Origin of the sequence: Pseudomonas sp. dw_358 (assembly GCF_018449655.1) — a bacterium.
Taxonomy (GTDB): domain Bacteria; phylum Pseudomonadota; class Gammaproteobacteria; order Pseudomonadales; family Pseudomonadaceae; genus Aquipseudomonas.
This window is the reverse complement of the sequence record NZ_JAAVUX010000001.1, coordinates 397362-453880: the sequence shown is the minus strand read 5'-3', so window position 1 is coordinate 453880 and position 56519 is coordinate 397362. Positions and strand designations below refer to the sequence as shown.

Here is a 56519-nt window from a genome sequence, read left to right as displayed (position 1 = left end):
GCTGTCGGTGATGGCATACACGCCACGTAATTTCATTGCCTGTACCTCATGCCCGGCTGGGCCAGTGCTTAATGACAAAAGTCCAGCGGCAGGCGCCGTGGAACGTACTGGCCCTGGCCCAGTTGCTCGGCGTCGCGCAGGGTGCGCCAGGTGTAGTCCAAGGCCGACTTGACCGCGCTTTGCAGGTTTTCACCGAGTGCCAGGCGGCCGGCCAGCGCGCTGGCCAGGGTGCAGCCCGAACCATGATAGCTGCCGGGCAGACGCTGGCAGGTCCAGGTCTGCGGCGCGGCGTCGCGGCTATACAGGCGGTTGTGCACTTGCTGTTCGTCGCCGTGACCGCCGGTGATCAGCAGGTTGCGGCAATAGCGCAGCAGCACTTCGGCGCACTCGTCGGCGCTGCCTTGCGGCAACTCGGCAAGGATGCGGGCTTCCGGCAGGTTCGGGGTGGCGATCAGGGCTAGCGGCAGCAGCCGCTCGCGCATGGCGTAGCCGACCTCATCCTTGCCCAGGCTGCCACCACCACCGGCACGCAGCACGGGGTCGCAGACAATGGGCAGGTGGGCATAGGGGGTGAGCAACTCCACCACGGTGCCGACCATCTCGGTGGAACCGAGCATGCCCAGCTTGACCGCCGCTACGGGCGAGTCGTCGAGCACGGCGTTGGCCTGGGCCAGGATCCACTCGCGGTCGAGCACGCGGAAGTCGCTCACATTGACGGTGTTCTGCACGGTCAATGCGGTCACCGTAGGGGCGGCATGACAACCCTGGGCCAGCAGCGCTTCGATATCGGCTTGCAGGCCGGCGCCGCCACTGGGATCGTGGCCGGAAAGACAAAGGACAACGGGGCGGGAGGTATAGGTATTCATGGTGCGCGAGCTTATCACTGTGCAGGCGGGCTGGCACCCACTAGCAGTGTCCCTTGGCACCGATGCGAGCCATTGGAAAACCCCTTTCATCGGCTGAAAAACGCCTTGAAACCATGGTCTTAGAGCCGTGTGGCGGATTTTTCCAAAGCCTCGCGCAGCACTGGGATGGCTATGCTAGAGTGCCTCTATATTGATATCAGTCTCCGCCGATCAGCGCCATGCCACTGGGAATTGGGGTTCCCGAGGCTGATCAGGTGGGCTTTTGCCGGGGCCGTAATGCGCTATTTGCTGATCCTTCTGGTGGCGTTGCTGCCGACGCTGTGCTGGGCGGTCGATTTTGACGACAGCACGCGCAGTCTGCCGTTGGGCCGAGACATGCAGGTGCTCGAAGATACCGACGGCACGGCCACCATCGACGAGGTAAGCGGTGATGGCCCCTTGGCCGAGCGCTTCCATCGGCACAACGCTGACGTCCTCAATGCTGGCTATTCCACCTCGGCGTTCTGGCTCAAGGTGGACCTGCGTTACGTGCCCGCCGATGCTACCTCCCAGCGCCGCAGTTGGTTGCTGGAGCTGGCGTATCCACCGATGGACCACCTCGAGCTGTACGAAGCCGACGCCAACGGCGTGTTCCATCTCACCCAGAAAACCGGCGACGCGTTGCCGTATTCGGTACGCCTGATCAAGCAGAACAACTACGTGTTCGAGCTGCCCTTCTACGCGGGCGAGCAGAAAACGGTCTACCTGCGCCTGCAAAGCGAGGGTTCGATCCAGGCGCCTTTGACCCTCTGGTCCAATACCGCCTATCTGGAAGAGCAGCCCTCGCGTATCTATGTGCTGGGGGCGATCTATGGCGTGTTGCTCGGGATGGTGGTCTACAACCTGTTCATCTTTGTCAGCGTGCGTGATCGCAGCTACCTGTTTTACATCCTCTACATCGCTTCGTTCGGCCTGTACCAGCTGTCGGTCAACGGTTTCGCCGTACAGTTCCTTTGGCCGGAAAGCCCTTGGTGGGCCAACGCCGCGACACCGTTCATGATCGGCTCGGCGGCGTTGTTTGGTTGTTGGTTCTCCCGAAGTTTCCTGCAGACCGCCGATCACAGTCGCGGAATGGATCGCCTGCTTCAGCTCCTGATGCTCGCGGGCATGGTGGTGATGGTGATGTCGCTGGCCAGCAGTTATGCCCTGGCCCTGCGCCTGGCAACGCTGCTGGCCCTGCTCTTTACTGTGGCGATCTTCACGGCGGGCATTCTCGCCTGGCGTCGCGGGATGCGTCAGGCGCGCTATTTCATCATCGCCTGGACCGCCTTTCTACTGGGGGGCATCGTCAATACCCTGATGGTTCTGGGCCATCTGCCCAACATCTTCCTGACCATGTACGCCAGCCAGCTGGGCTCGGCCATGGAAGTGATGCTGCTGTCCCTGGCCTTGGCCGACCGCATCAACACCATGCGCGATCAACAGTCGCGGATCCTCCAGGAGGCTGGGCACAAACTTGAAGTGCTTAACCAGCAATTGGCCAACAGCAATCGTCTCAAGGATGAATTTCTGGCCACCGTCACCCATGAGTTGCGCACCCCCATGAACGGGGTGATCGGCTCGCTGGAGCTGATGCAGACCGTGCCCATGGCCCAGGAGCTGGAGCAGTACCAGCAGACGGCTGCGGGGTCGGCGCGGGACATGATGCGCATGGTCGATGACATCCTCATCCTCACCGAGCTTCAGGCCGGCAAGCTGTACCCTCAGCATGAGCCGTTCAGTTTGCGGGTGCTGGTGGACAGCCTGCACATGCAGTTTGCCCGCCAGGCTCAGGCCAAGGGCTTGTCCTTCAGCGTGCAGATGGACCCGCAGCTGCCCGAGCGCTTGCAGGGTGATTCGAAGAAGCTGGCCTTGTGCCTGAGCTGTCTGCTGGACAATGCGATCAAGTTCACCCGCGAAGGTACGGTACGTCTGTACGTCGAGAACCAGGGTGTGCAGGGCGATGCGCAGCAGGTCAGTTTCAAGGTCAGCGACAGTGGCATCGGTTTCAGCCACTTTGACGAAGACACCCTGTACCAGCGTTTTTACCAGCTCGACAGTTCCATGACTCGCGAGCACGGTGGCCTGGGCATCGGCCTGGCGATCTGCCGGCAATTGTCCGAGCTGCTCGGTGGACAGTTGCAACACCATTCCGAGCCGGGCGCCGGCAGCACCTTTGAGCTGTTGATCCAGTTGGGCCAGGTAGACGCGCAGACGTCCACGGCGCAATACTTGAGTGGACTGTCGCGCCCGGCCGGTTACGCAGCCCGCCGATCAGCCCAGGAGTGCACGTTGTTGCTGGTGGACGATAACAGTGTCAACCAGTTGGTGCTGCGGGGCATGTTGCTCAAGCTGGGCTACCGGGTGCGCACGGCCGAAGACGGCCTGACCGCGTTGGAATGGCTGCAAAAGGATCGCTTCGACGCGGTGCTGCTGGACTGCCATATGCTGCTGACCGATGCCTTTGCCACCTGTCGCCGGTTGCGCGAACTGCCCGGCCACAGCCATATTCCGGTGCTGGCGATCACCAGCGCGCAACAGCGCGGCGACCGCGAGCGCTGCATGGAGGCCGGCATGACCGAATGCCTCTCGCGACCGGTGCGGTTCGAGGAGTTGCAGACTTTGCTGCACGGTTGGTTGTTGTCTCGGGCGGAGCGCGCGGGGGGCTGAATCGTGCTTCACTGACAGGTGACCTGCTGCGCCATCGGCGTAACGTTCCCGCATCAAGAGTGGAGGCGCCCCGAATGAACCCCAGCCAATACGCCGAAACCCATGAAGTCAGCAACCAGCCGCCCTCCCTGGACGGCCTCAACCTGTGGCGCGCCGACTTGGCGCTACAGCAGTGGGTCGACCGCTACGGGGGTGGCTGGGCCCATGAGCGTATCGACCAGTATGGCGCGTTGGCCGGTGGTTCGCTGATGGCCGCCGGCTTTCTGGCCAACCGCAACAAACCGCAGTTCCACAGCCACGATCGCTACGGTCACCGTATCGATCTGGTGGAGTTTCATCCGGCCTGGCATGAGTTGATGAGCACCGCCATCGCTCATGGCCTGCCCTCGCTGCCCTGGACCGATCCTCGCGCAGGTGCCCATGTCGCTCGCGCGGCTTTGGCTTATCTGCACTTTCAAGCCGAGGCAGGCAGCGGCTGCCCCTTGACCATGACCTTTGCCAGTGCACCGGCACTGCGCCTGCAGCCTGATCTGGCCGAGCGCTGGCTGCCAAAAGTGCTGTCGACCGTCTATGACCCGCGCAATGTCGGCATGGCGCACAAGGCCGGGGTGACCCTGGGCATGGCCATGACCGAGAAGCAGGGCGGCACCGATGTGCGCGCCAACACCACGCGAGCTTATGCGGTGGGTGCCCATGGGCCAGGCCAGGCATATGAACTGGTAGGGCACAAGTGGTTCTGCTCGGCCCCGATGTGCGATGCCTTCCTGACTCTGGCCCAGACCGACAAAGGTCTGAGCTGCTTTCTGCTGCCCCGGCACCGTCCGGACGATACCCGCAACGAGTTCTATATCCAGCGTCTCAAGGACAAACTGGGCAACAGCTCCAATGCCTCCTGCGAGGTAGAATTTCGCGGCGCCCTGGCCTGGATGATCGGCGAAGAGGGGCGTGGCGTACCGACCATCATCGAGATGGTCGCCCTGACCCGTTTCGACTGCATGATCGGCTCCAGTGCCTTGATGCGTCAGGCCCTCACCCAGGCGGCCCATCATTGTGGTCATCGCAGCGTCGGTGGCCGGTTACTGAGCGAGCAGCCGCTGATGCAGAACGTACTGGCCGACCTGGCGCTGGAGAGTGAAGCCGCCCTGGCCTTGACCTTGCGCACGGCGCGCGCGCTGGACCACCCCGACAGCCCGCACGAAGCGCGTTTCGCCCGGCTGATGACTGCCGTGGGCAAATACTGGATCTGCAAGCGCGCCCCCGCGATGATCAACGAGGCCGCCGAATGCATGGGTGGCGCCGGGTATGTGGAGGACAGCATCCTCCCGCGTCTTTATCGCGAGGCGCCGGTCAACTCGACCTGGGAAGGCTCCGGTAACGTGCAATGCCTGGATGTGCTGCGGGCGCTGTCCAAAGAGCCGGAAGTGCTCGACAGTCTGTTTGCCGAGCTGGGCGATGGGCACGGCCATCCACTGCTGGCGGCGCACATCGAACGGCTGAAGCAGTCGTTCGCCGATGCGGGAGATATTCAATATCGTGCACGTCAACTGACCGAAGACATCGCCTTGGGCGTGCAGGCCAGGTTGCTGCTGGAGGCGGGCGATACCCAGGTCAGCGATGGGTTTATCGCCAGCCGCCTGGGGCAGGGCGGGCGGGTGTACGGGACCTTGCCGCGCGGCGTAGACGCGGACTATCTGGTGCGCCGGGCCATGCCGTTGTGGGGATGATCGCGGGCAAATTTCCCATTCCGCCCCCAATACAGGCAAGATGCAACCTTGCAAGCAAGACAGGATGTGCACCGTGACCCGAACTGCCGAAGCCTTTGTTGTCGTTGAAACCGCCGAGCAAGCCGTCGATCGACTTGCCCAACTGCATGACCGGGCAACCACTGCCCTGAGCACTGCCCTCAAACGCTACCTGAAGGACCGCAGCGAGCCTGATGCGGACCAGCGCGCCCTGTTCTACTACCCCGAACTGCGCCTGATCTATCGGCAGAGCGGCGAAGTGCCGTCGACCACCCGCGCCTATGCCAAGGTGAACGTGCCCGGCACCTATTCGGTAACGGTCACCCAGCCATCGGCCTTTCGCAAATACCTGCTGGACCAGTTGCGCCCATTGATGCGCGACTTCAGCGTGGTCATCGAAGTCGGCGTCAGCCAGCAGGCTATCCCTTATCCCTACGTGGTCGAGCAAGGCGACGAGCTGGCCGGCAGCGGCATCACCGCCGCGGCCCTGGCTCGGGTGTTCCCCAGCACCGACCTGTCGGCCGCCACTGACGGCATCGCTGACGGCCTGTACGACTGGGCCACGGCCGACCCGTTGCCATTGGCGCTGTTCGATGCCGCCCGAGTCGATTTCTCCCTGCGCCGCCTGATTCACTACACCGGCAGTGACTGGCGTCATGTACAACCCTGGATTCTGCTGACCAACTACCACCGTTATGTCGACCAGTTCGTCACCCATGGCCTGGAGCAGCTGCAGAGCGACCCGCGCTTCGTGCGCATGGTGATGCCTGGCAACGTGGTCATCGAAAAAGGCATGGATCACGACGCCGCCCAGGCCCTGGTGGCCGGGGTTGTATGGCATCGCTACCAGATGCCGGCGTACCACCTGATCGCCGCCGACGGTGATGGCGTGACCCTGGTCAACATCGGCGTCGGCCCGTCCAACGCCAAGAACATCACCGACCACCTGGCGGTGTTGCGTCCGCACTGCTGGCTGATGATCGGCCACTGTGGCGGGTTGCGACAGTCCCAGACCATCGGCGACTACGTGCTGGCCCACGCTTACATGCGTCGCGATGGCATCCTCGACCGCGTGCTGCCGCCGAACATTCCGATTCCGGCGCTGGCGGAGGTGCAGCTGGCCCTGCATGAGGCTGCCGCCAACATCACCGGCGAACGGGGCGACGATCTCAAGAAGCGTCTGCGCACCGGTACCGTGCTGACTTATGACGACCGTAACTGGGAGCTCCGCTGGGCTGAAGAGCGTCCGCTGATCAACCTCTCGCGTGCCGTAGCCGTGGACATGGAAAGCGGCACCATCGCCGCTCAGGGTTACCGCTTGCGTGTGCCCTACGGCACCTTGCTGTGCGTTTCGGACAAGCCGCTGCACAGTGAAATCAAGCTGCCGGGCTCGGCCAACGCCTTCTATAACCGCGCGGTGAGCCAGCACTTGAACATCGGGATCGCGGCGCTGGACCTGTTGCGCAACCAGCTCAACTCGCTGCATTCGCGCAAGCTGCGCAGCTTCGACGAGCCGCCGTTCCGCTAAACGCGCGTTGCTCAAACCGACGGGCCGCTCTAGCATGAGCGGCCCTCCCGGTTCGAAGCCTGCTGCCATGACACTCCCTCCTCGCCCTCGGCGCTCCGCCGACAAATCGGCGCCGCCGCGCCGTGTCGCCAAGCCACTGCCGGTCGAGCCCCGGCTGATCCTGTTCAACAAACCGTTCGATGTGCTGACCCAGTTCAGCGATGGCGAAGGGCGGGCCACGCTCAAGGATTACATCGATGTGCCCGGTGTCTATCCGGCCGGACGCCTGGATCGCGACAGCGAAGGATTGTTGCTGCTGACCAATGACGGGCAATTACAGGCGCGCATTGCCGATCCCAGGCACAAACTGGCCAAGACTTATTGGGTGCAGGTGGAGGGTGAACCCAGCGAAGAACATCTGCGCCAGCTGCGCGAGGGCGTTCAGCTGAACGATGGGCCGACCCTGCCTGCACAGGCCCGTCGGCTGGACGAGCCCGAGCTGTGGCCGCGCAATCCGCCGGTGCGTTTTCGCAAGAACATCCCGACCTATTGGCTGGAACTGATCATCAAGGAAGGCCGCAACCGCCAGGTACGGCGCATGACAGCCGCCGTCGGCTTGCCGACCTTGCGGCTGGTGCGAGTGCGCATCGGCGACTGGACCCTGGAGGGGTTGGACCAGGGGCAGTGGCGCGAGGTCCCCGCGCCTGGCCGCTGAATATCAGCTGCGCAGGTGCGTCAGCGGCAACTCGGTGCTGGCCAGCACCTGATTCAGCACGAAGCTGGAGCGCACGCTGGTGACGCCTTCGATGCGGGTCAGGTGGCCCAGCAGCAGCTTCTGATAATGGTCCATGTCCGGCACCACCACCTTGAGCTGATAGTCGGCTTCCATACCGGTCACCAGGCTGCACTCCAGCACCTGGGGCAGGGTACGGATGGCTGCTTCGAAGCTTTCAAAGCGTTCCGGGGTGTGACGGTCCATGCCGATCAGCACGTAAGCGGTCAGGCTCAAGCCCAGCATCTTGCGGTCCAGCAGGGCCACCTGCCGAACGATATAGCCGTCATCCTCGAGCTGTTTGACCCGACGCGAGCACGGTGACGGTGACAGGCCGATGCGTTCGGCCAGTTCCTGATTGGAGATGCGCGCATCGCGTTGCAATTCGGCAAGAATACTCAGGTCGTATCGGTCAAGCTTGCTCATCGGTTCGGCCTTTATTCTTTATATTGCGGTGAATTATCGGTCCGAAGAGAAAAATTGCGCAAGTGATAGTTTTGTACGCAATCTTCGCAATCCGCTGCCGGGGCGGCGGCGCTATGCTTTTAACCAGAATCACTGCCCGGACACGAGTCCACTGCGGTAGGCCCAAGCAGGCCGACCGCGGCCACCGCCCCCACAGGGACGAGCTGGCCCCCGGGCTGCACCCTGCCCAAAAGGCGGCGTGAAGTGAGCCGACGCCACACGTGTCGCGCCAGGACGATGTTCAGAAAGGGAGGCCGACGGGCCTCCTTTTTTTATGGACGATTTTCAGGGGCGGTGCAGCTCCACATGAAATTTGCATCAAGGCCGATACCCTTTTCAGACGGGCTGATAAAGTGGCGCCCGAACCGGATCCGGTTTTTTCAGTCTTACAGCTGTAGGTCTAATAAACAGTTCTCCCCATCCGATGAGGATAAGCATGAAGTCGCGCATCTGGCGTCTGGCCGGTGTTGGTTTGCTCTGCCTGGGTATCGGCGCCCCCGCCATGGCCGAAGGCCCCCAAGACCCCAACGGTGGCCAGGGCCACCCCGCTCAAGGGCAGCCTCAAGGACAGCCTCAAGGGCATCCGGCGGGTCAGCCACAACAGCAGCATCCGCAAAATGGCAACCCTGGCCAATGGCAAAATCATGGCAATGAAGGCCGCCCACAAGGGCAGCAGGGCGGTCCACAGTTGCAGCAGCAACGTGAACAACAGCGTGCTCAGCAGAACCTGCCGATCCAAGGCAGGCCCGATGCTGTGCGCCAGACCCAGGAGCCGATACGCGGCAACTGGGACGATCGACGCAACGATGGCAATCGCCAATGGCAGGCGGGCCGTGGCCCCGAAAATGGTCGCATCGACAACAACCGCCCTCATGGCAACGGCTGGGGCCCAGGCCCGCAGTATCGTCCGGGGCAGATGATTGATCGCTTCCCGGACCGCTACGACCGCGTAGCGTGGCGCGGTCAGGACTATTTCTTCTCCGGTGGCTACTGGTATCGCCCACAAGGCCCGCGCTATGTCGTGGTGTCTGCGCCGTATGGTGCGCGCACCCGCTATCTTCCGGACTACGCCCAGCAAGTCTGGATCGGTGGCGGGATGTTCTTCCTGGCAGCCGGCACGTACTACCAGTACATGGACAACAGCCAGGACTACGTAGTGGTCAACCCACCGGGCCAGGCAATCGCGCCGCCTCCGCAGCCGGTTTACCAGCAGCCGGTCAGCAATGGATATGACGTGAATTTCTATCCGGCTAACGGCCAGCCGCCGGCGCAGGTTGCTCAGGATCGGTATGACTGCCAGCGCTGGGCCGCCCAGCAGAGCGGCTTCGATCCCGCTGGCGCCAGCTACGCGCCCGCGCCAGAAGTGGTCAATATCTACCGGCAGAACATGGCCAACTGCCTGGTCAGTCGCGGCTACAGTGTGAACTGACCCGCTGTTGAAGCACTGCCGACCACTTCCTTGGGGTCGGCGTGCACCAGCACCTCCGCCTTCGGGAACACCTCGTTGATGGCCGCTTCCGCCTTGTCGCACAAGGCATGGGCGGCTGACAGGGTGAGGTTGCCGGGCAACTCCAGGTGCAGCTGCACAAACCAGTGGTTGCCCGACATGCGTGTGCGCAGGTCATGGGCGCCCAGCACGCCAGGCACTGCACAGGCCAGCTTCAGCATCTGCTCGCTGACATCGCTGGGCAGTTCCTGATCCATCAGGATCGCCGAGCTTTCCTTGGCGATATGCAGCGCGCTCCAAAGGATGTAAGCAGCAATCCCCAAGCCGAACCAGGCATCCAATTCAGTAAAGCCGAAGCGTGCCAGCAGCAGCGCCACGAGGATGCTGCCATTGAGCATCATGTCCGAGCGGTAATGCAGCGAGTCGGCCCGCACGGCTGTGGAGCCGGTCTCGCGGATCACCTTGTACTGCAACGCCAGCAGCGCCGCCGTCAGCAGCAACGACAACACCATCACGGCGATGCCGATGCCGGCCTGGCCCATGGGCTGCGGATTGTGCAGGCGTTCGATGGCCTGGTACCCGATCAACACCGCACTCACCGCGATGAACAACCCTTGGGCCATGCCGGCCATGGCCTCGGCCTTGCCGTGGCCGTAACGGTGGTCGTCATCGGCCGGGCGCAGCGCGTAATGAACGGCCAGCAGGTTGAGGGTCGAGGTGGCGCCGTCGAGCACCGAGTCGGTCAGCCCGGCCAGCATGCTGACCGAGCTGCTCATCCACCAGGCAACGCTCTTGGCCACGATCAAGACAAACGCCACCGCGACAGACGCGCGGGTGGCCAGGCGCAACAGCCGTTCATGCTCGGGGGAAGTGACCATGGTGTCCTCAGGCAGCGGGTACGAGGCCGTAGGCGGCCAGTTGCTGGACGCTGCCGCGATGCTGGATCAGGCGCGGGTCGTTGAGCGGGAGGCTCTGGCCCAGTTCGGTTTGCATTATCGCTTGCAGCTTGGCGTTATCAACCTTGCCGTCCACACCCACGGCCTGGTGCAGAATCACCGGGTCGATCTGTGCGGTCTTGCCGTGGGGCAGGTAGATGGCGCCGGTGGTGAAGTCGACGCCGTAGGCGATCAGGCCGGGGATGATATAGAAGAGCAGGCCGACGGCATCCAGCACGGCAATGCCAGGATCGATCCGGCCGTCGATCTGGCCGCGACGCTCAGGGTAGAAAATGGCGCCACAGCCGGTCATTTGGGCGAGCAGGGCGGCAAGTACGACGCCTCCGATAATACGGGAAGGTGTGCGCATGGGGAGTCTCCTGGGGGAAAGATGCAACGATACAAGCAAATGAAGTTGAACGACACTTGAGACCGTGGGGCAGGCGTCTGGTTCGCCGTTATACTGCGTGGCCGACAGCGGAGTCCCCATGAAGTCGTTACCCATCGATGCCGTCCTGCCCGCCTTGCGTCAGGCCCTGAGCCAGCGCCACGAAGCGGTGCTCGAAGCGCCGCCCGGCGCCGGCAAGACCACCCGCGTGCCCTTGGCCCTGCTCGACGAGCCGTGGCTGGCCGGGCAGACCATCCTCATGCTCGAACCACGACGTCTGGCTGCGCGGGCGGCGGCCGAGCGGCTGGCCAGCGAGCTGGGCGAAAAGGTGGGCGCAACCGTCGGCTACCGCATTCGCCTGGAAAACAAGGTCGGCCCATGCACCCGGATCGAGGTGGTGACCGAGGGCATCCTGGTACGGCGGCTGCAGGATGATCCAGCGCTGGAAGGCGTGGGGCTCGTCATTTTCGACGAATTTCACGAACGCTCCCTGGACGCTGATCTTGCGCTGGCCTTGAGTCTCAACGGTCGTGAGCTGCTGCGCGAAGATCCGCCGCTGAAAATTCTGCTGATGTCCGCGACGCTTGAGGGCGAGCGGCTGTCGGCCTTGTTGGATGATGCACCGGTAGTCAGCAGTGAAGGCCGGATGTTCCCGGTGGCCATGCGTTGGGGGCGCAACCTGCAGCCGGGCGAGTTCATCGAGCCCAGTGTGGTGAAGACCGTGCTCGAAGCCCTGCGCGATGAAGCCGGCAGCCTGCTGGTGTTTTTGCCCGGCCAGGCGGAGATTCGCCGAGTGCATCAGTCGTTGCTCGATGCGCTGGGGGAGGGCGGTGATACGTTACTTTGCCCACTGCACGGCGAGCTGGACCTGGCCGCTCAGCGGGCAGCCATCGACCCCGCGCCGACGGGCAAGCGCAAGGTGGTGCTGGCGACCAACATTGCCGAGACCAGCCTGACCATCGACGGCGTGCGGGTGGTGATCGACGCCGGGCTGGCGCGGGTGCCACGCTTTGACCCAGGCAGCGGCATGACCCGGCTCGATACCCAGCGTATCTCCCGTGCCAGCGCCACTCAACGCGCCGGTCGCGCAGGGCGGCTGGAGCCTGGCGTGTGCTATCGGTTGTGGTCCGAGGCACAGCACCCGCAATTGGCGGCTTATGGTGCGGCAGAAATTCTTCAGGCGGATCTGGCCGGATTGGCCTTGCAACTGGCGCGCTGGGGGGTGGAGCCCCAGCAACTGCGCTGGCTGGATGCACCGCCCACCGCAGCGGTGGCGCAAGCGCGCGACCTGTTGCAGCGACTCGGGGCTTTGCTCGCCGACGGCCGCTTGAGCGCCCATGGTCAGGCCATGGCTCAGGTGCCGGCTCATCCTCGTATCGCCCATTTGCTGCTGCGAGGGCATGAGTTGGGCCTCGGGCCAATGGCCTGTGATGTGGCGGCCCTGCTGGGGGAGCGCGATATCCTGCGCGGTGCCGGGGCCGACCTGCACAGCCGACTGGCGTTGCTGTCAGGTGAGCAACAAGCCCAGCGGGGCGCGCAGGGCGGCGTGCAGCGTATTCGTCAATTGGCGCGGCAGTATCGCGGTTACACCCATGGCAAACCGACCTCGCCTGTGAGCGATCCCGATCACGGCCGCTGGCTGGGCTGCCTGTTGGCCCTGGCCTATCCTGATCGGGTGGCGCAACAGCGTCGTTCAGGTGGCGCTGAGTACCGCTTGGCCAACGGCCGCGCCGCATTGTTCAACGAGGCGGATGCCCTGATGAAACATCCCTGGCTGGTGGTAGCTGACCTGGGCAGTCGCCAGGGCCAGCGGGAAGAGCGCATCTATCTAGCCGCCGATTTCGATCCGCTGTTGTTCGACAGCGTGCTGGCCGAGCAGGTCAGGGTGCTGGACGAACTGGAATGGGACGAACGCGAAGGCGTATTGCGTGCCGAGCGTCAGCGCAAGGTGGGTGAGTTGATACTGGCCCGGGAGCCACTGACCGGCCTGGATGCCAACGCCCGCAGCCAGGCGCTGGTCAATCTGGTGCGCCGCAAAGGCCTGGAGCTACTCCCCTGGACTCCGGCCCTGCGCCAATGGCAGGCCCGTATAGCGTTGCTGCGCGGGCTGGACCTGCAGCGGCAAGCGCACAGCGTGTGGCCGGACCTCGCTGATACCGCGTTGCTGGCGTCTCTGGAAGACTGGTTGCAGCCTTATCTGAACAACGTCAGCCGGCTGAGCCATTTCGCTGGATTGGACCTGTCGTCCATCCTGCATAACGCACTGCCATGGCCTTTGCCGCAGCAACTGGAAGAGCAAGCGCCGGGCCATATCTCGGTGCCGTCGGGCTCTTCCATCAAGCTGGACTACAGCGAAACGCCGCCGGTGCTGGCGGTGCGCTTGCAGGAACTGTTCGGCCTGGCCGACACCCCGCGCATTGCCGGTGGGCGCCAGGTGTTGAAGCTGCATTTGCTGTCCCCGGCGCGGCGGCCGGTGCAGGTCACCCAGGACCTGGCCAACTTCTGGCGCAGTACGTATCTGGAGGTGAAGAAGGATTTGAAGGGGCGGTATCCGAAGCATTATTGGCCGGATGATCCGTTGGTGGCGGAGGCGACGGCGCGGGTGAAGCCCAGAGGGACGTAAGGGGCCGATCGCCTGGTTGACGGATGCAACCCCCCAACGTTCTGAAGTTGTCAGTCCCGAGCCCGATCCGCCTGCGCATCCCCCAACAACATGAACAACCGATACAGCACAATACTGGTAAACAACTGCAGAAAGCTGTTCACGCTGTCGATCATCAACCCCAGCACCGGGTTGCGCGGGTCGGGGTATAGCTGATCGCTGATCCCGCTCAGCAGCCACAGGGGCGCGAGTACCGCCAGTATGCAGGTCAGAATCCGCCAGAACTGCCCGTGGGTCATGATGAAGCTCTGCTTGATGGCCTCGATCGGGGTGAGGTTGCGCAGCACCAGCAGGTATTCGGAAAACGCCAGCTTGACCATGATCCAGACGCCCGGCAGGACGAACATCGACAGGCCGAGGATGATCAGTACGGTACTGCTACCCGTCAGCAGGGCGAACATCGGCCACAAACGCATGGCGCCGGCCAGCAGGTTGCGCACGCGGGGCTGGCCGCCGTTGCTGCGCACGTCGAGAAACAGGATCAGTGCGGCGGTGTACAGCGGGTAGAACAGCAGGCCGAAAGCGATGTCGTAGACGGGCGACCCGTCCGGGCCGATGGCGCGGTCGAGCAATTCCTTGCCCAGCGCCTCGATCACCACCAGGGGCAGGCACAGGCGCACGATGGCCAGGAAGTTGCGGCGAAAGAAGTACAGCGAGTCACGCAGGATACTGAGCGGGTTCATCAATGAGGGTCGCAAACGGTCTGAAAGGCGGAAATGGCCCCGAGCATAACCGAGAGCGGCGGCTGGGTACTAGGCGATGGTCTTTTGCCTGTGGATGTCAGTCAGTAAGCACGACAGCCGATAGGCCACTACGGCGGCCCCCAACTGCACGAAAAGAATAAAGATGTCGAGCAGCACGTCTACCATTGGGTGGGAGGGCAGGAAGAAGCGCCCCATTTGGAACGCAAACAAGGGCAGCACGGCCCCTGTGAGGCTCGCAGCTACCAGCCAGAAGTGACCGCGCGTCAACGCAAAGCTTTCCCGAATGGCCGCTGTCGGGTTCAGGCTCCGGACTATCAGCAGCGGCTGTGTCAGGCTTAGCCTGATGGAGAGCCACAAGGCGAGCACGGTACCGAGTGCGATGAGCGCTATGGGCACGCTCGGGCTGACGACCATACCGGTGAGCATCACGATACCGGGAAAGACCAACACCGCTGCGCTGGCGGTAATGATCAACAGGTTAAGCATGGCCAATGAAATCAACGCTGGAATCCGTGTGCTCGCGACCGCAAAAACCTTCTGAGTGGTGGGGTCGCCGCCGTTGATCCTAGCATCGAGGTATACCAGCAGCGCGCCGGTATAGAACGATGAAAACACCAGCATAAGAATGACATCGCCGTAAACGGGCCGATCGCTGTCCATAAAGTCCAACAGTTGTACAGCTAGCGCCTGGGGGATGATCACCGGCAGACACAACCGTGCTATCGCAATGAGATTGCAACGGAAAAAATACAGCGAGTCACGAAGCACGGCAAAAGCTTGCATGGTCCAACCATCAGGCATCGAATCCGGCGGCCACTCTAACCAAGCCCTCCCGTCGGCCCAATGGCAAATATGTGAGCAAATAAAACAAGTTTCATGGGGCGCGCCATTGAAAGCGTCGTGGCGGCCCCCATCACATGACTGAGCCAGGCAGAAATGCTGCCCGGCATTCGATTTCTACCGGCAATCTAACGAGGTCGCCATGAACAGCGATGAGCAAACCCTGATCGATGGACTGTTTTCCCGGCTGCAACAGGCCGAAAGGGACGCAGGCCCGCGCGACGCGCTAGCGGAACAGCGGATCAAGGATCACGTGGCCCGCCAGCCGAATGTGGCCTATTTCATGGCCCAGGCGATTCTGGTTCAGGAGGCCGCGCTCAAGCGGATGGACCAGCAGAACAAACAGCTGCAACAGGATCTGGAGCAGGCTCGCGCCCAGGCTCAGCCGGCTGCGCAGCCTCAGCAGAGCGGCGGTTTTCTCTCCAGCCTGTTCGGCGGCGGCTCCCGCGAGTCCGAGCCGGCTCCGGCGCCGCAGTCTTCCGGCGGCTGGCGCGAGCCGGGGCGTGGTCCGGCCTATGGCGGCCAGCCCCAACAGCCGCAGCAGCCCTACTACCCGCCTCAGCAGCAAGCCCCGGCGGCACCGTCGGCGGCCAGCAGCTTCATGGGCGGCGCGCTGAAGACCGCTGCAGGCGTGGCCGGCGGGGTGATGCTGGCCGAAGGCATCAGCAGTCTGTTCCATCACAACGCGCAGCCTGAAGAGATCGTCGAAGTCATCAAGGAAGAGCCTAACCAGTACGCCGGCAACAACAACGACGGCGGCTGGGGCAACAACGATCAGGCCAACGTCGGCAACGACTCGTGGGCCAATCAGGATCCGGGTGGCTTTGGCGGCAGCGATGATGGCGGTGGCTTCTTCTCGGACGATGACGACTACGTCTGAGCACCCTCTGTCGCCGCGCTGACGCAAAACTCGGCGCGGCGCGGCCGCCACTGGCATACTGGGCCTTTGCCAAGGCCCGGTTGCCTGGGCGCCAAGGGGAAGTGCGGTGAAGAAAATCGCAGTGTTTGCCGATGTGCAGAACCTCTATTACACCGTGCGCCAGGTCCATGGTTGCCACTTCAACTACGCCGCCCTATGGGCTGACATCCGCCAGCGTGGCGAGATCGTCGAGGCCTACGCCTATGCGATCGATCGTGGCGACAGCAAACAGCAGCAGTTTCAGCAGATCCTGCGCAACCTCGGTTTTACCGTCAAACTCAAACCTTATATCCAGCGCAGCGATGGCTCGGCCAAAGGCGACTGGGATGTGGGCATCACCATCGATATCATGGACGCCGCCGACCATGTCGATGAAATCGTGCTGGCCTCGGGCGATGGCGATTTCGACCTGCTGCTGGAACGGGTTATCCACAAACATGGTGTCGAAGCGGTGGCCTATGGCGTCCCCGGTCTCACCGCGCATTCGCTGATTCGGGCCGCCAGCCGCTACGTGCCGATCGAAGGCGCCTTGTTGCTCAAACATTGAAACACTGTAGAAATTGCTCAGGAATCTGCTGTCTTGGAACGCATCGCCGTCATCGACTTTGAAACCACGGGCATCACGCCCAACGCCCGCTGCCGCGCCACCGAGATCGCTGTGGTGATGCTGGAGGGCGGGCGCATCGTCGACCGCTTCCAGAGCCTGATGAACGCCGGCTTGCCGGTGCCGGGTTTCATCACCGGCCTCACCGGGATTTCCACGGCCATGGTGCGCAACGCGCCACCGGCCGCCGAGGTCATGGAGCAGGTGGGCGAGTTCGTGGGCCATACCCCGCTGCTGGCGCACAACGCGTCCTTCGACCAGCGTTTCTGGGATTACGAAATGAGTCTGATCCGTCGCGAGCGCGTGCAGAAGTTTGCCTGCTCGCTGCTGTTGGCTCGTCGACTGCTGCCCTCGGCGCCCAATCACAAGCTGGGTACCTTGAACACCTGGGCCAACCTGCCTCACACCGGCCAGGCCCACCGGGCCATGGCCGATGCGGAGATGGCCGCCAACCTGACGCACTATCTGGCGACCGAGCTGCGCCAGCGCCACGGCCTGGCGCAGGTGTCCCATGGCTTGTTCTGCACCTTGCAGAAAGTGGCGGCGGCGAAGATTCCCGAGGCGTTGAAGAAGTATCGGCTTTGACCGCAATGGCAGTGCCTCATCCTTCGCTGGGTTGACTTTCACTGGCAAGCAGGGCCGTCTGATCGGCCCGCCTCAACACCACGCGCCGTAACCCACCCCAACAAGGTAAACTGCGCGCCATCGCAAAACCTACTCTGACGGAATTCCCATGACATTCGCCTCCCTTGGCCTGATCGACCCGCTGCTGCGCGCGCTGGAAACCCTGGGCTACCAGACGCCGACGCCGGTTCAGGCCCAGGCCATTCCGGCCGTGCTTGCCGGCCGTGATCTGATGGCGGCTGCCCAGACAGGCACCGGCAAGACCGCAGGTTTCGCCCTGCCGCTGCTGCAGCGCCTGACCATGGCCGGCCCCAAGGTGGGTAGCAACTGCGCACGCGCGCTGATTCTGGTGCCGACCCGCGAGCTGGCCGAACAGGTGCACGCCAACATTGTGGAGTATGCCGAACACCTGCCCCTGAGCACCTACGCGGTGTACGGCGGCGTCAGCATCAACCCGCAGATGATGAAGCTGCGCAAGGGTGTCGACTTGTTGGTGGCCACGCCGGGGCGTCTGCTTGATCTGTTTCGCCAGAACGCGGTGAAGTTCAGCCAGCTGGAAACCCTGGTGCTGGACGAAGCCGACCGCATGCTGGACCTGGGCTTTTCCGAAGAGCTGCGCGACATCTACGCAGCCTTGCCCAAGCAGCGTCAGACCCTGCTGTTCTCGGCGACTTTCTCCGACGCAATTCGCGCATTGGCCGGCCAGACCCTCAACGACCCGTTGAGCATCGAAGTCAGCCCGCGCAACGTCGCGGCCAGTTCGGTCAAGCAGTGGATCGTCACGGTCGACAAGAAGCGCAAGCCGGAATTGTTCTGCCACCTGCTCCGTCAACAGCGCTGGACCCAGGTGCTGGTGTTCGCCAAGACCCGTAACGGAGTCGATGCGCTGGTCGAGCGCTTGCAGGGCTTGGGTGTGAACGCCGACGGCATCCATGGCGACAAGCCCCAGGCCACGCGCCAACGGGCGCTGGATCGCTTCAAAGCCAGCGAATTGCAGATTCTGGTGGCCACCGATGTGGCGGCCCGGGGCCTGGACATCGAAGACTTGCCGCTGGTGGTGAATTTCGACCTGCCCATCGTCGCGGAGGATTACATCCACCGCATCGGCCGTACCGGACGCGCCGGGGCGACGGGCGAAGCGATTTCGCTGGTGTGTGCCGACGAGGTGCAGCTATTGTCTGCCATCGAAACCCTGACCCGCCAGACCCTCAAACGCATCGAGGAGCCTGATTTCGAGCCTGAGCATCGTGTGCCTTCCACCGACGCCAGCGGCCAGGTGCTTAAAAAGCCGAAAAAACCGAAAAAACCCAAGGTCAGCGGCGGCAAGCGCACCCTGGGCAAGTGGCTGGACAGCGGCGATACCCCGAGTGATCCGGTGCCGGCGCCCAAGCCTGTGCGCAAGGTGCCGGTCTTCAACACCGGGCCGCGCAAGCGCAAGCCGTAAGCCCCGTCTCCTACGGCGTGGGTGTGGATGGGGAGAAAGTCGTCAACCAACTCAACACCCCATCCGCTGCCACGCACCCGCTGGCGAAGCATGCCGTCAGCAGGTAACCGCCGGTCGGCGCTTCCCAGTCGAGCATTTCGCCTGCGCAAAATACCCCCGGCATATTTTTCAGCATCAGGCGCTCATCCAGCGCCTCGGGCGCGACCCCGCCGGCCGTGCTGATGGCTTCGTCCAGCGGCCGCGGTCTCACCAGGGTCACGGGCAATTGCTTGATCAACCTCGCCAGAGCGGCGGTGTCGGCGAAGTCCTCTTTGTGCGCAAGCTCACGCAGCAGGCCCGCCTTGACCCCGTCCAGGCCTAATTGGCTGTGCAAATGTTTGGCCATGGAGCGGGAGCCGCGAGGCTTGCTCAGGGCTTTTACGACGCTATCCACAGATGTGCTCGGCAGCAGATCCAGATGCACCACAGCCTTTCCCTGGGCGTTGATGCGCTCGCGAATTTGCGCGGACAGCGCATAGACCAGACTGCCTTCCACCCCGGTCGCCGTGACCACGCATTCCCCCAGCCGCAAAGGCCCGTCGCTCAGGCCCATGGCGATATTCTTCAGCGGCGCCCCGGCGAATCGCTCGCGCAGAAGATCGCTCCAGGCGCCGACTTCAAAACCGCAATTGGCGGCCTGTAACGGGTTGACTTCGACCTCATGGGCCTCAAGGCCAGGCACCCACGCCCCGTCGGAACCCAGCCGCGTCCAACTGGCGCCGCCGAGGGCAAGCACCGTGGCGTCTGGCCTCACCTGCATCTCGCCCTGTGGATAACAGATCTTCAGTACGCCATCGGCCTGCCAGCCCAGCCAGCGATGTCGGGTGTGGATAACCACGCCGGCATCGCGCAGGCGCTTGAGCCACGCGCGCAGCAAGGGCGCAGCCTTCATGTCGGTGGGGAACACCCGGCCCGAGCTGCCGACGAAGGTGTCGATACCCAGGCCCTGAATCCAGGTGCGCAAGTGATCGGCATCGAACGCCCGTAGCCAGCCGGCGACCCAGTCGCTGCGCTCGGCATAGCGTGAAATGAAGGCGGGCAGGGCTTCGGAGTGGGTAATGTTCATGCCGCCCACGCCTGCCAGGAGAAACTTGCGCCCCACCGAAGCCATGCCGTCATACAGATCGACACGCATGCCGGCCTGGCTCAGGCGCTCGGCGGCCATCAATCCGGCAGGGCCGCCGCCAATGATTGCAACGTGGTAGGGGCGAGGAGGGCGCTGATCGGTCATGGCGGTGTGTGGCATCGTTGTAAACAGGTCGCGCAGTGTACCTCAAGCGAGTTGAGCAAAAAACGTACAGGCGCCGCCAAGTACCGGAATTGCTGGGGGAAATCTGCTTGCGCTCAGCTTATCCACAGGCGGCTGCACAGCCACTGTGGGTAACTTCCACGGTTTTAATCCAGATTGAATTCTGTCCACAGGCGCTGAGCACTGTGGTGCAGGATGCCGTGACGCGCGGCCAGGGCCTCCCGGTCCTTGCTGTAGCCGCCGCCGATCACCCCCATGACCGGTATGGCGCGCTTGAGACAGTGACGAATCACGGCCTCGTCCCGTGCAGCGATCCCTGCATCGGTCAGCTTCAGATAGCCCAGCGCGTCGTGCTGGTGAACATCCACCCCGGCGTCGTACAGCACCAGGTCCGGTTGGTACAGCGGCAGCAGATAGTCCAGCGCCTCGTCCACCACCTGCAAGTACTGGCTATCATTCAAGCCCATGGCCAAGGGAATGTCCCAGTCACTCTGGGCCTTGCGGGCTGGAAAGTTCTTTTCGCAGTGCAGTGATACGGTAATGGCATCGGCCGTGTGCTCGAGGATGCGCGCCGTGCCGTCGCCCTGGTGCACATCGCAGTCAAAAATGAGCACACGGCTGACCTGGCCGGCTTCCAGCAGGTAATGGCTGATCACTGCCAGGTCATTGAAAATGCAGAAACCGGCTGGGTAGTCGTAGTGAGCATGGTGGGTGCCACCCGCCAGGTGGCAGGCCAGACCGTGGCGCAGGGCCATTTGCGCAGTCAGCAACGAGCCGCCTACGGCGCGCACGGTACGCCGGGCCAAGGCTTCGCTCCAGGGCAGGCCGAGGCGCCGTTGGTCTTCGCGAGACAACTCGGCGTTCATGTAGCGCTCGATATAGGAGCGGTCATGGGCCAGTGCGAGGATATCCACAGGGCACAGCTGTGGCCTCAGCAAGTCGTGGTCGCGGGTCAGCCCGGTGGCAACGAGGTGGTCGCGCAGCAAACGGAATTTGTCCATGGGAAAACGATGCTCGGCGGGGAACGTCGGGCTGTAGTCCTCGTGGTAGATCAATGGCATTGGCATCAGGAGCGTCTGGGCAGCGGGCCGTTGGCCGAAGGGCCAATCTTGCCAGTTCAATGACGATGCCGCACGCTTGAAGGAGTGCAAGCAATGACCCGGATCCTGCAACTGGAAAGCGCGCGCTTGCTGCTGCGGCAGTGGCGCGACGACGATCTGCCGCAATTTGCCGAGATGTGTGCCGACCCTCAGGTCATGCGCTATTACCCCCAGGCCCTCAGCCGTCTGGAGAGCGCGGCGGTCATTGGCAATATTCGCGGGCACTTCGCTGAAAACGGCTTTGGGCTCTGGGCGTTGCAGCGCAAGGACAGCGGTGAATTCATCGGTTTTACCGGGCTCAACCACGTCGATTTCGAAGCGATTTTCACCCCGGCGGTGGAGATCGCCTGGCGCCTGGGCCGCCAGCACTGGGGGCTGGGCTACGCCAGCGAAGCGGCCTGGACTGCCCTGCGCTGTGGCTTCGGCCAGCTGGACCTGGACGAGATGGTGGCCTTTGCTGCCACCGCCAATGTAGCCTCGGAAAAAGTCATGCAGGCCATCGGCATGCGCCGCGATCGCAGCGAGTTCGATCATCCGGCCCTGGCCGACGGTCATCCCTTGCGCCGTCACTTGCTGTACCGCATTACCCGTTCCCAATGGCTGGACACGTTGCGCGGGTAAGCCGGCCACACATTTTGTATCATGGCGCTTTTGCCGTTGTACCAAATCGGCGTCGGAGGGTTCGAATGAGCGAAGTGCTGAATGATCTGGTCGATTTGCTGAGCCTTGAGCCGATTGAAGAAAATCTGTTTCGCGGACGCAGCCAGGACCTGGGTTTTCGCCAGTTGTTCGGCGGGCAGGTACTGGGGCAGTCCTTGTCGGCGGCCACCCAGACCCTCGAAACGGACCGCCACGTGCATTCCCTGCATGGTTATTTCCTGCGTCCCGGCGATGCCCAGTTGCCCGTGGTGTACATGGTCGAGCGGGTGCGGGACGGCGGCAGTTTCAGCACCCGGCGCGTCACGGCGGTGCAGAAGGGCAAGCAGATCTTCACCTGCAGCGTGTCGTTTCAAGTGGACGAGGTCGGTTTCGAGCATCAGGCGAGCATGCCCGAGGTGGTCGGCCCGGAAGACCTGCCCACCGAGATCGAATTGATGCAGGCGGCCGCTCATTTGATGCCGGAACACCTGCGCGAAAAGCTGCTATGCCCAAAGCCCATCGAAGTGCGGCCGGTCACAGTGCGCGACCCCTTGAACCCCGAGCCCGCCGAGCCGATCAAGTACATCTGGTTTCGCGCTGATGGCACCTTGCCCGCTCAGCCGGCCTTGCACAAATATCTGCTGGCCTACGCGTCCGATTTCAATCTGCTGACCACCGCGTTGTTGCCCCACGGCAAGTCGGTGTGGAATCGCGATATGCAGTTGGCCAGTCTCGATCATTCGCTGTGGTTTCACGGCAACGTCCAGGCCGACGAGTGGCTGCTGTATGCCATCGACAGCCCTTGGGCGGGCAACGCCCGTGGGTTTGCCCGCGCCAGTATCTTCAACCGGGAAGGGCGACTGGTGGCGTCGTCGGCTCAGGAAGGCTTGATCCGCCACCGCAAGGACTGGGCATGAGCGTCGGTAATTTGCGTCACTGGGTGTTCGACATGGACGGTACCCTGACCGTGGCGGTGCACGACTTCGTCGCTATCCGCCGGGCGCTGGATATTCCGCCCGAGGACGACATCCTCACGCACCTTGCGGCCCTGCCGGCCGAACAAGGGCAGGCCAAGCACGCCTGGTTGCTGGAGCACGAGCGCGAGCTGGCGGTGGCCTCGCAGGCGGCGCCCGGCGCAGTGGAGTTGGTGCGTGAGCTGGCGGCGCGTGGCTACCGCCTGGGCATCCTGACCCGCAATGCGCGAGAGCTGGCCCATATCACCTTGCAGGCAATCGGCATCGCCGACTGTTTCGATGAGGCCGACGTGCTGGGTCGCGACGATGCCTTGCCCAAGCCTGACCCACAGGGGTTGCTGAGCCTGTCCAAGGCTTGGGGCGTGGCCCCTGCGCAGATGGTGATGGTCGGTGATTACCGCTTCGACCTGGAGTGCGCGCGAGCGGCCGGGGCGCATTCGGTGCTGGTCAACCTGCCGGAGAACCCGTGGCCGGAACTGGCGGATTGGCATGCGGCCGACTGCAACGTCCTGGCCCAGATGATTGCCCACCGGTAGGCCCGAGCTTGCTCGGGAAGAACGGTCGCGCAATTATCGGATAAGGGCCGCACTGCCTTCCCGAGCAAGCTCGGTCCTGCAATTGGGCGCGGAGGGCGCCTTAGAGATTCTGCGCCGCAAAGGTATCGCACTGATTGATGTCCCCCTTGGCAAACCCGGTCTTGAACCAACGCACCCGCTGTGCGGAGGAGCCATGGGTAAAGGAGTCCGGCACCACGCGCCCCTGACCCTGCTGCTGCAAACGGTCGTCGCCGATGGCGTTGGCGGCGTTTAGCGCCTCTTCGATATCTCCAGGCTCCAGCCAGTTGAGGCGCTTCTGCGCATTGTTGGCCCATACCCCGGCAAAGCAGTCGGCTTGCAGCTCCAGGCGCACCGACAAGCCGCTGGCGCCTTCCATGGGTTGGCCCCGTTGGGCGGCGGCATCGACCTTGGCCGAAATCCCCAGCAGGTTCTGCACATGGTGGCCCACCTCGTGGGCGATCACATAAGCCTGGGCAAAATCACCGGCGGCGCCGAAACGGGTGCTCATCTCACGGAAGAAGTCCATGTCCAGATACACCTTCTGGTCGGCCGGGCAGTAGAACGGGCCCGTGGCCGAGGTCGCGTTGCCACAGCCCGAGCGGACCTGGCTGCGGAACAGCACCAGCGTCGGGTCCTTGTACTGGCGGCCCATCTGCGCGAACACCTGACGCCAGGTGTCTTCGGTGTCGCCGAGGATGGAACGAACGAATTCGGCTTGTTGATCATTGGCCGGCGGCGCTTTGGTGCTGGCTGGGGAGGGTGATTGAGTATGGCTGGTTTGCCCGCTGAGTTCTGCCAGTAGCTGAAGCGGATCCTGACCGGTCAACAGACCGAACCCCACTACCAGCACCACCGCCGTCAGGCTCAGGCCTTTGCCGCCAATACGCAGACCACCACCACCACCACCCGGCGAGCCGTCCCGATCATCGACGACGTTGTCACTGCGGCGGCCTTTTTTCCATAGCATGCTGAGTCCCTCGGATGCGGTTAGGTCATATCCATTTGGTTATGGGTAGGACCGTTATTTTCAGTGTTCGTCGCGCGGGGTTTGCGTGAGACTAGTCGTCAGCCTGACTTCAGGTCTTTTATAACTCCAATAACAGGAGATCGACATGTCTTCCCAAGACTCCAGTCGCTTCATTATCCGTGATCGCAATTGGCACCCCAAGGCACTGACCCCCGACTACAAGACCTCGATTCCACGCTCGCCGCGTCAGGCGTTGGTAAGTATCCCGCAGTCGGTGAGCGAGACCACAGGGCCCAACTTTTCCCACCTCAAGTTCGGCGAGCACGACCACGATCTGCTGCTCAACTATAACCATGGTGGTTTACCCGTCGGCGAACGCATCATCGTCGCTGGCCGCGTCTGCGACCAATATGGCAAGCCGATCCCCCACACGTTGGTAGAAATGTGGCAGGCCAACGCTGGCGGCCGCTATCGCCACAAGAATGACCGTTACCTGGCGCCGCTCGACCCCAACTTCGGTGGCGTGGGCCGCACCCTGACCGACAGCGAGGGCTATTACAGCTTCCGCACCGTCAAGCCAGGCCCTTACCCATGGCGCAACGGTCCCAACGACTGGCGCCCGGCGCACATCCACTTCTCCATCAGTGGCCCGTCGATCTCCACCAAGCTCATCACCCAGCTGTATTTCGAGGGTGACCCGCTGATTCCGTTCTGCCCGATCGTCAAATCGATCGCTGACCCGGAGGCGGTGCAAAGCCTGGTGGCCAAGCTTGACTTGGCCAATGCCAATCCGATGGACTGCCTGGCCTACCGCTTCGACATCATCCTGCGCGGCCAGCGCAAGACTCACTTCGAAAACCGCTGAGGGGGACCTGTCATGCCTGTTCAAACGCTCAAGGAAACCCCGTCGCAGACCGCTGGCCCTTATGTGCACATCGGCCTGGCCCTGTCCGCCGCCGGCATCGAGCCACGCGAGCACGAAATCTGGAACCAGATGGCCAAGCCCGGTGCTCCGGGTGAGCACATTCTGTTACTGGGCGATGTCTACGACGGCAACGGCCATCTGGTGCGAGACTCGTTTCTGGAGTTCTGGCAAGCCGACGCCAGCGGTCACTACGACACCGACTACAACACTGAAAAGGTGTTCAACAGCTTCGGCCGTACCGCCACCACTTTCGACGGTGGCGAGTGGAACCTGCACACGGTCAAGCCGGGTGTGGTGAACAACGCTGCAGGCGTGCCCATGGCACCCCACGTCAACGTCAGCCTGTTTGCCCGCGGGATCAACATCCAGCTGCAAACCCGCCTGTACTTCGATGATGAAGCCGAGGCCAACGCCAAGGACCCGGTGCTCAACCTGATCGAGCAACCGGCCCGCCGTCTGACCTTGATTGCCAAACGCTGCGAAGTGGAAGGCAAGACGGCCTACCGTTTTGATATCCGCATTCAGGGCGAAGGCGAGACGGTGTTCTTCGATTTCTGATTGGCGCTGAATCGAACCCGGGCTGCGCGCGCTCCCACAGGATCAACGGTGGGAGTGCGCGCAGCCCGCGTTCGTTTCAGGTTGTGGAATTCGGTTCCATATTCTATGGTTTGTGCTCCACCAAGCCGCGTGTAGAATCGCCCGAATTTTTCCAGGACTCACTCCATGGCCGGCAGTCAGATCGAACGCGCATTCAGCCTTCTCGAAAGCCTCACCAGCGATCCGCGCGGCATGCACATGCAGGACCTGGCCGATCAGCTGGACATTCCGAAAAGCGCCACCCACCGCATGCTGGCCGAGCTGATTCGGCTGGGCTACGTGCGCCAGAATCCGGACAATCAGCGTTATCACCTGTCGACCAAACTGGTCGCCTTGGGCTTTCGCTACCTGGCCAGCAGCGGCGCCGATATTGTCCAGCCGATCCTCGACCGGTTGGCGCTGGAAACCGGTGAACTGGTGCGTCTGGGGGTGATCGACGGCGATCGCCAGACCTGGATCGCCAAAGCTCAGGGCGCCCGGCCGGGCCTGCGCTATGACCCCGACATGGGTCGCGATGCCCCCTTGTTCTATACCGCCTCCGGGCATGCCTGGCTGTCGAGCATGAGCGATGCGCAAGCGTTGGCCAGAGTCGAACAGCAGGGCCTGACCGACCCTGCGGATTTTGGCCCCCATGCACCCAAGTCCAATGCCGAACTGCTGGAGCGCCTGAGGGTGGCTCGCGAACGGGGTTACGCCTGGGTCAGCGAAAGCTCGGCCGTGGGCATGTCGGCGCTGGCTGTCGTGGTGCGCGACCCGGTGGACCAGCATGTGGTCGGCGTCCTCAGCGTCGCCGGCCCCACCGCGCGCCTGAGTATGGCCAGAATGGAGGACATCGCCCCCGCCTTGTTGGCGAGCGCCTCCGAACTTTCTGCAGCCTCTCCCGCCTCCGAGCTCTTCGTTTAACGAGCCCTATAAATAAAAACCCGAAGCCCCTTGCGACAATATGGAACTGCGTTCTAAATAAGCGGTGATTGAATAAAAACAACAGTGGCCGAATGGAGCATTTCATTCGGCGCATCGCGCAGGAGTGGCACCCCCCGTGACAGCCTTGGACGGAACCCATCAGCCCTTCAAAGGCATCCTGCTGATCGTCGTGGCGACCTTGCTGTTCTCGGGCCATGACGCCCTGTCGAAATACCTGACGGCCTTCTACCCGATTCTGATGGTGGTCTGGGCCCGTTACCTGATGCACACCTTGTTGATGGTCGGCCTGTTCCTGCCTGGCAGCGGCTTGCGCGTGTTGCGTACCCGGCGCCTGCCGCTGCAAGCCTTGCGCGCCAGTTGTCTGCTGGCCACTACCTTGTTTTTTATCACCGCCCTGCAATACATTCCGCTGGCCGAAGCCACCGCAGTCAATTTCCTCGCCCCGCTGCTGGTCACCGCGCTGTCAGTGCCGCTGCTGGGCGAGCGGGTCTCCAGAGGTCAGTGGGCGGCGGTGCTAGCGGGCTTCAGCGGGGTGGTGGTGATCGTCCATCCGGGGGGCGAGTTGTTCAAGCCGAGCATTCTGCTGGCTTTGGGCTCGGCAACTTGTTTCTGCTTCTACCAGATCCTTACTCGCAAGCTGAGCGAGACCGACAGCCCGACCACCAGCAACTTCTATGCGGGCATCACCTCGACCCTGATCATGAGCGCCATCGTGCCCTTCTTCTGGCAGACGCCCACCGGTTGGCACGGCTTGTTGATGCTGGCGCTGGGCGGCCTGGGCATGGTCGCGCACCTGTTGATGACCCAGGCCTTTCGCCATGCCGCGCCGGCCTTGCTCGCACCATTCGGCTATTGCCAGATCGTGTTTGCCGGGTTGCTCGGTTATCTGCTGTTCGGGCATGTGCCGGAGCCGGCGACCCTGGTGGGGATTGCGATCATCTGCCTCAGCGGCCTGGCGGCCGCGTGGATGCAGAAGCGCGTGAAGGCGGGGTAGGGCTGCTCCCACGGGGCATGTGGGTAACCGGTGGGAGCCGTCGACGATCAATCCCGAACGTCAGGCACCTTGCGTGGTGCCATGATGAACATCCAGGTCAAGGCAATGAAGTACATCGCCGGAATCATCAGGAACAGCATGGTGTAGTTGTTGTGGGTCACGGTCAGGATGTAACCGACGATCTGGGTCATGAACATCCCGCCGATCGCTGCGCACATCCCGCCGAAGCCGAACACGGTGCTCATCATGTGCTTGGGCGTGTAGTCCATCACCACGCTCCAGATGTTCGCCGTCCACGCCTGGTGCGCGGCAATGGCCAGGGAGATGGCGGCCACGGCGACCCACAAGTGCGAGGCTCCGGCGGCAAAGATCACTCCGATGATGGCCAGTGCACAGATCAGCATCGACAGTAGACGCGCCCGCACCGGCTGCATGCCACGGCCGATCATCAGCGATGAGAGCACACCTCCGCCCACGCTGCCGACGTCGGCACACAGGTAGATGACGATCAATGGGATACCCATCTGGGTCACGCTGATGCCCAGTTCGTATTGCTGATTGAGGAACGGCGGCAACCAGTACAGGTAAAACCAGAACACCGGCGCCGTCATCATGAAGGCTCCGGCGAATGCCCAGGTGCCACGCATGCGCAGGATACGGTGGAAGGGCACGCTGGGCTGCTCAGGCTCGGCGTCTTCCTGGATGTACTGTATTTCGCTGTCCTGAACCCGCGGGTGTTGTTCCGGGTTGAAGTATTTGATGGCCCAGAAAGCCGCCCAGATCAGGCCCAATGAGGCGATGCACAGGAACGCTGCCTGCCAGCCCCAGGTGTGCAGGATCCACGGCAACAGCATGGGCGTCAGCAGCGCACCGACATTGGTCCCGGCGTTGAAAACGCCAGTGGCCACGGCACGTTCCTTGGCGGGGAACCACAACCGGGTGGTCTTCACGCACGCCGGGTAGTTGGCGGCTTCAGTGAGGCCGAGAATGAAGCGGCAAATCATGAAGCCGAACGCCGAGGTGGCAAGGCCATGGGCACCGGTGGCCAGGCTCCACAGCAGCACTGCGCAGAAGAACACGCGCTTGACACCGACCTTGTCGATCAAGCGGCCCTGCAACAAAAAACCGACGGCGTAGCCGACCTGAAACCAGAAGTTGATGTTGGCATAGTCCATCGCCGTCCAGCTCATGTCCTTGGCGAGGATAGGCTGCATGATGCCCAGGGCAGCGCGGTCGATGTAGTTGAGGGTGGTGGCGAAAAAAACCAGTGCCAGCATGCCCCAGCGGGTCTTGCCTACCGCCATTGCCTCGCGGAACATGTCCTTGAAACCGACTTTGCTGGTGGCCGCAGCTGACTCGGCGGGCACGGATGTGCTGCGTGAAATCATGTGAGTTACCCGTTTTTGAAATTGTTATGGATGTCGCACGGTCGAACGCACGGGGTGTCGGGCGAATGACCTGTCCTGGGGTTGGCGTTTAAACCACGGAGGGACTTCAATGTGGGAGGGATGGTGGACATTGGGGCAGGTATCGTCAATTCGTGGAGGTCTATAGCGGTCGATAATCGCACAAAAACTAACTAGTTCGTACGCTGCTGGATCAGGTATAGAATCGGCATCAGCGAATTCTCAACCCCGGATTGCGTGTGGATTGCCGCAGTCGGACAATGGCTCGTCGTCGAGGCCAGTGGCTGTAAAGGCCTGGTTTTCCGAAGCCTAATGGAGCTCATGCATGCATCGTTCAATTGCCACCGTCTCGCTGAGCGGTACGTTGCCGGAAAAACTCGAAGCCGTCGCGGCGGCGGGCTTTGACGGCGTCGAAATCTTTGAAAACGACCTGCTGTATTACGACGGCAGTCCCCGTGAAGTGCGTCAGATGTGCAAGGACCTCGGCATCGAGATTACCTTGTTCCAGCCGTTTCGTGACTTCGAAGGCAGCCGCCGCGACCGTATGCCACGCAATTTCGACCGGGCCGAGCGCAAGTTCGATGTGATGCAGGAATTGGGTACTGACCTGGTGCTGGTGTGCAGCAATGCCGCGCCAGACTCCCTGGGCGATCAGCAGATCATCATCGACGACCTTTACCAGATGGCCGAGCGTGCGGGCAAACGCGGCCTGCGCATCGGCTACGAGGCGCTGGCCTGGGGCCGTCACGTCAACACTTACCAGCAAGTCTGGGACATTGTCCGCCAGGCCGACCATCCGGCGCTGGGGGTTTTGCTGGACAGCTTTCACACCCTGTCCCTCAAAGGCGACCCCGCGGCCATCGCCGACATCCCCGGCGACAAGATCTTCTTCGTGCAGATGGCCGATGCGCCGATCCTGGCCATGGACGTGCTGGAGTGGAGCCGCCATTTCCGCTGTTTCCCGGGCCAGGGTGAGTTCGACTTGCCAGGCTTCCTCGCGCCGATCATCAAGAGCGGCTACACCGGCCCGCTGTCGCTGGAAATCTTCAATGACGGTTTCCGCGCCGCACCGCCGCGCGCCAATGCCGCCGACGGTCTGCGCTCGCTGCTGTACCTCGAAGAAAAAACCCGCAAGCTGCTGGAAAAGGAAGCCACTCCGGTGGCCAACCTCGACATCCTGTTCTCGCCGCCCGAGGCCAGCCAGTACGATGGCATCGAGTTCCTCGAATTTGCCGTGGACGAAGCACTCGGCGCCAAGCTCGGGCATTGGCTGCAGGGCCTGGGCTTTACCAAGGCCGGCCAGCACCGCTCGAAGAATGTCAGCTTGCTGCGTCAGGGCGACATCAATCTGATCCTCAACAGCGAGCCTTACTCGTTTGCCCATAACTTTTTCGAATCCCACGGCCCGTCGCTGTGCGCCACGGCCATTCGGGTCAAGGACAGCGCCAAGGCCCTGGAGCGCGCGGTGGCCTACCACGGTCAGCCGTTCCGTGGCCTGGTCGGCCCCAACGAGCGTCACTTGGCCGCTGTGCGCGGCCTGGACGGCAGCCTGATCTATCTGGTGGACCCGGATGATCAAGGCCGCACCATCTACGACACCGACTTCAGCCTGGTACCGGCACCGGCCGACAAGGGCATGCTGAAAACCATCGACCACATGGCCATTGCCGTGCCACCGGACATGCTCGACAGCTGGGTGCTGTTCTATAAGACCGTGCTGGACTTCAAGGCCGACGACGAAGTGGTATTGCCGGACCCCTACGGCCTGGTCAAGAGCCGCGCCGTGCGCAGTCAGTGCAGTTCGATCCGCCTGCCGTTGAACGTCTCGGAGAACCGCAACACGGCGATTTCCCACGCGTTGTCGACCTATCGCGGCTCCGGTGTGCACCATATCGCGTTCGATTGCGACGACATCTTCGCGGCCGTCAGCAAGGCCAAGGATGCCGGGGTCGCCTTGCTCGACATCCCGCTGAACTACTACGACGACCTGGCCGCGCGTTTTGAATTCGACGACGAATTCCTCAGCGAACTGGCCTATTACAACGTCCTCTACGACCGCGATCCGAATGGCGGCGAGCTGTTCCACGTCTACACCGAGCCCTTCGAGGATCGCTTCTTCTTCGAAGTGTTGCAGCGCCGTGGTGGCTATGCGGGTTACGGTGCGGCCAACGTTGCCGTGCGCCTGTCCGCCATGGCCAAGGCACGCGCCAAGGGCACGCGCCACGCGAAGTTGTAATCGAACCGGGGCGGTGAGTCGGCGCGCAATGCGCTGACTCACTAACCCGTTAGTACAAAGCTTTCCTTCTGTGCGTGGGTCGCCGCATAATTGCCATTGATCTTGATGGCCGTGAGTCCTCGAAATGACAATAACAACAGTAGCCTCAGTCGAGCCGGCCGAAGCCGCCCCTCGCAAGAGTCGCAAGAACAACCCGGAAAAGACCCGGGAAAACATTCTTCAAGCCGCTATTACCGAATTCGTCCAGCAGGGGCTGGCCGGTGCTCGCGTCGACGCGATTGCCGAGCGCACGCAAACTTCCAAACGCATGATCTACTACTACTTTTCCAGCAAGGAGCAGTTGTACGTGGAGGTGTTGGAGAAGGTCTACGGCGACATCCGCGGCACCGAAGCCGAGCTGCGCCTGGAAGAGTTGACGCCGATCGACGGGATCCGCCGTCTGGTGGAATTCACCTTTGACCACCACGACCGCAACGTCGATTTCGTGCGGTTGGTGTGCAACGAGAACATGTACAAGGCCGAATACGTCAAGCAGTCGGACGTGATCCGCTCGTTGAACAAGTCGGTGCTCAATGCGCTGGATGGGGTGCTTCGGCGGGGAACTGAGCAGGGCGTCTTCCGCGCCGGGCTGCAGGCCATGGACGTGCACCTGCTGATCAGCTCGTTCTGTTTCTACCGGGTATCGAACAAACACACCTTCGGCGAGTTGTTCCAGGTGGATTTCAATGACGAGCAGTTGCGCAATCATCATCGGGAGATGATCTGCGAGACCCTGATGCGGTTTTTGAAGGTGTAGAACGGATCCGTGGGAGCAGCCCCTGGGCGCGATGGCATCAGCGCCCAATCCAGTCGGACTGTGGTGCCCGCATCGCAGCCAGGGCTTGCTCCCGCAGCATGCACTTCCAACCTGTGGAAGCCGCCTGTCACATACCCAGGAAGTGCGCCGTCATGCGCTCGGCATCCGGCTCGATCCCGGTAAACAATTCAAACGCTTTCACCGCCTGAAACACCGCCATGGTCCCGCCGTCCAACGTGCGTGCGCCCAAGGCACGGGCCTCGCGCAGCAGCTCGGTTTCCAACGGGAAATACACGATCTCGGCGATCCACAGGTCCTTACGCAGCAGGGCCTTGGGCACCGGCATGCCGGGCAGCTTGGCCATGCCCATGGGGGTGGTATTGACCAGGCCATCAGCAGCGCCCACGGTCTCGGCCAGGTCACCACCGGCCTGGGCGCGGTTGCCGGGGAAGTGCGAGTTGAGGTTGTCGGCCAAGGCCTGGGCGCGGGCAGGCTCGACGTCGAAGATACTCAGGTGTTCGACGCCTTCGGCCAGCAAGGCGTGGGCCACGGCCGCACCGGCACCGCCCGCACCCATCTGCACCACTTTGCTGCGCGCCGCGCCGTCCAGGCCACGACGGAAGCCCTCGCCAAAGCCCAGGCAATCGGTATTGTGGCCGATACGCTTGCCGTCCTTGAACACCACGGTATTGACTGCGCCAATGCCCCGGGCTTCGGCCGACAGGTCGTCGAGCAGAGGGATGATGGCTTGTTTGGCGGGAAAGGTAATGTTCAAGCCGGTAAAGCCCGTACGCTCGGTGGCAATAAGCAGCTCTTCGAGGGCGTTGTTATCCAGCTTCAGGGCGTCGAGATCGATCAGGCGATAGACATAGCCCAGGCCCTGGGCGGCGCCTTCGCGTTCGTGCAGGGCGGGGGTGCGCGAGGCCTGAATACCAGCGCCGATGAGGCCGGCCAATACGGTGCGACTCATTGAGGAATTCTCCATTGTTCTTAGGTAGGCAATGCGTGTCGATGCCTTGCCGCTAAATTGTACTAACTGGTTAATTCCGTCAAATGGAATTTGCCCCCGTGCTCATCCGGCGGCATGACCGGTCACGTGGGCACCGGCATTGGCCGGCAAGCGCCACAGGTCGAGCATGGACAATAAGGTCAACACACCTACGGCGACAAAGGCGATGTGGTAACTGCCCAACGAGTCATGGTCCACCCCGAGGATGGACTGTCCCATGCGCACGAATATCACCGCCAGCGCCACGCCCAGGCCGAAGGCCAGTTGCTGGGTCATACTGAACAGCGTGTTGGCCGATGACATCAGCGGCTGTGGCATGTCGGCAAAGGCCATGCTGCTGTAGGCGGTAAAGCCCATGGAACGGGCCATGCCGGAAATCAGCAAGGTGGGCAGGATGAACGCTAGCGGTGTCCCCGGCGTCATCAAGGCGCAAATGAAGGTACAAGCCGTCAGCACCAGGCTGCTGCCGATCAGGGTGGTGCGGAAACCGTAGCGGCGCAGCACCCAGTTGGTCATGGGCTTCATGCCGATGTTGCCGGCGAACAGCGTCAGCACCAGCAGCCCCGAGGTGAAGGCGTCATAGCCGAAGCCCAGCTGGAACATCAGTGGCAGGAGAAACGGATGGGAGCTGACCATGGCGCGGAACAGCGAGCCGCCGTTGAACGTCACGCGGTAGGTGGGAATCTTCAGTGCGTCGAGCTTGAGCAGGGGCGCCGGGGTACGTCGCGCGTGGTAGTAAAAGGCAACCAGCAGCACCGCGCTGACCATCAGCATCGCGTAGGGCTGCCAGTCTCGCGGCGCCTGGCCCAGGCGGTCGAGGCCGTACAAAAGGCCGGCACAGGTCAAGGCGCAGATGACAAAGCCCAGAAGGTCGAAGGGCCGCTTCTCGATGTCCCCCGACGCGGCCGGCATCAGTTTCCAGGCGCACAGCATGGCGATCAGACCCAGTGGCAGATTGAGCAGGAAAATCCAGTGCCAGGACGCATAGGTGGCGATGAAACCACCCACCGGCGGCCCGAGCACCGGGGCCACCAGGCCGGGCCAGGTGATGTAGGCGATGGCGGTCAGCAGGTCGCTTTTGGGCGTGTTGCGCAGCACCACCAGGCGCCCGACGGGCACCATCATCGCGCCGCCAATACCTTGCAGCACACGTGCCGCGGCGAATTCCCAGAGTGTCTGCGAGCCGGCGCACAAAGCCGAAGCGAGGGTGAACAACGCCAGCGCCCCCATGAATACCCGGCGATGGCCCCACCGGTCAGCAACCCAGCCGCTGGCCGGAATCAGCACCGCCAGGGTCAGCAAATACGCGGTGATGCCCACGTTCAGGTCCACTGCCGTGGCGTTGAACGAGCGGGCCATGTCCGGCAGCGCCGTGACAATCACCGTAGCATCGAGGTTTTCCATGAAGAACGCACCGGCCACCAGTAACGCCATGAGGCGTGAGCGTGACGGCGCAAGCGGGGCAGTGGCAGAAGTGTTCAAGCGGGACTCCCAGTCATCGCACAAGTGGATGAGAGGAATCCTACACAAAAGCGGTGATGCGTAGGGGGCTATTGAATGCTTTTGGTGAGCACCCACGCCCCCTCGGGCTGCGGGTTTTAACGCCGAACCAGCAAAACCCCTGATTCCATATGATGGGTATATGGAAACTGATCAAACAGCGCACACCGTTCGATCCGATGGGTGTCCTGCAATTGGGCAATGTTGGCCGCCAGGGTCTCCGGATTACAAGAGATATACAGGATGTTGTCGAAGCGCCGGGTCAGTTCGCAGGTGTCCGGGTCCATCCCCGCGCGGGGCGGGTCGACGAAGACGCTGCCGAACGCGTAGCTTTTTAGATCAACGCCTTCCAGGCGTCGGAACGGCCGGACCTCGTTGAGTGCCTCGGTCAGCTCCTCGGCCGACAGGCGCACCAGCGTGACGTTATCCACGCCGTTGTCGGCCAGGTTATGCAGCGCTGCGTTCACCGAGGTCTTGCTGATCTCGGTGGCCAGTACCTGACGCACCCGGGTGGCCAACGGCAGGGTGAAGTTGCCGTTGCCGCAGTACAGCTCCAGCAGGTCGTCGTCGCGCTCGCCCAGGGCCTCATAGGCCCAGCCGAGCATTTTCTGGTTCACCGAACCATTGGGCTGGGTAAATGCACCTTCCGGCTGGCGATAGCGAAACTCACGGCCGGCGACGGTCAGCGCCTCGACCGCATAGTCGCGGCCAATCACCACACGTTTGCCCTTGGAGCGCCCGATCAGGCTGACCTGCAGCTCGCCGGCCAGTTGCTCGGCAGCCCTCTGCCAGTGCTCGTCCAGTGGGCGGTGGTAACACAGAGTGACCATCGCATCGCCGTCCAGGGTGGTGAGAAACTCCACCTGGAACAGCTTGTTGCTCAACGCCGCGTTGCTTTGCCAGGCCGCCTTCAGACGCGGCATCAATTCATTGATACGCGCGCTGGCAATGGGGAAATCCTCGATGAGGATCGGGACATGTTTCTCCCCGGGGGCGAACATCGCGTAGTGACGCTGGCCGTCCTCGCGCCACAGGCGAAATTCGGCGCGCAGGCGATAATGTTCCCGAGGCGAATCGAACACCTGGGGCTCGGGCGCAGCGAACGGCGCCAGCAGCTCGCGCAGGCGCGCGACTTTTTCTTGCAGTTGGCGCTCATAGTCCGCCGGATTGAAAGCCACAGCACTCATGCGTTGTACCAGCCCAGCTTGATCACGAAGAGAATGGAAAGAATCACCAGCGCGGCGTTCAGCTCGCGGCCGCGGCCCGACACCAACTTGATCAGGGTCCAGCTGATGAAGCCAAAGGCAATGCCGTTGGCGATGGAGTAAGTGAACGGCATGGCCAGGGCCGTGATCACCACGGGAGCGGCTTCGGTGATGTCGGCCCAGTTGATTTCGGCCAGGCCCGAAGCCATCAGCACGGCGACGAACATCAGCGCTGGCGCAGTGGCGTATCCCGGTACGCTGCCGGCCAGTGGTGCGAAAAACAAGGCCAGCAGAAACAGAATGCCGACGACCACTGCCGTCAGCCCGGTACGCCCCCCTGCGCTCACGCCAGCGGCCGATTCGATGTAGCTGGTGGTGGTCGAGGTGCCCAGCAACGAACCGGCCATGGCCGCCGTGCTGTCCGCGATCAGCGCACGGCCCATTTTCGGCATGTGGCCGTCCTTGCCCATCAGGCCGGCGCGCTTGGCAACGCCGATCAGGGTCCCGGAGTTGTCGAACAGGTCGACGAACAGAAAGGCGAAGACGACGCTGACCAGGCCGATGTTCATCGCACCCTTGATGTCCAATTGCAGGAAGGTCGGCATCAGCGACGGCGGCATCGAAACCACCCCGCCGAACTGGCTGAAGCCACCGACGATGGACACCACCGTCACCGCCAGAATGCCGATCAGCACCGCGCCGCGCACCTTCAGCGCCTCGAGCCCGACGATCAGGAAGAAGCCGAGGCTGGCGAGAATCACACCCGGCTGCTTGAGGTCGCCCAGCCCTACCAGCGTCTCGGGGTTACCGATCACAATTCCGCAGCCTTGCAGGGCAATCAGCGCCAGGAACAGGCCAATGCCGGCAGCAATGCCGGAGCGCAAGGGCAAGGGGATGCTGTTGACGATCCATTCGCGGATGCGAAAGATCGACAGCAGGAAGAAACACACCGCCGAAATGAACACGGCGCCCAGCGCCACCTGCCACGTATGGCCCATGCGCTCGACCACCGTGAAGGTGAAGAACGCGTTGAGGCCCATGCCCGGCGCCAGGGCGATCGGGTAGTTGGCGATCAGGCCCATGATGCTCGAACCGATGGCTGCCGCCAGGCAGGTGGCGACGAACACCGCGCCCTTGTCCATGCCGGTCATGCCGAGGATGTTCGGGTTGACGAACAGAATATAGGCCATGGCCAGAAAGGTGGTCACGCCCGCCAGGATCTCGGTGCGCACGTTGGTGTTATGTGCCCTGAGTTGAAACAATCGTTCCAGCATGCCCGCTCCCCGTGGCGCTCTGCGGCGCCGTGAATGATCGACCCTCTGAGCAAAGCACAGGCAGCGTGGTGCGCCGGTGAAATTTGCAGGGGTCGGAAAAAAGCCGCGCATGATAGCAGTATGGGGGGGGAGGGGTGAATGCGGGACTTTTGATGCGGCAAGCCGGCGTCATCCCATCTCCCTGTCTCGGCCCACGGCTCACCTGTTAACCTCGCCGACTCCGTGACCGGCAAAGGCCCTTTGGCGTATGAGTGACATCGACGATTTCGACCTGAAACTGCTGACGCTGCTGCAAGGCAACGGGCGTTTGAGCAACCCGGAGCTTAGCGAGCTGGTGGGCTTGTCGGCGTCGCAGTGCTCCAGGCGTCGCATCGCCTTGGAACAGGCCGGGCTGATTCTGGGTTACCACGCCAGGCTCGCGCCCCACGCTATGAATACCGAGGTGGTGGTGATGATCGAGGTCAGCCTGGTGGAGCACAGCCAGGCCACCTCTAGCGCCTTCGAAGCCTTCGTCAAGGCCGAGCGCGCCGTGGTGGATGTGTACAAGACCACGGGGGATTCGGACTACAGCCTGAAGGTCGCCATAGCCGGGTTGGCAGAGCTGAACACGCTGATGGGCCGGTTGACCGCGAGCGCGACCATCGGCCATTTGAAGACGGCCGTGGTACTGGAACGGCTCAAGGAAGCCGGGCTGCCCGCCCATTGAAAGCGCACTGCTCAGCGGCATGGATTATCTTCGCCGCGCTTGATTGGTGCGATATATTGGCTATCTATGCGCTAATCGTGCAATTTAAATTTCATACCTGCTTGATATGTGCTTTTTTGTGGTAGATTTTGCGCACATCGCCCCGGCAGAATCTTTTCATGACCACCGCCAACCTCGCTTGCCCCCACTCCCGAATCGAAGACGCCCTCGCACTGATCGTCGGCACGGTGCTGGTTGCCTTCGGCCTGCTGCTGGTGCGCCAGGGCGGCCTGGCCACCGGCGGTACAGCGGGCATCGCCCTGTACCTGCACTATGCGCTGGGCTACGCCTTCGGTCTCACGTTCTTTTTGTTGAACCTGCCGTTCTACTACCTGGCCGTGCGGCGCATGGGCTGGGGGTTCACCCTCAAGACCTTTGCCGCCATCGGCCTGGTGTCGTTCTTTTCCGACCACACCCAAGGCCTGATGAGCCTGTCGCACATCGAGCCCCTGTACGCGGCGCTGGTGGGCAACGTGATCCTGGGCGTCGGCTTTCTGGTGTTGTTTCGTCACCGCGCGAGCCTTGGGGGCTTGAACATCCTCATGCTCTTTCTGCAAGATCGCTTCGGCTGGCGCGCCGGTTGGCTGCAAATGGGCGCCGATGTGCTGATTCTCAGCCTCTCCCTGACCGTCCTTGCACTGCCGTTATGGCTCATGTCGGTGGCCGGCGCCGTGGTGCTCAACCTGATTATCGCCATGAACCACCGCTCAGGCCGCTACCACGCCTGAGCGCCGTTTTCAGTGGCCGCCTGCGCGACAAGGAAGCGATGGCATCCCCGCGCAATTCAGCCAGACCGAGTTGCTTGCATCGCAGCCAAGGCTTGCTCCCACAGGTTTGTGCAGCCAGCCTAAGGCTGCTGATGCATGTAATCGCGCTTGGCCAAGCTCGGAAACACCTTCATCCAGACTCCAGTCACCACCAGGGTACCCACGCCCCCCAGCACCACGGCGGGCACCGTGCCGAACCAATGCGCGGTCAAGCCGGACTCGAACTCGCCCAACTGGTTCGAAGCGCCGATGAACAGGCCATTGACCGCACTTACCCGACCGCGCATTTCGTCCGGGGTCTCCAGTTGCACGAAGGCCCCGCGGATCACCATGCTGATCATGTCGGCCGCACCCAGCACTGCCAAAGTCACCAGTGAAAACCAGAACGAGGTGGACAGACCGAAGGCAATGGTCGCCACGCCAAACACGCCGACGCCGGTAAACATTACCCTTCCGACCTTGCGCTCGATGGGAAAGCGCGCGAGCCAGAACGACATCAGCAATGCCCCCACCGCCGGTGCCGAGCGCAGCATCCCCAGGCCCCAGGGGCCGGTTAGCAGGATGTCCCGGGCGAATACAGGCAGCAGAGCGGTGGCGCCGCCCAGCAGCACGGCGAACAGGTCAAGGGAGATTGCCCCGAGGATGTCCGGCCGGCTGCGAATGAAGTGAATCCCGGCCATCAGCGACTGCAAGGTGGCCCGGCCTTTGGCTAGCGGGGTCTGCCGGGCGGGCAGGCTGAGCATCAGCGTCAGCGCGATGAGGTAGATCACAGCACTGGGCCCGTAGACCCACGCGCTGCCGAAGGCATATAGAAAGCCGCCAATAGCGGGCGCCACGATGGTTGCCGACTGCATCGCCGACGCCGAGGCAGCCACGGCGCGCGGAAACAGCGCGCTGGGCACGATGTTCGGCAGCAGCGCCTGAGTCGTCGGCATCTCGAAAGCGCGTGCTCCACCCAGCATGAAGGCACAGACAAAGATCAGGTTGCGGCTGACCTCATCCGTGGCGCTGGCAATCAGCAGCGCCAGTGCCACCAGCCCCTGGGCCGCCTGGCATAACGCGGCTACCTTGCGCCGGTCATAGCGGTCTGCCACATGGCCGGTGTGCAACATGAACAGCAGGCGCGGAGCAAATTCGACCAGCCCCACCAGGCCCAGGTCCAGCACGCTCCCGGTCAACTGATAAAGGTGCCAGCCGATGGCCACAGTGAGCATCTGGAAGGCGCTGGCAGTACTGACCCGGGCCCACCAGAACGCCAGAAAAGGACGATGGCGACGCAACAACAACGGAGCTTCACTGGACATGAAGGGGTGGCAACCTTGAAGCGGACAGGAGGCTGCCGAGATTATCATCTGGCCGTAACAGTTGGTTACGAAATTCGCCGAATCAGTCAGATTGCAAGTGGGTGAGGCAACAGGTCGCGCGGCACTAAACCACGCGGGCGATTCGGTGCATACCAGCTACCCTTCTACCGTTCACTGATCCATGTCAAAACCGACGCCGTGTCGGTTCACCTGATAGAGGAAAGCCCATGTTCGGTTTAGAGGCCCTAGATCTCGCCCGAATGCAGTTCGCATTTACTGTCTCGTTTCACATCCTGTTTCCCGCTATCACCATCGGCCTGGCCAGCTTCCTGGCAGTGCTTGAAGGTCTGTGGCTGAAGACCCACGACGACACCTATCGCGATCTGTATCACTTCTGGTCGAAAATCTTTGCCGTCAACTTTGGTATGGGCGTCGTCTCAGGGCTGGTAATGGCCTACGAGTTCGGCACCAACTGGAGCCGTTTCTCCGATTTCGCCGGTGCCGTCAACGGCCCGCTGTTGACCTATGAAGTCCTTACCGCTTTCTTCCTGGAAGCCGGCTTCCTGGGCGTCATGCTGTTTGGCTGGCACCGTGTCGGCCGTGGCTTGCACTTCTTCGCCACGGTCATGGTCGCCATCGGCACCTTGATTTCGACCTTCTGGATTCTGGCTTCCAACAGCTGGATGCAGACCCCGCAGGGTTACGAAATCGTCGACGGTCGCGTCATCCCGGTGGACTGGCTCAAGGTCATCTTCAACCCCTCGTTCCCCTTCCGCCTGGCGCACATGTCGATTGCCGCGTTCGTGGCCACCGCTTTCTTCGTCGGTGCTTCGGCCGCTTGGCATCTGCTGCGTGGCCGTGACAACCCAGCCATCCGCCGCATGCTGTCGATGGCCATGTGGATGGCGCTGATCGTCGCGCCTATCCAGGCAGTCGTGGGCGATGCCCACGGCTTGAACACCCTGGAACACCAGCCTGCCAAGATCGCTGCGATCGAAGGCCACTGGGAAAACGTCGGTAACGAGCCGACTCCGCTGATCCTGTTCGGTATCCCCGACATGAAGGCCGAGAAGACCAAGTACGCGGTGGAAATCCCGTATCTGGGCAGCCTGATTCTGACCCACAGCCTGGACAAGCAGATCCCGGCGTTGAAGTCGTTCCCGCCTGAGGATCGTCCCAACTCCACCATTATCTTCTGGTCGTTCCGCGTCATGGCCGGCCTGGGCATGCTGATGATTCTGGTCGGTCTGTGGAGCCTGTGGCTGCGCAAGAGCGGTGGCCTGTTCACGTGCCGTCCGTTCCTGCGCCTGGTCCTGATCATGGGCCCATCGGGCCTGATCGCCCTGCTGGCCGGCTGGTTCACCACTGAAATCGGTCGCCAGCCCTGGGTCGTCTACGGTCTGCTGCGCACCGCCGATGCCTCGTCCAACCACAGTGTGGCGCAGATGAGCATCACCCTCGTGCTGTTCGTGGTGATCTACTTCTCGCTGTTCGGTACCGGCTTCGGCTACATGATGCGCCTGGTCGGCAAGGGTCCCAAGACTCACGAAGGCGATGCACCGACCCCAGGTGGCCCGGGTACCACCCGTACACCGGCCCGGCCGTTGTCTGCTGCCCACGATGGCGACGACGACATCACTTCCGCCAGCCTGACCAAGGAGCACTGAGTCATGGGTATCGATCTTCCACTGATCTGGGCCATGATCATCATCTTTGGCGTCATGATGTACGTGATCATGGACGGCTTTGACCTGGGGATTGGCATTCTCTTCCCCTTCATCAAAGGCTCCAGCGACCGCGATGTGATGATGAACACCGTTGCACCCGTCTGGGACGGCAACGAAACCTGGTTGATCCTTGGCGGTGCCGGCCTGTTCGGCGCCTTCCCGCTGGCCTACTCGGTCGTGCTCTCGGCGTTGTACCTGCCGCTGATGTTCATGCTGTTCGGTCTGATCTTTCGCGGCGTAGCCTTCGAGTTCCGCTTCAAGGCAACCCCGGAGAAGCAGCACATCTGGGACAAGGCCTTCATCGGCGGCTCGCTGGTGGCAACCTTCTTCCAGGGCGTGGCCTTGGGTGCCTTCATCGACGGTATTCCGGTGGTCAACCGCCAGTACGCCGGTGGTGGCCTGGACTGGCTGACGCCGTTCAGCCTGTTCTGCGGTGTCGCGCTGATCGTGGCGTATGCCCTGCTGGGCTGCACCTGGCTGATCATGAAAACCGAAGGCCCGCTGCAAAAGGCCATGCATGACCTGGCGCGGCCGTTGGCCACCGCGCTGCTGGTGGTGACCGGTATCGTCAGCCTCTGGACGCCGCTGGCCCACGCCGACATCGCCCACCGCTGGTTCAGCACGCCTAACCTGTTCTGGTTCCTGCCGGTGCCGGTGCTGGTTCTGGTGACCGTCTGGGGGTTGTTCAAGTCGGTGGCGCGCAACGCTGAATACGCGCCGTTCATCTTGACCCTGTTGCTGGTGTTCCTCGGCTACAGCGGCCTGGGCATCAGCCTGTGGCCGAACATTATCCCGCCGTCGATCTCGATCTGGGACGCTGCTTCACCGCCGCAAAGCCAGGGCTTCATTCTGGTGGGCACCTTGTTCATCATTCCGTGCATCCTGATGTACACCTTCTGGAGCTACTACGTGTTCCGCGGCAAGGTGACAGCAGAAGACGGTTATCACTAGGATCTGGTCATGAACCATACAGAGCAAACGATGGAAACAGAGCGCAAATTGCCGCTGTGGAAGCGGGTGGGCTGGCTGGTGCTGATCTACATCGGCAGCGTGGTGGGGCTTGGCGTTGTGGCCATGCTGCTGCGCTTGCTGATGAGTGCGGCGGGAATGAAATCGCACTGATTCAATGCGTGCGTGTGGTGAGGCCGGTGGCCTCATCGCGAGCAAGCCCCGCTGGCAGCAGGGCTTGCTCGCGATGCAGGCGACTCGGTCGGCCTTACTTGCGCGCCTTGAGCACGACAAACTTCGGTGTCGCCGCTACCTGCTCCACCGCGCGAAACAGCCGCGCCAGCTTGCTGTGGTAACCCAGGTGCCGGTTACCGACGATGTACAGCGCACCGCCCACCACCAAGGCTTCCCGCGCCTGCTGAAACATCCTCCACGCCAGAAAATCCCCCACTACCTGCTGTTGATGGAAGGGCGGATTGCACAACACCACGTCCAGTGAGTCTGCCGTTTGCCCGGCCAGGCCATCGTCTGCGCGCACCGTCACGGCCCGCTCACCCAACGCCGCCTGCCAGTTTTCCCGTGCCGACTGCACCGCCATGAACGACTCGTCCACCAGAGTGTACTGGGCCTGCGGGTTCTGCAGCGCACTGACGATCCCCAGCACGCCATTACCACAGCCCAGGTCCGCCACACGAGCGCTGCCCAGATTGCGCGGCAAGTGCGGCAGGAAGGCGCGGGTGCCGATATCCAGGCCTTCGCGGCAGAACACGTTGGCATGGTTCAGCAGCTCCAGGGCGGGTTGCTCCAGCTGATAACGGGTGGGGTAGGGTGACGCAATCGGCGCCCGGGTCTCGACGTCGGCGATCAGCAGCCGCGCCTTCTTGACGGCCAGTGACGCTTGCATCGACCCGACGTAGCGCGCCAGCAGGTCACCCGCCGCATGAGGCAGGTGCTTGACCATTGCGGCGGCGACAACCTGCGCCCCTGGAGCCAGATGCCCTTGCAGACGAACGAGCTGTTCTTCCAGCAGCGCCAGGGTCTTGGGCACACGGATCAGCACCCGATCAAACAACCCCTGCCACGACTCGGTGGACGGCAGCACGCGAATCGCATCAAACGGCAAGCCGTTGCGTGCGAGGTTCTTCTCCACTCCCAGACTGCCGAGAAACGAGTCGCCGCTGCTGACCAGTTCCACACGCCCCAGCAAGCTGATGGCCAGCGCGCCGAAGCTGTCGTTGAGCACCAGTACCCGCGCGCTGGAGGGCAGGTTCTGCTCGGCCATATAGGCCAGCAAGTACTCGTCCGCCGCATCGAAGGCCTGGAGCGGCTCGTTGGGTTGGTCGGGCTGGCGGATCAGGTCCAGCTGTGCGAAAGCAGAAGTCAGAAGCGGCATGGCGATGGGTACAAAGAAGCGACGCGGGGGTCTGGAGGCGCCATTCTACGGAGTTTTATCGAGGTGTGTCGGGACAGCCCCACAAACCACCGGTGTTTCTCCGGACGCAATTGCAGGACACTAGCGCATTGATTCGCTTAGCCGGAGGACCCATGACCGACAGCGCCGACAAGTTCACCCGCCAGACCCTGCTGGACGTGCAGCCCCTCACCCCGAGCCTGTTCACCCTGCGTACCACCCGCGATGCCGGTTTTCGGTTTGTCGCCGGACAGTTCGCGCGCCTGGGGGTGACCAAGCCCGATGGCAGCGTGGCCTGGCGCGCCTATTCGATGGTGTCCTCGCCCCATGACGAATTTCTCGAGTTTCTGTCCATCGTCGTGCCAGGCGGCGAGTTCACCAGTGAACTGAGCCGCTTGCGCGAGGGCGACTGTTTGCTGGTGGACAAGCAAGCGTTCGGGTATCTGACCCTGGACCGTTTTGTCGATGGCCGCGACCTCTGGTTGCTGTCCACGGGTACGGGCGTTGCGCCATTTCTGTCGATTCTGCAGGACTTCGAGGTGTGGGAAAAATTCGAGCGCATCATGCTGGTCTATAGCGCGCGGGAAGGGCGTGAGTTGGCCTATCAGGATTTGATCGCCGGATTGGAGCAGCGCGAGTACCTGGCCGAATTCGCGGGCAAGTTGCAGTTCATTGCCACGGTGACGCGTGAAGAGGCGCCAGGCGCCTTGCGTGGGCGGATCACGGATCTGATCGCCAATGGCGAATTGGAGAAAGCGGCAGGCGTCGCGCTGACGGCTGAACACTCGCGGGTGATGATCTGCGGCAACCCGCAAATGATCGAGGACACCCGCGCTCTGCTCAAGGAGCGGGACCTGCGGCTGAGCCTGAGTCGACGCCCAGGCCAGGTCGCTGTCGAGAATTACTGGTAGGGCGGGATGGCCACCGGCGCCTCCGGAGCTTTGGTGGTCTGCTCCTTGAGCAGGTCACGGATCTCGCCCAGCAGCACTTCTTCCTTGCTCGGCGCGGGTGGCTTGGCTTCTTCATGATGGCGCAGACGATTGATTGCCTTGACGCCCATGAAGATGGCGAACGCGACAATCAAGAAGTCGATGACCGTTTGAATGAACTTGCCGTAGGCAAGCACCACCGCCGGTGTACTCCCCTCGGCGGCTTTCAATGTAACTGCGAGGTCACTGAAGTCCACGCCGCCGATCAGCAAACCCAGGGGCGGCATGACCACGTCGCCGACCAAAGATGAAACAATCTTGCCGAACGCGGCGCCGATGATGATACCGACAGCCATGTCGACTACGTTGCCTTTGAGGGCGAAGGCCTTGAACTCGTTGAGTATGCTCATGGGTTATTTCCTTAGGTTGGATAAGCTCAGGTGCATGTAGCGAGCGGTACGGCCCGAAACGTCACTGCGTGTTCAAATGACCGACGGTGCGTGGATTAGTTTTGCCGGAAGTCAGCTTAGTTGCTTTTCAAACAGGCGTAGATGAAACGCTGGCAGGTAAGGCCCCAGGCCACGGGCGGCTCCGTTATGATGGGTGCTTTGCTGCTGGGGCACTTGCCGTCCTGGGGTTGGATTGCGAGGAATTGTTGATGGCCAAGGCCAAGCGTTTGTATGGCTGCACCGAGTGTGGTGCGACCTTTCCCAAATGGGCCGGGCAGTGCGGTGAGTGCGGCGCGTGGAACACGCTGGTCGAGACCATGATCGAGAGCGGCGCTGCCCAACCGCCCAGCGGCCGCACCGGTTGGGCCGGGCAGCAGGCGCAGACGCGCACGCTGGCCGAAGTCAGCGTTGAGGAGATTCCGCGTTTCAGCACGGCGTCCGGTGAACTGGATCGAGTGTTGGGCGGCGGCCTGGTGGATGGCTCCGTAGTGCTGATCGGCGGCGATCCCGGCATCGGCAAGTCGACCATCCTGCTCCAGACCCTGTGCAATATCGCGACCCGCATGCCGGCACTCTATGTCACCGGCGAAGAATCGCAGCAGCAGGTAGCCATGCGCGCTCGGCGCCTGGGGTTGCCTCAGGACAAGCTGCGAGTGATGACCGAAACCTGCATCGAAACCATCATCGCCACGGCCAAGGCGGAGCAGCCCAAGGTCATGGTGATCGACTCGATCCAGACTATCTTCACCGAGCAGTTGCAGTCGGCGCCGGGCGGCGTCGCGCAAGTGCGCGAGAGCGCCGCGTTGCTGGTTCGCTATGCCAAGCAGAGCGGCACGGCGATCTTCCTGGTGGGCCATGTGACCAAGGAAGGGGCGCTGGCGGGGCCGCGGGTGCTGGAGCACATGGTCGATACCGTGTTGTATTTCGAGGGCGAGTCCGACGGGCGCCTGCGTCTGCTGCGCGCGGTAAAGAACCGTTTCGGCGCGATCAACGAGCTGGGTGTGTTCGGCATGACCGACAAGGGGCTCAAGGAGGTCTCCAACCCCTCGGCGATCTTCCTCACCCGCGCTCAGGAAGAAGTGCCCGGCAGTGTGGTCATGGCCACCTGGGAAGGCACCCGGCCGATGCTGGTGGAGGTGCAGGCGCTGGTAGACGACAGTCACCTGGCCAACCCGCGCCGGGTCACCCTGGGGCTGGACCAGAACCGTCTGGCCATGTTGCTGGCGGTATTGCACCGCCACGGCGGCATTCCGACCCACGATCAGGACGTTTTCCTCAACGTGGTGGGCGGGGTCAAGGTGCTGGAAACTGCCTCCGACCTGGCGCTGATGGCCGCCGTGATGTCCAGCCTGCGCAACCGTCCGCTGCCACACGACCTGCTGGTGTTTGGCGAGGTCGGCCTGTCGGGCGAAGTGCGCCCGGTGCCCAGCGGCCAGGAACGTTTGAAAGAGGCTGCCAAGCATGGCTTCAAGCGGGCTATCGTACCTAAAGGCAACGCGCCCAAGGAGGCGCCGCCGGGGCTGCAAGTGATCGCCGTGACCCGGCTGGAACAGGCGCTGGATGCCCTGTTCGAGTGAGAATCATGATCGGTACCGCGGATGGCGCGGTACGGTCGCTGGCATTTTCCGCTGACTAGACTGAGGACACTGTCCCATGACCCAAGCTGCAACCGCTAAAGGCCCGGTCAAGGCCGTCATTTTCGATATGGACGGACTGTTGCTGGACACTGAGGGCATCTACACCGAAGTGACGCAGATGATTGCCGAGCGCTATGGTCGCACCTTCGACTGGAGCATCAAGCAGAACACCATTGGCCTGGGCGCCGGCGATCTGTCGACCTATATCGTCAAGGCGCTGGACCTGCCGATCACCCCGGAAGAGTTCATGGCGTTCCGCGCGCCGCTGATGGCCGAGCGGTTTCCTCATGCCATGGCCATGGCCGGTGCCGAGGCACTGGTACGGCACCTGAAGGCAAAGGGCATTCCGATTGCGGTGGGCACCAGTTCTTCACGGCATTATTTTGCACAGAAGACCACGCTGCATCAGGAGTGGTTCTCCCTGTTCGACACCATCGTCACGGCGGACGACCCCGAGGTCAAGGCAGCGAAGCCGGCACCGGACATTTTCCTGACAGCAGCCCGGCGTCTGGGGGTTGATCCCAAGGACTGTCTGGTGTTCGAGGATTCGCCGTTCGGCATCACGGCCGCCAAGACCGCCGGGATGTACGCCATCGCCGTGCCGGATCCGGCCATGTCGGCGGAGAAGTACCTGCATGCCGATGACAAGCTGAAAAGTCTGCTGGAGTTCCAGCCGCAGGTGTGGGGGTTGCCGGGCCTGTAACACCTCCAGCGCGCAGGAACGCGCAAAGCCCGCGATGGGTTGTGCCCGGTTAACCGAGCCAACGGTCATCGCAGGCTTCGCGTGCTCCTGCGGGGGATGCAAGGGAGCGTCAGGCCTGAATCAACTCCGCAAACTCGCGCTCCAGCTCCTTGGGGTCGCCCAAATTCAACTCGATCACGCGGCGCAGATGGCTGATCGACTCCAGCTCTATCTCCTCACAGCGAAACCCCAGTTGGCCATGGTCGTCATGGGCCAGCAGCACGTGCATTTCGACCTTCGCCTCATCGCCCAGATAGACGTCAGCCACGAAGGGTTCGGCGGTATGGCCCTGCCATGGCTCGGGTTTTTCGATCAGCAAACCTTTGAACGACAGGTCGATCAATTTGACCGGCCAGGTGTGGGTGCCCTGTTTGAGTTCGGTGCGCGCATCGAAGGCGATGCGTTTGAAGCGACGACGTTCTACGGGTGACTCGGTCATGGCAGGTCCCTCGGCAATTGCACTGACTATAGCGCACCGCCCGGACGCCATCGGCGAACGGGTCGACAGTCTGGCTATAAACAGCCCGTTCGACAAAGGTGGGGGTGTGTCTTTCGCAGCGCGGGGGCTAGACTTGACGAGGGAACTTTCGTATCCAATTGCTGGAAATAAAAATAAATGAAAAACAACAGTAATCCACTTCGCCACTTGCCGTGGCTGATTGTGGCGATCATCGGCGCCTGGGCGCTGGGTGTGGTCGCCTTGCGCCGCGGGGAGGCTGTCAATGCCCTGTGGATCGTTGTCGCTGCCGTGGCCATCTATCTGGTCGCCTACCGCTACTACAGCCTGTTCATCGCCAACCGGGTCATGCAACTGGACCCGCTGCGCGCCACGCCGGCGGTGCTCAACAACGACGGTCTGGACTATGTGCCGACCAACAAACACATTCTTTTCGGCCATCACTTTGCAGCCATTGCCGGGGCGGGCCCCCTGGTGGGGCCGGTACTGGCGGCGCAAATGGGCTACCTGCCCGGCACCTTGTGGCTGATTGCCGGCGTGGTGCTGGCCGGTGCGGTGCAGGACTTCCTCGTGCTGTTCCTGTCGACTCGTCGCAACGGTCGCTCGCTGGGGGATATGGTGCGCGAGGAAATGGGTCGTATCCCTGGCACCATTGCGCTGTTTGGCTGCTTCCTGATCATGATCATCATCCTCGCCGTGCTGGCGCTGATTGTGGTCAAGGCCCTGGCCGAGAGCCCGTGGGGCATCTTCACGGTGCTGGCGACGCTTCCGATCGCGATGTTCATGGGCGTGTACATGCGCTATATCCGCCCCGGTCGCATTGGTGAAATCTCGCTGGTGGGTGTGGTCCTGCTGTTGCTGTCGATCTGGGCCGGTGGCCAGGTGGCGGCCGACCCGGTCTGGGCCAAGGCGTTCACCTTCACCGGTATCCAGATCACCTGGATGCTCATCGGTTATGGTTTTGTCGCAGCGGTACTGCCTGTGTGGCTGATTCTGGCGCCTCGGGACTACCTGTCGACCTTCCTCAAGATCGGCACCATCATCGCCCTGGCCATCGGCATCCTGGTGACCATGCCGGACCTGAAGATGCCCGCCCTGACTCAGTTCATCGACGGCACAGGGCCGGTGTGGAAGGGCGGGTTGTTCCCGTTCCTGTTCATCACCATTGCCTGTGGGGCGGTATCGGGTTTCCATGCGCTGATTTCCTCGGGCACCACGCCCAAGTTGCTGGCCAGCGAAGCCCATGCCCGCTACATCGGCTACGGCGCCATGCTGGTAGAGTCCTTCGTGGCAATCATGGCCATGGTGGCCGCCTCGGTCATCGAGCCTGGCGTTTATTTCGCCATGAACAGCCCGGCTGCCGTGGTCGGTGGTGATGTGGTGGCGGTGGCGACCACGGTCAGTCACTGGGGCTTCATGATCACCCCGGAAGCCTTGCAGGCCGTGGCTCATGACATCGGTGAAACCACCATTCTGGCCCGTGCCGGCGGCGCACCGACCCTGGCGGTAGGTATCGCGCAGATCCTCCATCATGTGATGCCGAGCGAGAACTCCATGGCGTTCTGGTACCACTTCGCAATCCTGTTCGAAGCGTTGTTCATCCTCACGGCCGTGGATGCCGGTACCCGTGCCGGACGGTTCATGCTGCAAGACCTGCTGGGCTCGTTTGTGCCCTCGCTCAAGCGCACCGACTCATGGCCGGCCAACCTGATTGCCACCGCCGGTTGCGTGGCCATGTGGGGCTGGTTGCTGTATCAGGGCGTGATCGATCCACTGGGCGGTATCAACACGCTGTGGCCGTTGTTTGGCATCTCCAACCAGATGCTGGCAGGCATTGCCTTGATGCTGGGCTGCGTGGTGCTGATCAAGATGAAGCGCCAGCGCTACATCTGGGTGCCGCTGATCCCGGCGGTCTGGCTGTTGATCTGCACCACCACGGCGGGCTTCATCAAGCTGTTCGACGCCAACCCGGCAGTGGGCTTCCTTGCCCTGGCGAAGAAGTACAGCGATGCGCTGGCCAGTGGCCAGGTGCTGGCCCCGGCCAAGACGGTCGAGCAAATGCAACACGTGATCTTCAACGCTTACACCAATGCCGTGCTGACCGCGTTGTTTCTGTTTGTGGTGTTCAGCATCCTGTTCTTCGCCATCAAGGTGGGTGTCGCGGCCTGGGGCAAGAAAGAACGCAGCGACAAGGAAGCGCCTTACCAGGCCGTACCGGGCGCATGACCAAAGAGGATAGCCACCATGTTCAATGACCTCGCCAACCTCGGCAAATACCTGGGGCAGGCTGCCCGACTGATGGTCGGGATGCCGGACTACGACAACTATGTCGAGCACATGCAGGGCAAACACCCGGATAAACCGGTGATGAGCTACGAGGCGTTCTTCCGCGAACGCCAGGAGGCTCGTTACGGTGGCAAGGGTGGGCCGAAGTGTTGTTGAATCGATAACCTGTTTTCAGGCTTTTCACCTTATTGTGGGAGCACGGCTTGCCGGCGATAGCGGTCTGAAGATCGTCGCCGGCAAGCCGTGCTCCCACAGGTTTTTCGGCGCGTCGGAGATCATGTTGTGTTGCCAATACCCGTCACCATCCTCAGCGGCTTTCTCGGCGCGGGCAAGACCACCTTGCTGCGCCATCTGCTCAAGGCCGAGCACGGCCTGAAAATCGCCGTGATCGAGAACGAATTCAGCGACGCCGGCATCGACACCCAGCTGCTGGGCGACGAGCCGGTGCAGGTCATGACCCTGGCCAACGGCTGCGTCTGCTGCACCCTCCACACTGACCTGGCCAAAGCCCTTTACCTGCTGCTCGAACGCCTGGACAGTGGCCAGATCAACTTTGACCGATTGGTGATCGAATGCACCGGCCTGGCCGATCCCGCGCCGGTGGCGCAGACCTTTTTTATCGATGAAGAGCTGCGCGAGCGCTACCTGCTCGATGGCATCGTCACGCTCGTGGATGCGGCCCATGCCGATGTCCATCTGGCCCAGACCATCGCCCAGGCCCAGGTGGGTTTTGCCGACCGCTTGTTGGTGAGCAAGACCGACCTGGTCAGCCCGTCGGCCTTTGAAGCTCTGAGCGAGCGCCTGACCCGCATCAACCGGCGCGCGCCCATTCGCGTCGTGCAGCACGGCAACATCGACCTTAAAGAGCTTCTGGATGTGCGCGGTTTCAATCTCAATGGCGGGTTGACCTTGCGCCCCGTTTCGCCGGGGACTGGCATCGATCGTATTTCCAGCCTGGTGCTGCGAACGGAGCAACCACTGGATGTCGATCGATTGAGTACGTTCATGAATGAGCTGCTCGAAGCCCACGGCATGCAGTTGTTGCGCTACAAGGGCGTGCTGAACATTGCCGGCGAGGATCGCCGTCTGGTGTTTCAGGGCGTTCTGAAACTCTATGGATTTGATTGGGATACGCCTTGGGCAGAAGGCGAGCTGCGCGAGAGCGTGATGGTATTCATCGCCGACGAACTGCCCGAGACGAAGATACGGGCGGGGTTTGAGGCGTTACGTTGAGCGGCCATAAAAAAACCGGCCGTCAAGGCCGGTTTTTGACTATCGACGCAATCAGCTGTAAACCGGCAGCTTCGCGCAAATGGCCTTGACCTTGGCGCGAACGGCCTCGATCACGGCTTCATTGTTCAAGTCAGCCAGGATGTCGCAGATCCAGACAGCCAGTTCACGGCAGTCGGCTTCCTTGAAACCACGGGTGGTCACGGCCGGGGTGCCGAAACGCAGGCCCGAGGTGACGAACGGCGAACGTGGGTCGTTAGGTACCGAGTTCTTGTTGACGGTGATGAAGGCACGGCCCAAGGCGGCGTCGGCGTCTTTGCCGGAGATGTCCTGCTTGATCAGCGACAGCAGGAACAGATGGTTTTCGGTCCCGCCGGACACCACGTCGAAACCGCGCTCGATGAACACGCTGGCCATGGCCTGGGCGTTTTTCACCACTTGCTGCTGGTAGGCCTTGAACTCAGGCTGCAGCGCTTCCTTGAAGCACACGGCCTTGGCCGCGATCACGTGCTCCAGCGGGCCGCCTTGGGCGCCCGGGAATACCGCCGAGTTCAGCTTCTTCTCGATGTCGGCATTGGCGCGCGCCAGGATCAGGCCGCCGCGTGGGCCGCGCAGGGTCTTGTGGGTGGTGGTGGTCACCACGTCGGCAAATGGCACCGGGTTCGGGTAGACGCCAGCGGCAACCAGACCGGCCACGTGGGCCATGTCGACGAACAGGTAGGCACCGACCTTGTCGGCAATGGCGCGAAAACGCGGGAAGTCGAGGATCTGCGAGTAGGCGGAGAAGCCTGCCACGATCATTTTCGGCTTGTGCTCGACGGCCAGGCGCTCGACTTCGTCGTAGTCGATCAGGCCGTTGCCGTCGATGCCGTACTGCACCGCGTTGTACAGCTTGCCCGAGGAGCTGACGCTGGCGCCGTGGGTCAGGTGACCACCGTGGGCCAGGCTCATGCCCAAAATGGTGTCGCCGGCGTTGAGCAGGGCCAGGTAGACCGCGCTGTTGGCCTGGGAACCGGCGTGGGGCTGGACGTTGGCGTAGTCGGCACCGAACAGTTGCTTGGCGCGGTCGATGGCCAGTTGTTCAACCACGTCGACGTATTCGCAGCCGCCGTAGTAACGCTTGCCTGGGTAGCCTTCGGCGTACTTGTTGGTCAGCACCGAACCCTGTGCCTCCATCACCGCCGGGCTGGTGTAGTTTTCCGAGGCAATCAGCTCGATGTGCTCTTCCTGGCGCTGAGCTTCTTGCTCCATCGCGGCAAAAAGATCGGCGTCGTACTTGGCGAGTGTCAGGTCACGGCTGAACATGGCGTGGCGGTCCTCAAGGATCGGGGCAGTTGAAAAGGGGGGCATTCTAACCCAACGGGTTTTGTCTGGCATATGAAACGCCGTCATTGTCGGGACAAGCGGTGTTCATGATGATGTGCGGGCCTTTGAGGGCCTCAATCCAACATGAACAACGCATCGTTGCTGAACTGCGCCTCGAACCGGCTGGCGGGCATGGGCCGGCCGAACAGATAGCCCTGAACTTCATCGCAGCCATGTTCGCGCAGGAAGTCCAGCTGGTCCTGGGTTTCCACGCCTTCGGCGATCACCGACAGGTTGAGGCTGTGGGCCATGGCGATGATCGCCCGGGCGATCTGCGCGTCCTGCTCGCCCGAGGGCAGGCCATCGACGAAACTGCGGTCGATCTTGAGCACGTCGATCGGGAACTGCTTGAGGTAGTTGAGCGATGAGTAGCCCGTGCCGAAGTCGTCGACGGCAATGCTCAAGCCCAGCTGTTTGAGGCTGTCGAGAATCATCATTGCCTCATTGACCTCGCGCATCAAGATGCTTTCGGTCAATTCCAGTTCCAGGCAGGCCGGCGACAGGCCGACTTCGCCGAGAATCGTGGCGATCCGCGTGCCCAACTGCCCGTCGGAGAATTGCCGTGCCGAGATGTTCACCGACACTTTCGGCACCCGCACCTTGGTGGCATGCCATTCCTTGAGTTGGCGGCAGGCTTCGCTGATCACCCAGTCGCCCACGTCCACCACCAACCCGAGTTCTTCGAGGACCGGAATGAAATCCCCAGGCGGCACCAGCCCACGCCGCGGGTGGCGCCAGCGCAGCAGCGCCTCGGCACCGGTCAGGCGCTTGCCATCGCCGCTGAACTGCGGCTGGTAATAGAGGATGAACTCCTGCTGCTCCAGCGCGTGCCGCAGGTCGCTTTCCAGTTCCAGCCGCTCCAGAGCGCTGGCGTTCATGTCGGCCTGGTAGAACTGGAAGTTGTTCTTGCCGCGCTCCTTGGCGTGGTACATCGCCGTGTCGGCGTTTTTCATCAGCTGGCTCAGTTCGTTGCCGTCCTGAGGGCTAAGGGCGATGCCGATACTGGCCGTGACGAAAAACTCGCGGTTCTCCAGCACGAAGGGTTTGACCAGGCTGGCGAGAATCTGCTCCGCGACGTGAATGGCTTCATGCAGTGCTTCTTCGCGCGCCGCCCGAGGCTGCAGGAGCAGGGTGAACTCGTCACCGCCCATGCGCGCCACGGTGTCGTCATCGTTGACGCAGGCCAGCAGGCGCGTGGCCATGTCCTTGAGCATCCGGTCGCCGGCGGCGTGGCCCAGGGAGTCGTTGATGGGCTTGAAACGGTCCAGGTCGAGGAACATCAGCACCACCCAGCCGCCTTGCCGGTCGGCCTGCTGCAGGGCATTGTGCAGACGGTCCTGAAACAGTGTGCGGTTGGGCAGGTGAGTCAGGGCGTCGTAGTAAGCCAGGCGGTGAATGCGTTGTTCGCTGGCCTTGCGCTCGCTGATGTCGCTGAAAAAGCACACATAGCTGGCCAGGTCGCCCTCGTCGTCGAGCACCGCCGTGATGCCCACCCAGGCGGGATAGTGTTCGCCGCTGCGGCGCTTGAGCCAGACTTCGCCTTCCCAGGTGCCGCGCTGGTTGAGTTGCTTGAGCACGTAACGCAGGTGCGCTTCCTGCTGGTCGTCGACGGTGAGCAGGGTCGGCAACTGATCCAGCACCTGCGACACCGCGTAGCCGCTCACCCGACTGAACGCCTCGTTGGCCTGGACGATGTAGCCGGCAGGGTCGGTGATCAAAATCGCCGAGGTCGAATGCTCGAACACCGTGGCGGCCATGCGCAGGTCTTTTTCGGCACGGCGCTGCTGGCTGACATCACGACCCACCCCGAGAATCCCTTCAAAGACCCCGTTCTCGTCCCACACCAGCACCAGGCGCAGTTCAATGGGGATCTTGCGCCCGTCGGCGTTGAGGCAGTCGAGCAAAAACAGTTTGGACTGCACTTGAGTGCGCAGCTGCGCCAGCTGCTCCGGGTCGTCGAGGGCCGTGCCGACGCGCTCGAGCATCTGGTTCAGGCCGATCAACTGGCTGGGGTTGGCGATGGTCGATTGCCAGCCATTGGCGAAGATCCACGCCTCGTCGTAGCCCAGCACCGCTTGCACCGAATGGCTGACGTAGTTGAGCTTGAGCTTGTTGTTGGTCGAGAAGATCACATCGCTGATGCTTTCGGCGAGCATGCGATAGCGCTGCTCGCTGTCACGCAGCGATTCGCTGGCTTCCAGCTGTTCGGTGACGTCCTTGGCCACGCCGACAATGCGCGTGACCATACCGTCCTTGTCGCGCGCCAGCACCTGTTCGCGCACCTCGAAATAACGCCACTGCGAATCCTGGCTGCGAAAGCGCAACAGGCAGTTCAACGGCAGTGCGTAGTCGCTCTGGCGCTGAAGGTGACGGGCCTTGTTGTAGGTAAGGGCGTCTTCGATGTGCAGTAACTTTTCCCAAAAGTATTCGCCGAGCTCCTGTAACTGGGCCCTGCCATAGCCCAAGGTCTGGCCCAGATGATGGTTGCTGAAAATCATTCGCTGGGACGCGCAGTCCTGAACATATAAATGATCCGGCACGGTGCGGATCACATCGGACCAGAAAGCTTCACGCTCCACCAGCGACAGCTCTACCCGTTTGCGGCTGGTGATGTCGTTGATATTGAGGATGACTGCGTGGTAACCCCAAATGTCCTCGGGAAAGCGCAGGGTCAGCCACAGGTGCTGGTCCAGGCCGAAGGGGTCGGTCAGGGTGACCTCCAGCTCGAGCTGCGGCAGGTTGCGCATCAGGCCGTCGATGATCTGATAACCGATGCCGCTGACATTCATCGGGCCGCCATCGATCAGACGCTGCCAGGCCTCCTGGATCGACTCCACGGCCAGCAGGCGCAGAGCCACCTGGTTGACCTCGGTGATGCGCAGTTCCGAGAGCAGTGAGGCGCGACGCTCGGGACTTTCGTCCAGCCAGGCCTGCAACGTCTCGTGAGAAATCAGCCCGTTGTTTTGAATAAGGTCGCGCAGCGCCGAGAGGTCCAGCACGCACAAGGCCACGCCGGTGCCTTCGAAAATGTCTTGATAGCGCCGCCGCTCCTCGTGCACCTCGCGCTGGCGCTTGCGCAGATTGAGCAAGGTCAACAGTGGCAGCAGCGAGAACGCCAGCCCTAGCAGGCATTTGCCGATCAACGCCGGCAGCAGGTCGAGGCGTGCCCGGTCGGCATTGAACAGGCTGCGCAGTTGCCAGTCGCTCTGGGCCAGCGGCGTCACCAACAGCGTTTGCTCCGAGTTCGCCTGCCCGGCATCGTTGTCACGGTGAATGACATAGCTGTCCTGACGGCTTTCAATCTGCCAGTGGGCGTGCGAGTCGCGGGAGTCAGCGCGCAGCAGGCCGCCGAGGAAACTGGGGGCCAGGCGCAGCAACCAGGCGCCGTTGGTCAATTCACCCGGTTGTCGGATGAGCAGGTACAGGCGCGCGTCAGCCGCATTGGCATAATAGAACGGCTGGATCTGCGCCCGCTGCAGCAAGGCCTGGATGGCGTTCTCGTCGGCGGTGACCGGCAGGGTATC

51 protein-coding genes (2 of these 51 cut by a window edge) are annotated in these 56519 nt (G+C 62.4%); 30 read left to right on the top strand and 21 right to left on the bottom strand.

Features of this window, described 5'->3' with window-relative positions; translation table 11 throughout:
• Together thiE and HB675_RS02135 are read right to left on the bottom strand one after the other, a co-directional pair.
• Window positions 1-36 carry the 5' portion of a thiamine phosphate synthase gene (thiE, locus tag HB675_RS02140; protein WP_213875434.1) on the bottom strand. 591 nt of this gene lie to the left of the window's left edge, so 36 of the gene's 627 nt are visible here — the first part of the coding sequence; its start codon is at window positions 34-36; its stop codon lies beyond the left edge, outside the window.
• 32 nt (window positions 37-68) lie between these two features.
• Window positions 69-866: a hydroxymethylpyrimidine/phosphomethylpyrimidine kinase gene (locus HB675_RS02135; protein WP_213875433.1), complete on the bottom strand. Its 798-nt coding sequence runs from the start codon at window positions 864-866 to the stop codon at window positions 69-71.
• A gap of 276 nt (window positions 867-1142) precedes the next feature.
• On the opposite strand from HB675_RS02135, the gene HB675_RS02130 reads away from it, so the two are divergent.
• The 4 genes from HB675_RS02130 to HB675_RS02115 all read left to right on the top strand — a co-directional run bounded on the left by HB675_RS02130 (window position 1143) and on the right by HB675_RS02115 (window position 7518).
• Window positions 1143-3554, top strand: a complete 2412-nt coding sequence (locus tag HB675_RS02130; protein ID WP_213875432.1) for a hybrid sensor histidine kinase/response regulator — start codon at window positions 1143-1145, stop codon at window positions 3552-3554.
• Window positions 3555-3628: 74 nt separating this feature from the next.
• A complete protein-coding gene (locus tag HB675_RS02125; protein WP_213875431.1) occupies window positions 3629-5278 on the top strand; it encodes an acyl-CoA dehydrogenase family protein in 1650 nt (549 codons plus the stop codon).
• A gap of 40 nt (window positions 5279-5318) precedes the next feature.
• Window positions 5319-6824 (top strand): AMP nucleosidase, encoded by a 1506-nt coding sequence (gene amn / locus HB675_RS02120; protein ID WP_213875430.1) that lies wholly within the window; start codon window positions 5319-5321, stop codon window positions 6822-6824.
• Window positions 6825-6891: 67 nt separating this feature from the next.
• Complete coding sequence (locus HB675_RS02115; protein WP_213875429.1) at window positions 6892-7518, top strand: pseudouridine synthase; 627 nt, start codon at window positions 6892-6894, stop codon at window positions 7516-7518.
• Between the two features lie 3 nt (window positions 7519-7521).
• Here the strand turns inward: HB675_RS02115 and HB675_RS02110 are convergent, their stop codons facing one another.
• Window positions 7522-8001 carry an Lrp/AsnC family transcriptional regulator gene (locus HB675_RS02110; RefSeq protein WP_213875428.1) on the bottom strand — a complete coding sequence of 160 codons (480 nt, stop codon included), beginning with the start codon at window positions 7999-8001 and terminating at the stop codon, window positions 7522-7524.
• Between the two features lie 475 nt (window positions 8002-8476).
• Here HB675_RS02110 and HB675_RS02105 point away from each other — a divergent pair, with 475 nt between their 5' ends.
• Window positions 8477-9469 (top strand): DUF6515 family protein, encoded by a 993-nt coding sequence (locus tag HB675_RS02105; RefSeq protein WP_213875427.1) that lies wholly within the window; start codon window positions 8477-8479, stop codon window positions 9467-9469.
• Here the strand turns inward: HB675_RS02105 and HB675_RS02100 are convergent.
• Window positions 9454-10365 (bottom strand): cation diffusion facilitator family transporter, encoded by a 912-nt coding sequence (locus HB675_RS02100; RefSeq protein WP_213875426.1) that lies wholly within the window; start codon window positions 10363-10365, stop codon window positions 9454-9456. The genes HB675_RS02105 and HB675_RS02100 overlap by 16 nt on opposite strands.
• A gap of 7 nt (window positions 10366-10372) precedes the next feature.
• Complete coding sequence (locus tag HB675_RS02095; protein ID WP_213875425.1) at window positions 10373-10792, bottom strand: polyribonucleotide nucleotidyltransferase; 420 nt, start codon at window positions 10790-10792, stop codon at window positions 10373-10375.
• 118 nt (window positions 10793-10910) lie between these two features.
• Between HB675_RS02095 and hrpB the strand changes: the two genes are divergently transcribed.
• Window positions 10911-13433, top strand: a complete 2523-nt coding sequence (gene hrpB, locus HB675_RS02090) for an ATP-dependent helicase HrpB (RefSeq protein ID WP_213875424.1) — start codon at window positions 10911-10913, stop codon at window positions 13431-13433.
• Window positions 13434-13483: 50 nt separating this feature from the next.
• Here hrpB and HB675_RS02085 read toward each other — a convergent pair whose 3' ends face one another.
• Together HB675_RS02085 and HB675_RS02080 are read right to left on the bottom strand one after the other, a co-directional pair.
• Entirely contained in the window at window positions 13484-14155 is a 672-nt protein-coding gene (locus HB675_RS02085; RefSeq protein ID WP_213875423.1) for a YciC family protein, read from the bottom strand.
• A 69-nt stretch (window positions 14156-14224) separates the two neighbouring features.
• Entirely contained in the window at window positions 14225-14959 is a 735-nt protein-coding gene (locus tag HB675_RS02080; protein WP_213875422.1) for a hypothetical protein, read from the bottom strand.
• A 199-nt stretch (window positions 14960-15158) separates the two neighbouring features.
• Here HB675_RS02080 and HB675_RS02075 point away from each other — a divergent pair, with 199 nt between their 5' ends.
• The 4 genes from HB675_RS02075 (at window position 15159) to HB675_RS02060 (ending at window position 18607) form a co-directional block, all read left to right on the top strand.
• Window positions 15159-15896: a DUF2076 domain-containing protein gene (locus tag HB675_RS02075; protein ID WP_213875421.1), complete on the top strand. Its 738-nt coding sequence runs from the start codon at window positions 15159-15161 to the stop codon at window positions 15894-15896.
• Window positions 15897-16002: 106 nt separating this feature from the next.
• Window positions 16003-16482 (top strand): NYN domain-containing protein, encoded by a 480-nt coding sequence (locus HB675_RS02070; RefSeq protein ID WP_213875420.1) that lies wholly within the window; start codon window positions 16003-16005, stop codon window positions 16480-16482.
• Between the two features lie 33 nt (window positions 16483-16515).
• Window positions 16516-17124 carry a 3'-5' exonuclease gene (locus HB675_RS02065; RefSeq protein ID WP_213875419.1) on the top strand — a complete coding sequence of 203 codons (609 nt, stop codon included), beginning with the start codon at window positions 16516-16518 and terminating at the stop codon, window positions 17122-17124.
• A gap of 148 nt (window positions 17125-17272) precedes the next feature.
• The gene (locus tag HB675_RS02060; RefSeq protein WP_213875418.1) at window positions 17273-18607 is read left to right on the top strand and encodes a DEAD/DEAH box helicase; all 1335 of its coding nucleotides are present in this window, start codon (window positions 17273-17275) and stop codon (window positions 18605-18607) included.
• A 10-nt stretch (window positions 18608-18617) separates the two neighbouring features.
• On the opposite strand, the gene HB675_RS02055 is transcribed toward HB675_RS02060, so the two are convergent.
• Both HB675_RS02055 and HB675_RS02050 read right to left on the bottom strand, forming a co-directional pair.
• Complete coding sequence (locus HB675_RS02055; protein ID WP_213875417.1) at window positions 18618-19877, bottom strand: TIGR03862 family flavoprotein; 1260 nt, start codon at window positions 19875-19877, stop codon at window positions 18618-18620.
• Window positions 19878-20041: 164 nt separating this feature from the next.
• On the bottom strand, window positions 20042-20962 hold the full coding sequence (locus tag HB675_RS02050) for a histone deacetylase (protein WP_213875416.1): 921 nt from the start codon (window positions 20960-20962) through the stop codon (window positions 20042-20044).
• Between the two features lie 87 nt (window positions 20963-21049).
• Between HB675_RS02050 and HB675_RS02045 the strand changes: the two genes are divergently transcribed.
• From HB675_RS02045 to HB675_RS02035, 3 genes are all read left to right on the top strand, one after another.
• Entirely contained in the window at window positions 21050-21616 is a 567-nt protein-coding gene (locus HB675_RS02045; protein WP_213875415.1) for a GNAT family N-acetyltransferase, read from the top strand.
• 65 nt (window positions 21617-21681) lie between these two features.
• Window positions 21682-22551 carry an acyl-CoA thioesterase II gene (gene tesB / locus HB675_RS02040; protein ID WP_213875414.1) on the top strand — a complete coding sequence of 290 codons (870 nt, stop codon included), beginning with the start codon at window positions 21682-21684 and terminating at the stop codon, window positions 22549-22551.
• Entirely contained in the window at window positions 22548-23144 is a 597-nt protein-coding gene (locus tag HB675_RS02035; protein WP_213875413.1) for an HAD family hydrolase, read from the top strand. Before tesB ends, HB675_RS02035 begins: the two co-directional genes overlap by 4 nt.
• Before the next feature lie 100 nt (window positions 23145-23244).
• Here HB675_RS02035 and HB675_RS02030 read toward each other — a convergent pair whose 3' ends face one another.
• Entirely contained in the window at window positions 23245-24132 is an 888-nt protein-coding gene (locus HB675_RS02030) for a neutral zinc metallopeptidase (RefSeq protein ID WP_213875412.1), read from the bottom strand.
• 145 nt (window positions 24133-24277) lie between these two features.
• Between HB675_RS02030 and pcaH the strand changes: the two genes are divergently transcribed.
• From pcaH to HB675_RS02010, 4 genes are all read left to right on the top strand, one after another.
• Complete coding sequence (gene pcaH, locus HB675_RS02025; protein ID WP_213875411.1) at window positions 24278-24997, top strand: protocatechuate 3,4-dioxygenase subunit beta; 720 nt, start codon at window positions 24278-24280, stop codon at window positions 24995-24997.
• Between the two features lie 12 nt (window positions 24998-25009).
• Window positions 25010-25615 (top strand): protocatechuate 3,4-dioxygenase subunit alpha, encoded by a 606-nt coding sequence (gene pcaG / locus HB675_RS02020; RefSeq protein WP_213875410.1) that lies wholly within the window; start codon window positions 25010-25012, stop codon window positions 25613-25615.
• A gap of 165 nt (window positions 25616-25780) precedes the next feature.
• Window positions 25781-26557 carry an IclR family transcriptional regulator gene (locus tag HB675_RS02015; RefSeq protein WP_213875409.1) on the top strand — a complete coding sequence of 259 codons (777 nt, stop codon included), beginning with the start codon at window positions 25781-25783 and terminating at the stop codon, window positions 26555-26557.
• A 136-nt stretch (window positions 26558-26693) separates the two neighbouring features.
• A complete protein-coding gene (locus HB675_RS02010) occupies window positions 26694-27572 on the top strand; it encodes an EamA family transporter (protein ID WP_213875408.1) in 879 nt (292 codons plus the stop codon).
• 47 nt (window positions 27573-27619) lie between these two features.
• Here the strand turns inward: HB675_RS02010 and HB675_RS02005 are convergent, their stop codons facing one another.
• Window positions 27620-28960 (bottom strand): MFS transporter, encoded by a 1341-nt coding sequence (locus HB675_RS02005; RefSeq protein ID WP_213875407.1) that lies wholly within the window; start codon window positions 28958-28960, stop codon window positions 27620-27622.
• 343 nt (window positions 28961-29303) lie between these two features.
• Here HB675_RS02005 and quiC point away from each other — a divergent pair, with 343 nt between their 5' ends.
• Together quiC and HB675_RS01995 are read left to right on the top strand one after the other, a co-directional pair.
• Window positions 29304-31214, top strand: a complete 1911-nt coding sequence (gene quiC, locus HB675_RS02000; RefSeq protein WP_213875406.1) for a 3-dehydroshikimate dehydratase QuiC — start codon at window positions 29304-29306, stop codon at window positions 31212-31214.
• Window positions 31215-31338: 124 nt separating this feature from the next.
• Entirely contained in the window at window positions 31339-32010 is a 672-nt protein-coding gene (locus tag HB675_RS01995) for a TetR family transcriptional regulator (protein WP_213875405.1), read from the top strand.
• A 127-nt stretch (window positions 32011-32137) separates the two neighbouring features.
• On the opposite strand, the gene HB675_RS01990 is transcribed toward HB675_RS01995, so the two are convergent.
• The 4 genes from HB675_RS01990 to HB675_RS01975 form a co-directional block, all read right to left on the bottom strand.
• On the bottom strand, window positions 32138-32980 hold the full coding sequence (locus tag HB675_RS01990; RefSeq protein WP_213875404.1) for a shikimate dehydrogenase: 843 nt from the start codon (window positions 32978-32980) through the stop codon (window positions 32138-32140).
• A gap of 102 nt (window positions 32981-33082) precedes the next feature.
• Window positions 33083-34453 carry an MFS transporter gene (locus HB675_RS01985; RefSeq protein ID WP_213875700.1) on the bottom strand — a complete coding sequence of 457 codons (1371 nt, stop codon included), beginning with the start codon at window positions 34451-34453 and terminating at the stop codon, window positions 33083-33085.
• Window positions 34454-34617: 164 nt separating this feature from the next.
• Window positions 34618-35706, bottom strand: a complete 1089-nt coding sequence (trmA, locus tag HB675_RS01980) for a tRNA (uridine(54)-C5)-methyltransferase TrmA (RefSeq protein ID WP_213875403.1) — start codon at window positions 35704-35706, stop codon at window positions 34618-34620.
• Window positions 35703-36998: an NCS2 family permease gene (locus HB675_RS01975; protein ID WP_213875402.1), complete on the bottom strand. Its 1296-nt coding sequence runs from the start codon at window positions 36996-36998 to the stop codon at window positions 35703-35705. Before HB675_RS01975 ends, trmA begins: the two co-directional genes overlap by 4 nt.
• Before the next feature lie 247 nt (window positions 36999-37245).
• Here HB675_RS01975 and HB675_RS01970 point away from each other — a divergent pair, with 247 nt between their 5' ends.
• Together HB675_RS01970 and HB675_RS01965 are read left to right on the top strand one after the other, a co-directional pair.
• A complete protein-coding gene (locus tag HB675_RS01970) occupies window positions 37246-37704 on the top strand; it encodes an Lrp/AsnC family transcriptional regulator (protein WP_213875401.1) in 459 nt (152 codons plus the stop codon).
• A gap of 158 nt (window positions 37705-37862) precedes the next feature.
• Window positions 37863-38471 carry a YitT family protein gene (locus HB675_RS01965; RefSeq protein ID WP_213875400.1) on the top strand — a complete coding sequence of 203 codons (609 nt, stop codon included), beginning with the start codon at window positions 37863-37865 and terminating at the stop codon, window positions 38469-38471.
• 119 nt (window positions 38472-38590) lie between these two features.
• On the opposite strand, the gene HB675_RS01960 is transcribed toward HB675_RS01965, so the two are convergent.
• Entirely contained in the window at window positions 38591-39814 is a 1224-nt protein-coding gene (locus HB675_RS01960) for an MFS transporter (RefSeq protein ID WP_213875399.1), read from the bottom strand.
• A gap of 227 nt (window positions 39815-40041) precedes the next feature.
• On the opposite strand from HB675_RS01960, the gene HB675_RS01955 reads away from it, so the two are divergent.
• The 3 genes from HB675_RS01955 to HB675_RS01945 are packed head-to-tail and all read left to right on the top strand — an operon-like array spanning window position 40042 to window position 42663.
• The gene (locus tag HB675_RS01955; protein ID WP_213875398.1) at window positions 40042-41481 is read left to right on the top strand and encodes a cytochrome ubiquinol oxidase subunit I; all 1440 of its coding nucleotides are present in this window, start codon (window positions 40042-40044) and stop codon (window positions 41479-41481) included.
• Between the two features lie 3 nt (window positions 41482-41484).
• Complete coding sequence (gene cydB, locus HB675_RS01950) at window positions 41485-42492, top strand: cytochrome d ubiquinol oxidase subunit II (protein ID WP_213875397.1); 1008 nt, start codon at window positions 41485-41487, stop codon at window positions 42490-42492.
• A 30-nt stretch (window positions 42493-42522) separates the two neighbouring features.
• Entirely contained in the window at window positions 42523-42663 is a 141-nt protein-coding gene (locus tag HB675_RS01945; protein ID WP_213875699.1) for a DUF2474 domain-containing protein, read from the top strand.
• 94 nt (window positions 42664-42757) lie between these two features.
• Here the strand turns inward: HB675_RS01945 and HB675_RS01940 are convergent, their stop codons facing one another.
• Window positions 42758-43882 carry a methyltransferase gene (locus HB675_RS01940; protein ID WP_213875396.1) on the bottom strand — a complete coding sequence of 375 codons (1125 nt, stop codon included), beginning with the start codon at window positions 43880-43882 and terminating at the stop codon, window positions 42758-42760.
• 152 nt (window positions 43883-44034) lie between these two features.
• On the opposite strand from HB675_RS01940, the gene HB675_RS01935 reads away from it, so the two are divergent.
• A complete protein-coding gene (locus HB675_RS01935) occupies window positions 44035-44811 on the top strand; it encodes a ferredoxin--NADP reductase (protein WP_213875395.1) in 777 nt (258 codons plus the stop codon).
• On the opposite strand, the gene mscL is transcribed toward HB675_RS01935, so the two are convergent.
• Complete coding sequence (gene mscL / locus HB675_RS01930) at window positions 44802-45239, bottom strand: large-conductance mechanosensitive channel protein MscL (protein WP_213875394.1); 438 nt, start codon at window positions 45237-45239, stop codon at window positions 44802-44804. The two genes, HB675_RS01935 and mscL, sit on opposite strands and share 10 nt — an antisense overlap.
• Window positions 45240-45487: 248 nt before the next feature.
• Here mscL and radA point away from each other — a divergent pair, with 248 nt between their 5' ends.
• Both radA and HB675_RS01920 read left to right on the top strand, forming a co-directional pair.
• Window positions 45488-46855, top strand: coding sequence for a DNA repair protein RadA (radA, locus tag HB675_RS01925; protein WP_213875393.1), 1368 nt, complete (start codon window positions 45488-45490; stop codon window positions 46853-46855).
• A 76-nt stretch (window positions 46856-46931) separates the two neighbouring features.
• Window positions 46932-47618 carry an HAD-IA family hydrolase gene (locus HB675_RS01920; protein ID WP_213875392.1) on the top strand — a complete coding sequence of 229 codons (687 nt, stop codon included), beginning with the start codon at window positions 46932-46934 and terminating at the stop codon, window positions 47616-47618.
• A 109-nt stretch (window positions 47619-47727) separates the two neighbouring features.
• On the opposite strand, the gene HB675_RS01915 is transcribed toward HB675_RS01920, so the two are convergent.
• Entirely contained in the window at window positions 47728-48096 is a 369-nt protein-coding gene (locus HB675_RS01915; protein WP_213875391.1) for a PilZ domain-containing protein, read from the bottom strand.
• Window positions 48097-48273: 177 nt separating this feature from the next.
• Here HB675_RS01915 and HB675_RS01910 point away from each other — a divergent pair, with 177 nt between their 5' ends.
• The 3 genes from HB675_RS01910 to yjiA all read left to right on the top strand — a co-directional run bounded on the left by HB675_RS01910 (window position 48274) and on the right by yjiA (window position 51633).
• Window positions 48274-50340 carry a carbon starvation CstA family protein gene (locus HB675_RS01910; RefSeq protein WP_213875390.1) on the top strand — a complete coding sequence of 689 codons (2067 nt, stop codon included), beginning with the start codon at window positions 48274-48276 and terminating at the stop codon, window positions 50338-50340.
• An 18-nt stretch (window positions 50341-50358) separates the two neighbouring features.
• The gene (locus HB675_RS01905) at window positions 50359-50556 is read left to right on the top strand and encodes a YbdD/YjiX family protein (protein ID WP_213875389.1); all 198 of its coding nucleotides are present in this window, start codon (window positions 50359-50361) and stop codon (window positions 50554-50556) included.
• Between the two features lie 126 nt (window positions 50557-50682).
• Window positions 50683-51633: a GTPase gene (gene yjiA / locus HB675_RS01900; RefSeq protein WP_345945742.1), complete on the top strand. Its 951-nt coding sequence runs from the start codon at window positions 50683-50685 to the stop codon at window positions 51631-51633.
• Between the two features lie 51 nt (window positions 51634-51684).
• Here the strand turns inward: yjiA and glyA are convergent, their stop codons facing one another.
• Window positions 51685-52935 carry a serine hydroxymethyltransferase gene (gene glyA / locus HB675_RS01895; RefSeq protein ID WP_213875387.1) on the bottom strand — a complete coding sequence of 417 codons (1251 nt, stop codon included), beginning with the start codon at window positions 52933-52935 and terminating at the stop codon, window positions 51685-51687.
• 134 nt (window positions 52936-53069) lie between these two features.
• A protein-coding gene (locus tag HB675_RS01890; RefSeq protein WP_213875386.1) for an EAL domain-containing protein crosses the window boundary here: on the bottom strand, window positions 53070-56519 show its 3' portion. Its footprint extends 375 nt past the window's final position; only the last 3450 of its 3825 coding nucleotides appear in the window; its start codon lies beyond the right edge, outside the window — the gene reads right to left on this strand; the stop codon is at window positions 53070-53072.

What these genes read in the sequence shown, in the direction of transcription:
- HB675_RS02135 (WP_213875433.1), bottom strand. Translation starts at nt 866, where the DNA reads ATGAATACCTATACCTCCCGCCCCGTTGTCCTTTGTCTTTCCGGCCAC.
- HB675_RS02130 (WP_213875432.1), top strand. Translation starts at nt 1,143, where the DNA reads ATGCGCTATTTGCTGATCCTTCTGGTGGCGTTGCTGCCGACGCTGTGC.
- HB675_RS02125 (WP_213875431.1), top strand. Translation starts at nt 3,629, where the DNA reads ATGAACCCCAGCCAATACGCCGAAACCCATGAAGTCAGCAACCAGCCG.
- amn (WP_213875430.1), top strand. Translation starts at nt 5,319, where the DNA reads ATGCAACCTTGCAAGCAAGACAGGATGTGCACCGTGACCCGAACTGCC.
- HB675_RS02115 (WP_213875429.1), top strand. Translation starts at nt 6,892, where the DNA reads ATGACACTCCCTCCTCGCCCTCGGCGCTCCGCCGACAAATCGGCGCCG.
- HB675_RS02110 (WP_213875428.1), bottom strand. Translation starts at nt 8,001, where the DNA reads ATGAGCAAGCTTGACCGATACGACCTGAGTATTCTTGCCGAATTGCAA.
- HB675_RS02105 (WP_213875427.1), top strand. Translation starts at nt 8,477, where the DNA reads ATGAAGTCGCGCATCTGGCGTCTGGCCGGTGTTGGTTTGCTCTGCCTG.
- HB675_RS02100 (WP_213875426.1), bottom strand. Translation starts at nt 10,365, where the DNA reads ATGGTCACTTCCCCCGAGCATGAACGGCTGTTGCGCCTGGCCACCCGC.
- HB675_RS02095 (WP_213875425.1), bottom strand. Translation starts at nt 10,792, where the DNA reads ATGCGCACACCTTCCCGTATTATCGGAGGCGTCGTACTTGCCGCCCTG.
- hrpB (WP_213875424.1), top strand. Translation starts at nt 10,911, where the DNA reads ATGAAGTCGTTACCCATCGATGCCGTCCTGCCCGCCTTGCGTCAGGCC.
- HB675_RS02085 (WP_213875423.1), bottom strand. Translation starts at nt 14,155, where the DNA reads ATGAACCCGCTCAGTATCCTGCGTGACTCGCTGTACTTCTTTCGCCGC.
- HB675_RS02080 (WP_213875422.1), bottom strand. Translation starts at nt 14,959, where the DNA reads ATGCAAGCTTTTGCCGTGCTTCGTGACTCGCTGTATTTTTTCCGTTGC.
- HB675_RS02075 (WP_213875421.1), top strand. Translation starts at nt 15,159, where the DNA reads ATGAACAGCGATGAGCAAACCCTGATCGATGGACTGTTTTCCCGGCTG.
- HB675_RS02060 (WP_213875418.1), top strand. Translation starts at nt 17,273, where the DNA reads ATGACATTCGCCTCCCTTGGCCTGATCGACCCGCTGCTGCGCGCGCTG.
- HB675_RS02055 (WP_213875417.1), bottom strand. Translation starts at nt 19,877, where the DNA reads ATGACCGATCAGCGCCCTCCTCGCCCCTACCACGTTGCAATCATTGGC.
- HB675_RS02050 (WP_213875416.1), bottom strand. Translation starts at nt 20,962, where the DNA reads ATGCCAATGCCATTGATCTACCACGAGGACTACAGCCCGACGTTCCCC.
- HB675_RS02045 (WP_213875415.1), top strand. Translation starts at nt 21,050, where the DNA reads ATGACCCGGATCCTGCAACTGGAAAGCGCGCGCTTGCTGCTGCGGCAG.
- tesB (WP_213875414.1), top strand. Translation starts at nt 21,682, where the DNA reads ATGAGCGAAGTGCTGAATGATCTGGTCGATTTGCTGAGCCTTGAGCCG.
- HB675_RS02035 (WP_213875413.1), top strand. Translation starts at nt 22,548, where the DNA reads ATGAGCGTCGGTAATTTGCGTCACTGGGTGTTCGACATGGACGGTACC.
- HB675_RS02030 (WP_213875412.1), bottom strand. Translation starts at nt 24,132, where the DNA reads ATGCTATGGAAAAAAGGCCGCCGCAGTGACAACGTCGTCGATGATCGG.
- pcaH (WP_213875411.1), top strand. Translation starts at nt 24,278, where the DNA reads ATGTCTTCCCAAGACTCCAGTCGCTTCATTATCCGTGATCGCAATTGG.
- pcaG (WP_213875410.1), top strand. Translation starts at nt 25,010, where the DNA reads ATGCCTGTTCAAACGCTCAAGGAAACCCCGTCGCAGACCGCTGGCCCT.
- HB675_RS02015 (WP_213875409.1), top strand. Translation starts at nt 25,781, where the DNA reads ATGGCCGGCAGTCAGATCGAACGCGCATTCAGCCTTCTCGAAAGCCTC.
- HB675_RS02005 (WP_213875407.1), bottom strand. Translation starts at nt 28,960, where the DNA reads ATGATTTCACGCAGCACATCCGTGCCCGCCGAGTCAGCTGCGGCCACC.
- quiC (WP_213875406.1), top strand. Translation starts at nt 29,304, where the DNA reads ATGCATCGTTCAATTGCCACCGTCTCGCTGAGCGGTACGTTGCCGGAA.
- HB675_RS01995 (WP_213875405.1), top strand. Translation starts at nt 31,339, where the DNA reads ATGACAATAACAACAGTAGCCTCAGTCGAGCCGGCCGAAGCCGCCCCT.
- HB675_RS01990 (WP_213875404.1), bottom strand. Translation starts at nt 32,980, where the DNA reads ATGAGTCGCACCGTATTGGCCGGCCTCATCGGCGCTGGTATTCAGGCC.
- HB675_RS01985 (WP_213875700.1), bottom strand. Translation starts at nt 34,453, where the DNA reads ATGGCGTTACTGGTGGCCGGTGCGTTCTTCATGGAAAACCTCGATGCT.
- trmA (WP_213875403.1), bottom strand. Translation starts at nt 35,706, where the DNA reads ATGAGTGCTGTGGCTTTCAATCCGGCGGACTATGAGCGCCAACTGCAA.
- HB675_RS01975 (WP_213875402.1), bottom strand. Translation starts at nt 36,998, where the DNA reads ATGCTGGAACGATTGTTTCAACTCAGGGCACATAACACCAACGTGCGC.
- HB675_RS01970 (WP_213875401.1), top strand. Translation starts at nt 37,246, where the DNA reads ATGAGTGACATCGACGATTTCGACCTGAAACTGCTGACGCTGCTGCAA.
- HB675_RS01965 (WP_213875400.1), top strand. Translation starts at nt 37,863, where the DNA reads ATGACCACCGCCAACCTCGCTTGCCCCCACTCCCGAATCGAAGACGCC.
- HB675_RS01960 (WP_213875399.1), bottom strand. Translation starts at nt 39,814, where the DNA reads ATGTCCAGTGAAGCTCCGTTGTTGTTGCGTCGCCATCGTCCTTTTCTG.
- HB675_RS01955 (WP_213875398.1), top strand. Translation starts at nt 40,042, where the DNA reads ATGTTCGGTTTAGAGGCCCTAGATCTCGCCCGAATGCAGTTCGCATTT.
- cydB (WP_213875397.1), top strand. Translation starts at nt 41,485, where the DNA reads ATGGGTATCGATCTTCCACTGATCTGGGCCATGATCATCATCTTTGGC.
- HB675_RS01945 (WP_213875699.1), top strand. Translation starts at nt 42,523, where the DNA reads ATGGAAACAGAGCGCAAATTGCCGCTGTGGAAGCGGGTGGGCTGGCTG.
- HB675_RS01940 (WP_213875396.1), bottom strand. Translation starts at nt 43,882, where the DNA reads ATGCCGCTTCTGACTTCTGCTTTCGCACAGCTGGACCTGATCCGCCAG.
- HB675_RS01935 (WP_213875395.1), top strand. Translation starts at nt 44,035, where the DNA reads ATGACCGACAGCGCCGACAAGTTCACCCGCCAGACCCTGCTGGACGTG.
- mscL (WP_213875394.1), bottom strand. Translation starts at nt 45,239, where the DNA reads ATGAGCATACTCAACGAGTTCAAGGCCTTCGCCCTCAAAGGCAACGTA.
- radA (WP_213875393.1), top strand. Translation starts at nt 45,488, where the DNA reads ATGGCCAAGGCCAAGCGTTTGTATGGCTGCACCGAGTGTGGTGCGACC.
- HB675_RS01920 (WP_213875392.1), top strand. Translation starts at nt 46,932, where the DNA reads ATGACCCAAGCTGCAACCGCTAAAGGCCCGGTCAAGGCCGTCATTTTC.
- HB675_RS01915 (WP_213875391.1), bottom strand. Translation starts at nt 48,096, where the DNA reads ATGACCGAGTCACCCGTAGAACGTCGTCGCTTCAAACGCATCGCCTTC.
- HB675_RS01910 (WP_213875390.1), top strand. Translation starts at nt 48,274, where the DNA reads ATGAAAAACAACAGTAATCCACTTCGCCACTTGCCGTGGCTGATTGTG.
- HB675_RS01905 (WP_213875389.1), top strand. Translation starts at nt 50,359, where the DNA reads ATGTTCAATGACCTCGCCAACCTCGGCAAATACCTGGGGCAGGCTGCC.
- glyA (WP_213875387.1), bottom strand. Translation starts at nt 52,935, where the DNA reads ATGTTCAGCCGTGACCTGACACTCGCCAAGTACGACGCCGATCTTTTT.